Genomic DNA, 57,671 nt, shown 5'->3' with positions numbered 1-57,671 from the left:
TGACAGTATTAGAGATGCTTCCATAAGTAGCTCCTGAGTTTAGCGATGATTGAGTGATATTATCTTACGACATGCGATCGCTCTGACTCAAAGTTTTGTATTTCCAACTGACTTCATCAATAAGTACTATGCCTAAAAGTTCTCCCAATAGTACTTCTCGTGTCTGTAGGCTTCTCGCAGTTGTTCTACGGCTGCGACAGAGAATATCGTCTTAATGACGGCGACTAATTTTCCCCAAGCTAGGAAGTGAGATTCTGTAGCGGCGTGATGGAAGTGATGCTGGTAAAATTGTGTCCAAAATGTCGGTGCCTGTAGGCTTTTCCATTGCTTTCGCCAACGCTTGCGCCAGCGAACGAAGTCTTGATCGGTGGGTGCCTCGACTCCTAAAATTGGGGGAAAGTCGGCATAACTGACAAACTTACTTACACCCTTGCCCAGTACATAGACGACATGCCGCCAGCAGTCGATGCGATAAATCTCGTCTGGTTTTAGATTTAACAGCGTAGAAGCAGTCTCTTCTGTCACGAATCGCGCCAGTGGGTGCAGGATGGGTGACTTATGATTGATTTTTGATTCCCTGAGGACGGGCGTTTTCGCCTTCGGTGTTGATACCATGGAAGATGCTTCCCATTTAATGAAGTGAATGCTTCCCATTGAGTGGGGCTTTGTGGTGATCGCTCTTGAGTTTGCGAGACTGGGAGGGCGATCGCTTTTAAATTCAGACTATCTATTTAATGATATAATCTTATCGTCTGTCAATATATTTATGGGCTTAGTGAGGTTGCGGATTCGAGAGTTTGCAGATGAAAAAGGATGGACTCTCAAAGAAGTATCTGACCGCTCTGGGCTAGTCTACAGTACGGTAAGGCACTATGCCCGATCTCCGGGAATGGCAATGATAGACTATACTGCCATCTACAAGTTGGCACGGACGTTTGATGTGATGATTGAGGACTTGGTTGAGATTTTGCAGGAGTAGACTCAGCAAGGGCGGGCAAGATGTCCACCCCTATTACTTTAGATTGTCATTCTGCTGATATGCTTTTAGCCACTTCTTCAAAGGTGCCTTAGAACTAAGCTTCTTCTGCATATCTTCCAGAGACGTGTAAGGGCGATTATCCGCAATCCGTTTAGCAGAGGTTTTGCCAATTCCAGAAATTAAAGTAAGGTCAGAGTTTTCATCATTAACAAACTCTAAGAAGTCTTTTTTAGGAACTGAAGGCTCATCTGGAGTCTTTCCTACTCTCTGATTGTGCCTTGACTGCAAAATAGCTTGTTCAACAGTTTCCTCTGCCTCTGGTTGCTTTGCTGCAATAAGAAATACCCAAATCTTCGGAACCTCAGCCGCCTCAGCCGCTTTATAGATTGGCAGTCCAGTTAGTAACTGATACTGGTCTTCTTCCTCAGTAAGGCAAACTAAAGGAAGAGCAAAGTTAATTCCCTTCTTTCCCAAACCTTCAGCAATATTATTAATCTCAGCTTCTGGAAGCTCCGAACTTGCTTCAGGGAGATTGATTTGATTCAGATAGAGAAGATAGGGTCTAGTTTCAATCTCATCGTATAATTCAGCCATATTATTTAGTTTTCTTACTTTCAATTACTTGAATTTCTTTCAACAATTCTTCGGTAATTTCTGAGAACATATTCCCGATCTCACTAGGAACTTGGTTATTTTGCTTAGAATACACCGATACGGGTTGGCGAGAGGATAAAGCCATTCCTACATGGGTGAAACGCTTGACATCCGAAAAGACTTTAATATCAGGAAACGTGTTTTCTACGAGTTTTTTGATTCTTTTGTGAAGGACAAGTTTAGCATCTGTCATCATCGGTACGATACCAAGAATATTACCTCCCTTTTGGTTTGTCTGTTCTTGAATTAATTTTGACCTTCTTAGTGGCTCAAATATTCCATAAATGGAAAGGTATTCCATCTGAGATGGAATTAACAAATATTGAGCAGCATACAGTCCGTTATCGCTAATGACATCTTTAGTAGGAGGTGTATCAATGATGACAAAATCGTACTGACCTGTCAGACATTTAAGCCCCCAGTCCAGTCTTTTCCTTGGATGAGTACTAATCAGTAATTCCTGAACTTTAGTTCTATAACTGCTAGGTATTACGTCGAGTGTACCCTGGTTATTCAAATAGTTGTTAAACGAACTGGAGTGTATGTACTTGTTCGCCTTAAAATCTTTTCCAGCCGATTCTATCAAAAAATCTATCAGTTCGGGTCTATTACCAAAAGAATGTAAAACCTGCTCAATTTCTTCTAAATCATTAGCCTGCTCAATTAGATCAGCTTTGTTAACTCCTAACAATAGACTGGTATTGGCTGAATCATCCAGGTCAACAACTAAAACCCGTTTACCCTTTTTTGCGAGTTCATAGGCAAGATTCACGACTAAAGTAGTTTTACCAACGCCTCCCTTGGCTGCATGAATCGCAATTGTACGCATTTGGGAAGGAGGTGGCGGCGGTGGTGGTGGATTTTCAATCCATTTAAGAATTATGTCTGCTTGTTCAGAGGCATCGATTGCGCGGAGAAGTTCCTCCATTCTGTCAAGGGCACGAAAAGTCTCTTTCTCAGAGAATGTATGATTGTGTGCCCAGTTGTTGCGGGTAGTGCGTAGTTGTCTAACCAAGGCACGTTCATCAGGACTGAGAGTTCTTCGGAAGACATCATTCCATTGATCCCACATCACTAACAGCAGAGCAGAAACATCCTGCCGCAAAATTTCTGTAACAGTGCGCTTCAGATTCGGATCTTTCGGTACACTGGGCGTTGCCTCCATAATCAGCGATCGCCATAAACTGAACACATTTCTCGCTCTATGAAGGGATACAAACCCTGATGTAGAAGCCCTAATGCTCTGCCGACTAGTTCGTGGTTACTTGTCATCGTGAGATTGTAGATTAAACAAAAATAGTGCAGCGCCTCATACGACTAACCCGAACGAGGGGAGTCATGAATACTCGTTCACTAGTCTGGCTCAAGATAATCTCAACATCCACCTCGGCAAGCCAGATGAACAGTTGTGTTCGGTACATTTAAAACTCTTGTAGGATGAGCCGGAAAGCCCCTCCGCCCAGTGCAAATTAAAAGCACGACAGCTTCGCCTCAGCAGCGATGAACCTGGGCTGGGCAAAGAAGTGCCGAACACCGGACACTTTGCCAGTGCTAGCAGAGTCTTAATACAAAGACTTTCCCTAGAGGTTTTGCTAATTTAAAGAAGAACTAGAATAATCTTTCAATTTAGCATCTCCCAAATGGAAATACACCATATCTTTACAAAATCATCACAAAATCATCCTGAGTCCCGGCATTACCAAAGGAATATTGGTAAGTAAAGGGCTGAGAAATACGAAATGTACTCAGCTGCGCTGAAAGTTGCAGGAAAAGGATGAACGCCAAATTGTTGAGTCTCAGTATCGTGCCGATGTTGCTAATGGGATCGGGTCAAGTCCTAGCAAGTGTTAGGTCTAATCATCTCGAAAATTGGCACTTATCTAGACTAAGTCAGAAAATTGATCAGGCTAGACTGGGTACTCAACAGCCACCACCATTTTACCTAGCAGGGAAAGACGATAAAAAAAAGGAGTGTCAGTGGCTGGGTTTATGTGATGGTAAAGATAAAAAGAAATAAAGGGGCATCTTTTTTTCTGCATCGAGCTAGCTTGGACTTAACAAGACAGGCACGCTCAAATCTATTGAAGAAGGAAGATGACTACTCATGGGACTCGATCTACCGAGATTTTATAGAGCCTGTAATCCCAGCAAACCCCTCGTCATGGGGAAGAGTGAAGACCGACAGTACTATATTGATTTTTCCTCAGTCCGAGGCAAAAAAATCATTGAGTCACTGAAGCGAACGATTACCCTAATTTCGCCAGATGAGCCAACCTGTCAATTATTTACAGGACATATTGGTTGTGGAAAATCCACAGAATTGCTCAAACTAAAAGCCGAGTTAGAGCAAGAAGGGTTCCTGGTGGTTTATTTTGAGTCGTCTCAAGACTTAGACATGGCTGACGTGGATGTGACAGATATTTTGCTGAGCATCGCCGGTCAGGTGAGTGAAAGTCTGGAGCAAATTAAAATTAAACTCAAACCCGGTTACTTTGCCAATTTGTTTACAGAAATTGCCGATTTCTTGCAAACCCCGATTGACTTTGAAACCGAGGCCGAGTTATCCATTGGAATTGGCAAAATTACAGCCAAAACCAAAGAAAGTCCCAAACTGCGACGGCGCTTGAGGGAATATTTGGAACCTCGCACAGCGGGGATTTTACAATCCATTAACAACGAACTTCTCGATCGCGCCACAACCGAACTGAAGCGACGGGGACAAGCGGGATTAGTCGTGATTGTAGACAACCTCGATCGCCTGGATATTCGCACCCTCCCCTCCGGACGCACACAACCGGAGTATCTTTTTGTGGATCGGGGGGAACAGTTGCGAAAACTCAATTGTCATGTGGTTTATACGATTCCCCTGTCGTTGAACTTCTCCAATGATTGCGAAACCCTGAAAAATCGTTTAGGGGGTGGCATCCCTCCCACAATCTTGCCGATGGTGCCGGTGCAACGGCGGGATGGCACAGAATGTGAAGAGGGTATGGCGCTTTTACGGCAGATGGTGATGGTGAGAGCCTTCCCCAACGAGTCAACGGAAAAACAGCTACAGTTGATCACATCCGTGTTTGATACTCACCATACACTAGACCGCTTGTGCCGTATTAGTGGGGGTCATGTGCGGAACTTAATGGGGTTGCTGTTTGGTTGCCTCAGACATGAAAATCCACCGATCTCGCGTGAGTGTTTGGAGAGCGTGATTCGAGAAAGCCGCGATTACTTAACCTCATCTATTGATGAGAATGAGTGGAAGTTGCTGTTTCAGGTGGTGCAAAATCAAACCGTCCGGGGAGATACAGAATACACAACCCTGTTGCGTAGCATGTTTGTATTTGAATACCGCGACAAGGATGGAACGTGGTTTGGACTCAATCCGGCTTTAGCAGAGACGCAGCAATTTAAATTATGGTTGAAACACAACGACCATCAGAGGTTGCGGTATACAACGAACGCTCCTTAACAGCGCTCGATCGCGCGATCGCATTTTCCGAAGGCGAATTTTCCCTGGTGTTAGTGCGCTGTAACTATAAGCGCCTGCGAGAGCGCATCCTGCGTCAACTGCAAGAACTTTCCGAGAACCGCTACGAGATTCGTCAGTTAGAACTCCCGACATCAGTAACAACGCTTTACACCACAATCCAAGTTTATAGTCACGGCGGACTAGAGACGGGACAAAAAGCAGGGGGACAAGGGAATCCGAAAGACACACAAGCGGAATCACTCCCCCCCTCTCCCACTCCCCCCGCCCTCTTCATCCTGGGACTAGAGTCTGTAGACGCGCTTGAAGACTTACTCACTTCTACCAATCAAGTGCGAGATGAGTTTCGCAAACGACTTCCTTTTCCTTTAATCTTGTGGGTGAATGATGAGGTGCTGCAAAAACTGGTACGGTTTGCCCCGGATTTTGCCAGTTGGGCTGCCACGCCGATTAAGTTTGAAATTGCCACCAGCGAGTTAATTGATTTCCTGCGCCAAAAGGCAAATTCCCTGTTCAAAACCGTGTTACATGGGGGTTCGGGTCGATATGCACCTTGGCGGATTTGTACACATCATTCCTTCCTGAATCTAGCCACCGATTGCCGATCGCGCCTCGAACTCGATTCTGCCCTCAAAGATTTGCAATGTCGCGGACAAGTAATCGAACCCGAATTACAAGCGGGTTTAGAATTCGTCCTGGGACAATATGATTATGCCAGCGACCTGATTGATTCTGCGAGCGCTCGTTACCAAAAAAGCTTGCGGTTTTGGCGTGCCAGCCATCATTTAGAACGGCAGGGAGTCCTGTTGTTTCATCTGGGCTTATGTTATTGCCGCCAGGGTGACTTGCATCGGACGCAACGACACCGCAACTTAGAAGAAGCATGGCCTTATCTTCAGCAATGTGTGGAGGCGTTTGAGCAGGCCAAACGTTCCGATTTAGTGGCTCAGTTTATCACTCAACTGGCGGAGGTGCTTGAACGCCTAGAAGCTTGGGATGTGCTCAAACAGGTGGCGCACAAGTCTCTGAAATTACATCAAACTTATGGTTCCAAGGCACAACTGGCTCAGGATTACGGCTTTCTGGCGCAGGTAGCAATCCGGCAGTCGCAGTGGGCCCAAGCGAACAACTATGCTCAACAAGCCATCTCCATTTTGGCCGAAGTCAGTGCTCCGCCGAGTCAGAATCAGGGCTTACACCGATTCTTACTCGCCCAGTTATATTTATTATTTTTGGTGCAAGCGCTGCGCCAACTGGGTCAACTGGAGGAAGCAGGGCGGCACCTGGAAGTCGCCAGTGTGGGACTGCAACAGGCGATCACAGCCAGTGAGCATCACTACGAACCCCAGCGTTACCTGCACTTACTCGAAGGACTGCGTCACCTTTATTTTGAGCAAGGTCGATACTTAGAAGCCTTTCAGGTTAAGCAAGAACAACGGGCGGTTGAGCAGTTGTATGGCTTTAGAGCCTTTATTGGTGCGGCTCGTCTCCAGCCCCGCAGACCTTTAACAAACCCCACCTTGGCACCTGTCGAGCAACAAGAGATTGTGGCTCAGGAAATTGAAGCATCTGGGCGCAAGCACGATGTGCAACGCTTAATTGAACGGATGACGCGATCAGACCAGAAATTGACCGTGATTCATGGTCAATCTGGGGTGGGGAAGAGTTCAATTGTGATGGCAGGGTTAATCCCAGCGTTGAAACACCGCTCATTGGGCGATCGCATGGCATTGCCGATAGTCCCCCCCTATTACACCGATTGGATCGGGGAACTGAGAAACGCTTTGGCTCAAGCGCTTTATGACTTTGACAACAATGCCGTTGAGCAACCGATTAACTTGCGCTTAAAACCCCGTCAAGATGCTCAACAAACCATCCAAACCATCCTCGAAAAGTTACGACAAAACGCCGAACATAACTTATTAACAATTCTGATCTTCGATCAATTTGAAGAATTTTTCTTTGTTTCTACTATCTTCCAGCGCTTCCTGTTTTATGATTTCTTAAATGCTTGTCTCAATATTCCTTTTGTGAAAGTTATTCTTTCCCTTCGGGAAGATTACCTGCATTATTTATTAGAAATTGAACAAGTCAACGAACTAGAAGTTATTAATAATAACATTCTAGACCGATCCATTCGTTATCCTTTAGGAAACTTTTCTTTAGAAGATGCCCGTGCCGTCATCCAAAGTTTAACAGAGCGGGCTCATTTTTATTTAGAATCCTCGCTCATTGATGAATTAGTGCAGGATTTAGCAGACGGATTGGGTGCCGTTCGTCCCATTGAGTTACAAGTGGTCGGTGCACAACTGCAAGAGGAGAACATTACCACCCTGGAGCGGTATCGACAATCGGGTCCGAAGCAAAGGCTGGTTGAGCGATTTTTAGAAAAAGCGATTCAAGATTGTGGGCCGGAAAATGAATATGCGGCCTGGCTGGTGCTGCACTTACTCACCGATGAAAATGACAATCGTCCGCTGAAAACCCGTGCTGAATTAGCCGCCGAATCAGCTATTGAATCTGAACAACTTGATTTAATTTTAGAAATTTTAGAGAAATCGGGTTTAGTTTTTTTGTTGCCCGAAGTTCCAGCTAACCGCTATCAACTAATACATGATTATTTAGTCGAATTTATCCGCCAAAAGAAGCAATTAAGAATCCAAAATGAATTAGAGGAACTCCGCCAAAAAGACAAACTCAGTCAAAGTGAGATTGAACAACTGCGCGCCGAACTCAGAGAAAAAGAACTGCGAGGCAAACTCGCACAAGCCACAGCCAAACAGCGGAAAACTGAGGAACAACTCAATCAAGTCCTGAAAAAAAGTCTGCGAGAAGCACGTTACGTTGGCCTCGCGCTTTTCACGATTACAATCATTGCCCTAGGATTGGGGTTACGCGCCGTAATTGGCGAAACGAATGCCCAGCTCAATGCGTTGAGTGCTTCCTCAGAAGCACTCGTAGCCACGAACCGACCGTTTGATGCCTTGCTCAAAAGTATCCGCGCCGGTCGAGATTTGAAACGGTCTTTAGGGGCAACGGCGGAAACTCGGACACGAGTGATTACGGCTCTACAGCAGACAGTGTATGGGGTGAGAGAGTACAACCGCTTGGAGGGGCATACCGATTGGGTGAGTAGCGTGAGTTGGAGTCCTGACGGTCAACTCCTGGTTTCAGGCAGTAAGGATACCACGCTCAAACTGTGGCAAGCAGATGGCACCTTCGTGAAAAACTTACCGGGTCATCAGGCTGGGGTGTATAGCGTCAGTTTTAGCCCAAATGGTAAGCTAATCGCCTCTGCCAGTGAAGATACAACCGTCAAGTTGTGGCGGAGTGACGGTGTCCTACTCAACACCTTGAACGGTCATACCGCTCCCGTCTCGATGGTGAGTTTTAGCCCCGACAACACCATCATGGCTTCTGCCAGTTGGGACGGCACGGTGAAACTCTGGAACACGAATGGTGTGTTGCTGAAAACCCTAACCGGACATACGGATCGGGTGATGGGGGTGAGTTTCAGCCCGGATGGTCAGCTAATTGCCTCTGCGAGTAAAGATCAGACTATCACCCTCTGGCGTCGGGATGGCACTTTCCTCAAAAGCTGGAAGGCTCATGATGCCGCCGTGATGAGTGTCAGTTTTAGTCCAGATAGCCAGGTGCTAGCGAGTTCGAGTGCCGACAGAACCGTTAGACTCTGGCGTCGTGACGGTGTTCGGATGCAAACCTTGAGGGGACATAATAATTGGGTGGTCAATGTCACGTTCAGCCGCGATGGTCAGATGTTGGCGAGTGCCAGTGCGGATAACACGGTTAAACTCTGGCGTCGGGACGGCACCTTGATAGAAACCCTGAAAGGGCATGGGAATTTGGTTCAAGGAGTGAGCTTCAGTCCCCAGGGTCAGACTCTGGCGAGTGCCAGTGCCGACAATACTATTAAACTGTGGTACATCAAGAGCCGCTCACTTAAAACCCTCAAGGGTCATAGCGATAGCGTCAATCATGTGAGTTGGACGCCCGACGGCAAGACAATTGCCACAGCCAGTGACGATAAAACGGTAAAACTTTGGCATCAAGATGGTCGATTACTCGTCAGTTTTCAGGCGCATCAGGATACCGTCAATCATGTGAGTTGGACGCCCGACGGCAAGACTCTGGCTACAGCCAGTGACGACAAAACGGTGAAGCTTTGGAAAGCGGATGGCACGTTGCTGAACACCTTAGTCGGGCATGAGGAGGCGGTGACGAGTGTAAGTTTTAGTCCCGACGGTGAGTTCATTGCCTCTAGTAGTGCTGATAATACGGTGAAGCTTTGGAAAGCGGATGGCTCTTTTCAGCAAACGTTAACCGGTCATGATAGTGACGTGAGGGGCGTGAGTTTCAGTCCTGATGGGAAGTTAATCGCTTCTGCTAGCGAAGACAAAACCGTGAAACTATGGCAGCGCAATGACGGTAAGTTGCTGACGACGTTGAAGGGACATAATGATGCTGTCAATTGGGTGAGTTTTAGTCCTGATGGGAAGTTGATGGCTTCGGCGAGTAGTGATGGAACCGTCAACCTCTGGAAGTGGGACAGTTGGAGTCGTAAGGAACAGCCAATCCTGTCCTTGAAGGGACATAATGGTGCCGTTAATGGGGTAAGTTTCAGCCCCGATGGGAAGTTAATTGCTTCCGCCAGTGAAGATAGAAAGGTGAATCTTTGGAGTCGGGACGGCAATTTGATTAAGACGTTGCAGGGTCACAGCGCTGAGGTTTATGGGGTGAGTTTTAGTCCAGATGGCAGGTGGTTAGCTTCGGCTAGTGCAGATACAAGTGTAATTCTGTGGAATTTGGATTTGGAGGATTTGCTCCAGCAGGGTTGTACTTGGCTGCATGATTATCTGAAGAATCCCAACCGTCTCCGTATTAGCGATGCGATTAGCGTAGGAGTGCCGGATAGTGTTGACGCGGCGGGGTTAGGAACTTCAGCAATTTCTGGGGACTCTCGTGGTTTGTGTGAGGGGATTCAAGGGGTTTCTAGTGAATTTCTGCCAAAACCTTGAGGTATAGCAGAAGGCAAAAGGCAGAAGGCAGAAGGCAAAAGGCCAAGTGTTGGAAATGGCGGATGTCGGTGTGACGGATATCATGCTTGCGATCGCACGTTCAGTCAGTGAAAGTCTGGAAGCGATTCAAATTAACCTGAAACCTGGAACTTTGTGAATCTGTTTCGCGAGATTGGCGAGATTTTGCAAACGCCTGTGGAAATCAGCGATGTGGAGTTTTCTGTCTGCATTGCCAAGATTACGTCTAGGACTAAAGATAGCCACATGTTTTTAAAATTTAATCAAGTACCCTCTTTTCTTACCTAAGGTAAGCGTCTATCCTGTGCAACCCACTGCTCAAAGAGCTTTGCGCCCACTGCATACCGCTCATCATCTAACTGCCGAATTACACCAGTGCCTGCAAGCACCTCAAGCGTATCTTCCACTTCTCCAAAACTTAGCTGAACTTGTGATGCTAAAGTTTCACCGCTTCCCTGCCTTTGTTTAACCAGTGCTAGATAAACTGCTTGCTCCTTTTCACTGAAGCCATAACTCTTTGTCTTGCCGTCCCACAAAGCTGAAAAATCTTTATCGTGCTGCTGCCTAATCAGGTGACGGATTAAATCCTTGGGAGAGCGAGATTTGTCCAGACGGCGATTATCAAAGATAGCGTTGAGCATCTGTTGGGTTAAGTAGGGATGACACCCTGCCCACACTATAACTGCATTCACTACCTGTTCAGTAAGCTGAATTTGCTCATTCTCACAACGACGGGCAATCAGTGTCCGTATTTCTGATTCAGTTAATAGGCTTAACCACTCGACTTTAGCAATATTCAACAATGGGGAACCCGTGCGCTGCTGGTAATTTTTTAAGTCACGATAACCAGATAATACCAGCCCCAAAAAGGGGCTGATGGCAGTGTCCATATCCTTTAACCATCGCAGATAACTCCAAGCATGATTCGCCCAATCTTGGCTGATGATAAATTCTGCTCCATCGAACAGGAAGCAAACTCCTTCAAATTCATGCTTCTGTAGTTGCTTGATAATTGCTAGTAAATCTTGGCGAAAGTCTTCTTGAACTAAGCAACGTTCCTGGTTTGGATTTGTGACGTTGAGTTTGATTCCAAAGATTCCAACTTCTGCTCCTGATAATTGCCTCAAGAATCGGCGGTAGGTTTGTCGCCAATTCGATTCTGAGCTGGGTTCTTGTTGAGGGTTAGCAATTGCTTCCCGCAATCGGGCAATTAGAAGATAGAGAAAGTTCTCCAGGCTTTTAGGTTGCTCTCGTTGGAAGTCAAACAAAATGGGAAATGCTCGAAAAGACTTTTGGCTTCCAGTGTCTAGAAAATGTAATCGGACACCATTGAGAGCGCTAGTTTTGCCCATACGACTTCCACCCAAAATAACCCGCACCTCAAAGGGCGATCGCTGAATTTCTGAAAGTAAATCGCAGCGTCCGAAGAAGTAGAGGGGGTCGGTGATTGCTAGTCTAAAGTTATCAAAGGGGCGAGTTCTTATTTGAGCTGCCATTGGTGAATCTCCTCCGGTTTCATTTGCATCCGTAGCCAGCGTGACATCAGCAGTACTTGAATTCGGTAACTATCATCATCCTCTAACTCTTCTCGTGCCACTAATCCCACTGCTTCTAACCACAGAAGGGCGTCTGTACATTCGCTCTCACTGAAATAATCACTAAGTCGCTCTAGTAAGGTTTCCTCTTTTATTCCCTCTCCTGACTCTTCATTGCAGGTAAGAAGCTGTAAGAGCGCCATCGCTGAGGCAAAGTTACGCTTTTGTAGATCAGCCCAAATGTTCTGCTCAAAGTAGTCTTTTAAAATACCAGAATGCTTAAATGGTCTATTGAGATAGCGCTTTGCTGATGATAGGGTAATCAATTCACCTTTGTCGCTCTTCTCTTTATCCACTTTTTTACACAACAAACTTGCCAACTGTCGAGCAATAAAGGGATGTCCGCCACTCTCTCGATGGATCGCTACCAAGGATTCCTCGTCAAATGCCACGCCCATCAGTTTTCCGATTTCAGTGAGCATTTCTGTTGTCTCTTCTTGGGAGAAAGGAGAAACGAAAACTTCTTTAAAAAAGCTAAATACTGGATTAGTTGGTACACCTACTTGAGACCATTGATTAATACGGTTGAAGTCAGGATGTACATCAGCAATTAGAAGAGAGAGCATCTGCTGTATCTGACTCAGTTCCCGCAGCACGCCGAAGAAAGCATTAAATTCCTCTACCCGTTCTCGTGGATCTACCTCAGTAGGAAGAATTCTTTCTATCTCATCTAAAAATAAGAGGATAGGTTGCTGATATCCAGCTTCTATCAGAAGCTTATCAAAGTCACGCACCTTTCTGGCAAAATCAGTAGTTAAATCTGCCGCAGGGCGATCGCGCTCAAAAGATTCAAAACTGATTACTGAGCTAGGAGTACGCTTCTTAAGTAACTTTGAAAGTTCTTCGAGAATTTGATTAAATAGTTCAGCACCATAATGCAGTTTACCACCATAACGTTGCAGGTCAATGTGAACGACTGGGTGCTGCCGCATTGCGAAACCCAACTGGAGTAACAAAGAAGTCTTCCCAGATTTACGCAGTCCAAATAGCCCAATCCCCTGGATGCGACGGAGGTCTTCTTCCAAGCTATGCATTAGGTTTCCTCGTCCAAAGAAGCAAAGGGTATCACCAATTGCATTGCGGTCATCAAACAGATCGGCACCAGGCAGATAACGCTCGCTATACTGGGCAAGCAACCCGATTGAGGTAGCTTCATCCGTCAATGCTTGTTCTACTGCTGCAAAAGGAATCGGGATAAGGACAAAATGATCACGCGCTCGCACTTGAGCCATTTGGAGCCGAGTTGAAGTATCTGGTGGATTACGGTAGAGAAGAATACTAACTTTGTACTGGCTATTTCCAGCCAACTGTGCCGAGTATTGAATCAACTCAGTCACATTTTGATCAACTGGCTGCTCAGCAAACATCACTGGCAATGGCGTGTAGGACTTGAGCCTACCTGAAACTGATGTAACTTGCAGCACATTCTCTTCCTGACTAGTTGTTGCACCTGTCTGTCTGAAGAACTGCTGAACTTTGGCTAGTGCCTTGTCAACTAATTCCTGCGGTTTCGCCTTTGCCTCTATTACTTCTGCCAATACTTCTGCTAGCACCGGATTGATATCAAACCAAGACCCCTGGAGGTCGCGGTATTCAAAGACATACATACTTCGCAGCAGGGTTTGGTATTCCTGCTCTCCTCTGACTCTTTGCGTTTCTGCTACTTGCCGCAGCAACTCCCAGTCATCATCGTCAATTGATGAAGTAAGGTAATTGCGGCTTTCTCGAATCACACCTTCTAAAGTCTCACGAGAAAAGGGGGGATTTTCGTGCCTGAGACAACCAAATAAAAGCCCCAGCAAGTTCCGCACATGACCGCCACTGATACGGCACAACCGCTCTAGGGTTTCAGGACTATCGAAAATCTCTGTAACTAAATCTATCCGTTGCTCTGGAGCTAAATCAGGGAAGGCTCTAATTAACACCATTTGTCGCAATAGATTTATGCCCTCAGCGCACTCACTGCCATCCCGCAATTTCAACGGCACCATAGGCAATACCGATGGAGGTATACCGCCCCCTAAGCGATTCTTCAGCGTTTCCACTTCGTTCGAGAAAATCAACGCTAGGGGTACGGTGCACACTATATGACACTTGAGCCTTTTTAAGTACTCACCTCGGTCGATAAATAAATATTCTGGCTGTGAGCGCCCAGAAGGTAGAGGACGTATATCCACCCGATCCAGGTTATCAATAATCATCACCAATCCTTTTTTTCCACGCAGCCTTAGTTCCTTAATCGCGGCTCCGAATATTTCTTCATTAATGGCTTCCAGAATATTTTCGGTTAGAGGTCTCAAGTATTGCCTTAACTGACAACGTAGCTTAGGACTCTCTTTCGTTTTGGCAGTGATTCTACCCATGTGGAAAGATAATTCTGCCTCAGTACCTAGCTCTATTGGTATTGTCAAAAACTCAATGCTTTCTTGCAACAGCTTGGCAAAATACCCTGGTTTTAGTCGGATTTTGATTGATTCCAGGCTTTCAGTTACATGAGAAGCGATTGATAGTAGAATATCGACAACATCCACATCTGCCATATCGAGATCCTGAGAGGACTCAAAATAAACCGCATGATATCCTTGCTTCTCTAGTTCATGTTTCAGCCGCAACAACTCGGTAGACTTGCCACAGCCAATATGTCCGGTAAACAACTGAAAAGTCGGCTCATCAGGAGAAATATGGGTAATGGTGCGCTCCAGTTTTTGGCGAATTGGCGTACCTGTTACAGAGGAAAAATCTATATAATACTTACGATCTTGAGCTTTCCCTAGGTTAAGGGGTTTGCTTGGATTGGATGCCCTATAAAACTGCGGCAAATTTAGTGTCATGATAGTTTTTATGAATAACTAACCCATCTGAGGGGTGAGCAAGGTAAGGAAACATCTAAAACCGCTGTCTGATCGAGGGTTCTGGCTTTAGTAGTTGCCGCCCTTCCCAAGCTTGCTACTCAAAGATAACCTACTGGTCTGACGATGAGAATGAGGGAGTGATGTTCTAAGGAAGAGGTGATGCGATGCCCCCCTTTCTCTCGCATCTAGTTCGGTAAGCTGTAACCTAGCTTCAACAGGAGCATTGCGGAACTTAGTTTCAGATGCCGTTGGCACAACCAAAGAGCGATCGCACTCCAACCCATATCCTGAATACTAGGATGTGATCAGCGTTAATAGCAGCGATGTTGAATGTCAGGACTTACGCAGTGACACTATATATAGCGGCAATGGCGCGTTATGCCACCGTCACACACTTTACAGATAGAGGCTGTGCGTAAGTTTTAAGGTAACTTTTGGATGAACTCATAGGTTATTTTTATTCGATACATACTGACTCAGCGGAGCGGATAATATCCCCAAAACTTGATCAATTTCTTTAATAAAGTAATCGTCAAGGTCAATAAACGCTGTTTGATTAACCAGCTTGAGAAACTTCCAAATCATTCCTGTGGTTACAGCTCCATAGATAGTATCAATTGCAGTTTCCCTTTGCTGGTTGAAACGTTGGGCAGCCACCATCTCAGCAATGCATTGTCCTAATCCACTTTTAATATTTTCGTTTTTAGCTTCTACAAGAGTGACTACTGGGGCGTAGATTTCATACATTTCTTTAGAAGCAGTGAGAATATAGTCACAGTATCCGCTTAGTCCAACTTTAGGGTCTACGTTAAAATCCGTACCCGAAAAAAAGCCGATTTGAAAGCTAAAGTGTCGCCGTACTTCTAATAAAACAGGGGCAATAATTAACTCAGAGCGAGCTTTTTCGGTATTGATAGCATTAGCAAGAGGTAAAAACTCATTCAGAGTAGTTTTGAGATAGTCGCTAGGTTCAATAGGGGCAACGTCGGGAAAAAGACGGGTTGTTTCGTCAATAGTTAGATTAAATGTTGTTCTGACTTTGCTGAGAGTCGTAAAATCGCTGTATGCCATATTGAATTGCTCCCTACTTTTATCCAAGCAGACTTTTCGACCCACACTCTAAATCCTAGCCTGAATTTCGACAGGCAATGGTCGCGAAGCGTTTGCAAAGCATGGTCGAAGAGCATACTGCCTTCGGCATCGCAAGTCATCACGCCATTCTACTTTGAACTCATTAAGCGATCGCCCAAGAGGCACCGACAAAGCCGATCGCATGAATACCCTCAGCCTTTGTTAACCGCCCGACGCTCCCTTAAAAAGGAAAAAAAGGCAAGAGAATGGCATTTTCCACTTCCTGTTCCCCCCTTAGCAACCGGAGCTTTAGTGAGGAGGGTTAGGGGGGTAAACAAAAGCCGAACGAGCTAACCGTTACTCAGCATCAAAGCGAAACTTCAGATAGCGTCGTTGCAAAGTTAAGGTATCCGACAAATCATTGAGGCTGTAAATCACCTCCGCAATTGACTGCCTGAACCGTTCATCATCCGTGAGTTCAGAAACTTCAGACAGAAACGTTAACTCCGCTTGAATGCACTCTGAGATACAGGTGTAATTCAGTCGAATGACTTGATGAATGGCTTCCATATCTAAATTTAAATAAACAACATAATGATGTTATTAAAGATAAAAATTTTTGTAAATAGATAAATCGAAAAAATGATATAATTGATATCAATCCTCATAAAATTTCTCATCTCTTTTTTGAATGGATGAGACAGCATTTTCTATTAAATTTTCATTATCTAAGAGTGACGCAAAAGCCACAAATAGCTATCCATCAATAATTTCCTAACAATTACCGTTATTGGGGAAACCTTTCCAATCAACCCTCGTCCAACAAACTTATTCAGAGAGAACTGGAGCCATCGACACCGCTTGCCCGATGATACAGGTATCTCCATGCTCGTGAATGCTCAAAGTAGCAGTCACTTCGATGCAAGATTTACGGAATGATTAAAATAGCAACGGTAGACAATAGAAGCAGCGCTGTCAGAACAGGGAACAATGAAACTCGACTTGCAGAAATTTTACAAGGCATGTAATCCCAGCATCACCGTATCGGTGGGGGATGCCGAGGAGCGGAAGTATTATATCGATTTCTCCCCGGTTCGGGGTGGCAAGATTATCCAAGAGTTTGGACGAACGATTACCCGCCTGGCTCCCAATGAGCCAACGTGCCAATTATTTACAGGGCATATTGGCTGTGGGAAATCGACCGAGTTGTTACTCCTCAAAGCCGAGTTAGAAAGGCAAGGCTCTCATGTCGTCTACTTCGACTCCAGCAAAGACTTGGTGATGGCGGACGTTGACGTAACCGATATTTTGCTAGCCATTGCTCGCAAAGTAACGGAAAGTTTGGAGCAAGCTAAAGTCAATCTCAAACCACGAGGCTTCAGGGCGTTACTGCAAGGCGTAACCGAATTAATGCAAACAGAAATTGAACTTTCGGCAGAAGGTTCTGTGCCTGGATTAGGAGAAATTAAGGCGAGTACAGAAGGAGAACTTTCCCTCGGTTTCGGTCTGGGTAAAATCTCAGCAAAAGCTAAAAATAGCCCTAAATTTCGTTCCCAACTCAGGCAATATTTAGAACCGCGCACCGATGGCATTTTAGACGCGATTAACCAAGAGTTATTAGAACCTGCCATCCAAGAACTCAAGAAACAGGGAAAAACCGGTTTAGTCGTGATTGTTGATAGCCTCGACCGGGTTGATAACACGTTAAAACCGACAGGTCGCCTTCAGCCCGAGTATCTGTTTGTAGACCGGGGCGAACAGCTCAAACAGCTGAATTGTCATGTTGTTTATACGATTCCCCTGGTGTTAATTTTTTCCAACGAATGGGGGAGGCTACGCAATCGCTTTGGTGTAGACCCGAAATTGTTGCCGATGGTGCGGGTGCGATCGCGCGATGACAGCGAATGTAAGCATGGGATGGAACTATTGAGGCAAATGGTACTCGCCAGAGCCTTCCCGGATGTTTTACCTGCACAACGCCTACAATTCATAACAGAGGTGTTTGATTCCTCTGAAACCTTAGACCGTCTTTGTCTAGTTAGTGGCGGACATCCCCGGAATTTGTTAGGGCTAATGTATGGCTGTCTTCAGCAGCAAGACCCTCCTTTTTCTCGTGAGTGTTTGGAAGAAATCATTAGAAGACAACGCGATGCTCTCGTTCGTGCCGTTGATGATGATGAATGGGAATTGTTACGGCAAGTCGGACACAACCAAATGGTGAGAGGAGAGGACGAATACCAAACTCTATTACGCAGTTTGTTTGTCTTTGAATATCAGGATGATCAAGGGGGATGGTTTCGTATTAACCCCATCTTAGGAGAAGCCAAACAACTCAAGTCTGAAGTGTGAACAAAGATAGGGTAGCGGTAGCGAATTGGCAAACGTCAAAATAAACCTTAAGGAGGACAAAATTTAGCGACTAGGAAAACGGGGTACATACCAACAATTCATACTTCATACTTTTTGAGTCATGATGGAGAGCCACCTAGACAATGTCAATGCCAAAAATAACGAATCATTAAGGACTCTGGCACGAGCGATCGCGCTATCTCAAGGTTTTTTTTCCCTCGTTTTAGCTCGCTGTAATTATCAGTCATTGCGACAGCCTTTGCTCCAACAGTTGCGAGAACGCTGTGCGGTTGAACTCAAAGAAATTACTCTCAAACCCTCTACCCGAACCCTTTATACAACGATTCGTGCTGCACTAGACGACGAAGAACCCAACGCCGTTATCGTTTCTGGATTGGAATTGGTGAACGATCTAGAGGGGTTATTGATTGCCTCTAATCATGCCAGGGATGAGTTTCGGAAACATTTCTCGTTCCCTTTAGTGTTGTGGGTAACCGATGAGGTGCTGCAAAAATTCATGCGGGTGGCTCCCGATTTTACCAGTTGGGCTGCCACTCCCATTGGATTTAGCATTGCCACTCCTGACTTAATCAAAGCACTAGAGCAAAATGCAGAATCGGTCTTTGAGGCTATCTTAAAAACGGGTTCGGGTAAATTTCTCAACAATACTGACCTGAATTTGGAGATGGGTTCCCGTCGCCGCTTAGAGTTAGAGTCAGCATTGAAAGATTTACAAAATCGAGGTGATGTATTAGAGCCAGCGTTAGAAGCAGATTTGCAATTTCTGATTGGTCTGGATGCTGATACCAACGATCGCATGGAGGAGTCTCGGCAATATTATGAGCGTAGCCTAGCGTTTTGGTTAGAGCAACTCAAAACTCAGGAATCAGAAGCGATTCGATTGAATGCCCCCTCTCAATCGCTCAATCCTAAATTATTTGAACGCGTTGGATGTTTGCTGTACTATCTGGGCTTGTGGTGGCGTAAATATGCAACACTACGCCGCTCTGAATATCGTTTTGCTTGTAGTCAAGCTAAGGATTATTTTCAACAGTGTATTGAGGTTTTTAAACGGGGTAATCGCCCTGACTTGATGGGTCAGTTTATCAACTCTTTGGGTGAAACCCTGCAAAAACTAGAGCAGTGGGATGAACTAGAAGCGATCGCTAAATTAGCGGTTCAATTACACCAAACCTATTGCGATCCCATTCGACTCTCTTATGGCTATGGTCTATTAGCTGAATTAGCGCTCTCCAATCGAGCTTGGAAGGTAGCCAGAGAATTTGCCAAACTAGCCTTACAAACAAATGCTAAATCAACGCGATTATCCTGTGATTTACTCACAAAAAACATCGATAATGTCTGGTCACAACGACACGATCAAAATTTATATCTATTATTGCTAGCCCAAGCCCAAAAGCACCTAGGTCAAGTTCCACAAGCGATTAAACTGTTAGAAATTGCTAAAACGAAAAGCAATCCTCAAATCGATCCATCTCTTTATATTCGGATTTTGGTAGAGTTGCGATCGCTCTATTGGAACCAAGGCCGCTATCTAGACGCCTTTCGGATTAAGCAAAAACAAAGCGAAATTGAGTATCAATATGGGTTCCGAGCCTTTATCGGTGCGAGTCAGTTGCGGCCTCGATGCCAAGTTGCTAACCCAGCCATTGCCCCCGTCGATACACTCAGTACCATTGCCCAAGAAATTGCAGCTTCCGGTCGGCAACAAGATATTAATCGCTTAATTGAACGCATTAGTCGCACAGATTATAAATTAACCGTCATTCACGGCCCTTCAGGAGTCGGCAAAAGTTCTCTGGTAACAGCAGGGTTAGTACCCGCTTTAGAGCAAAAAGCAATCGGCGATCGCGATGCTCTCCCCATTGTTTTGCGCGGTTACACCAATTGGATCAACGATTTGGGTCAATCCTTATTGAGGGATTTAGGCGTATCATTAGTCGATGCTCTCAGTGAAATTAGAGACATCAACTTAGGGATTCCAGATGACATCCCTAAATTTATTATTAACCAGTTGCGGAAAAATGCAGACCGAAATCTGTTAACGATTTTAATCTTCGATCAGATTGAAGAATTTTTCTTTATTTATTCCGAGCCAAGCACCCGGTGTCTGCTTTATAATTTTCTGCGAGACTGCCTGGAAATTCCTTATGTCAAAGTAATTCTCTCTTTACGGGAAGACTATCTCCACTATTTATTAGAATGCGAACGCTGCACTAATTTAGATATCATCAACAACAATATTCTGGATAAAAAAATTCGCTATTACTTAGGAAATTTTTCCCCCAAAGATGCGAAAGCCGTTATCCATAGCTTAAATGAACGTTCTCAGTTTTACTTAGAATCCGCGCTAATTGATGAATTAGTCCGAGATTTAGCGCAAGATACAGGAGATGTTAGCCCAATTGAATTACAGGTTGTAGGAGCGCAACTCCACGCCGAGGCCATTGTCAATTTAGAAGACTATCAGCGTCTGGGTTTCAATCCTAAACAAAAATTAGTCGAGCGATTTTTACAAGAAGCGATTAAAGATTGCGGCCCTCCCAATGCACGGGCGGCTCTCCTGGTTTTATACTTGCTAACCGAAGAAAATGGGACACGTCCTCCTAAAACTCGTGCGGAGTTAGCAGGGGAATTAGAGGATGCCGAATTAGAATCTAAGGACGAACAGCTCGATTTGGTGTTAGAAATCCTGACCAAATCAGGCTTATTAATGTTACTGCCAGATGCCCCCGCCGATCGCTATCAACTCGTTCATGATTATTTAGTCTCTTTCATCCGTCAAAAAAAGGACGCAGAGGTAGGATTAGAAGCTGCACTCCAACGGGAAAGAAATCAACGCAAACTAACCGAACAACAACTAACTCGTGTTTCCCGACAGCGCAGGCAAGTCGGCGTTGCCGTGATTGTGGTAACGGTATTTGCCCTCATGGCGGGGGGATTGGCGCTGCTGGCAGAATCTCAACGAAAACGAGCAGAAATAGCTGAAATTAGAGCGCTCAGTTCCTTATCTTCAGCGCTATTACTCTCCGACAATCAGCTTGGAGCATTAGTTGAAAGTGTCAAAGTCGGTAAACGCCTCAAGGAATTAGAACACGAGTTAAGAACCTCCTTATTTACGTTTAGGAGTCGCAGGATTTCATCCGATATCCGACTTCAAACCTTAGGTAGCCTACAGCAGTCGGTCTACAGAGTTCAAGAACGCAACCGCTTAGAGCAGCACAACGGCATTGTCAATAGTGTCAGTTTCTCACCGGATGGCAAAATGATTGCCTCTGCTAGTGCGGATACTACGATTAAACTCTGGAGGCTCGATAACACCTTACCCAAAACCCTCGAAGGACACAATGGGATCGTCAATAGTGTCAGCTTTAGCCCCAATGGCAAGCTCATCGCCTCGGCGAGTGATGACAATACCATCAAACTCTGGAGCATTGATGGTACCTTGTTAAGGACTTTCACAGGGCATCAGGGGCGGGTTAAAAGTGTGAGTTTCTCGCCCGACAGCCAGAAAATTGTCTCTGGGAGTCATGACAAAACGGTCAAACTCTGGCGTGTTGATGGCACTGAAGTAAAAACCCTGACAGGACACCAAGATTGGGTGAATAGTGTTAGTTTTAGCCTGGATGGCAAGCAGATTGCCTCTGGTAGTAACGACACAACCATCAAACTCTGGAGTGCTGATGGCACTGAAGTAAAAACCCTGACAGGACACCAAGATTGGGTGAATAGTGTTAGTTTTAGCCCGGATGGTAAGCGGATTGCTTCTGGTAGTAATGACAAAACCGTCAAACTCTGGAGTTTTGATGGTACTTTCCTAAGAACTATCGAAGGGCACACAGATTGGGTGAATAGTGTTAGGTTTAGCCCAGATGGCAAGACGATTGCTTCTGCGAGTACTGACAAAACGGTCAAACTTTGGAACAGCAATGGCACCTTACTGGAATCTCTAGAAGGGCACGCCAATTGGGTGCAAGGCGTGAGTTTCTCCTCAGACGGTACAACCATTGCTTCTGGGAGTGCAGACAACACCATTAAACTTTGGAGCGTTAACCGTATCCCACTCCAAACCCTTAAAATGCACGAGCAGAAGGTGACGAGTGCCAGTTTCAGCCCTAATGGTCAAATGATTGCCTCTGCCAGTGCGGACAAAACAATTAAACTTTGGAGCGTTAACGGTCAATTACTCCACACCCTCACGGGTCACAATGGGATAGTTAATAGCGTGACTTTCTCGCCGGATGGCCAGATGATTGCCTCTGCTAGTGCTGATCAAACGGTTAAACTTTGGAGCATTAAGGGTCAGTTACTCCACACCCTAACGGGGCATACTTATTGGGTGAATAGCGTGAGTTTCTCGCCGAATGGCGAGACGATTGCCTCTGCCAGTGCGGACAAAACGATTAGACTCTGGAATCTGGATGGCAAATTACAAAAAACCCTAACAGGGCATAGCGATTGGGTGAATAGCGTGAGTTTCTCGCCGGATGGCAAGACGATTGCCTCTGCGAGTAACGACAGGACAGTTAAACTGTGGAGTCTTGAGGGTACTGAACTCAATACCTTAAAGAAACATACCAGTAGTGTCAATGACGTGAGTTTCAGTCCCGAGGGGGAACTCATTGCCTCTGCCAGTGCTGACAACACCATTAAACTTTGGAACAAAGACGGGACATTACGCACGACCCTCTATGGACATTTAGGTCGAGTTACCAGCGTCAGATTTCACCCGGATGGTTATACCCTGGCTTCAGCGAGTGCGGACAACACGCTTAAATTCTGGAGCTTAGATGGAAATGTCCTGAGAACATTGGAAGGTAACCGCAGTAGTGTCAACAGCGTGAGTTTCTCCTCCGACGGCAAGACGATTGCTTCCGCTAGTGATGAAAAAGTCGTGATTCTGTGGAATTTCGATCTCAATGATCTACTAGTGCGTGGCTGTAGTTTGCTCAATGACTACCTAAAAAATTCTCAGGCGAATATCAAACCAGAAGAGAATCGCTATATCTGTGATTAATTCCGATCCCCATCAGCTCAAGTGGAACATTTAAATTTCAAATTTTGTTGACAGAGCTTTATGCATAAGCCAAGATAGAGTTAATTTAAGTACTAAGAATGAAAAAGAATAACAATTACAGAAGCAATAAACCTTGATGCAGCAAGATTTAGGGCTTTTGCAGCTATCATTGAATCCGATGAATTGAGGCGAACCTAAAATTACTACTGACGCCTAATTGCAGTGAGTAGTTTCTGTCAATCTATTATTCATTCATTCTTAGTTCATGGCAAATCTTAAGGCAGTTTTGCTCCCTTAAGATTGGCTTTGGTGAGATTGGCTCCCGTTAGGTTAGCCCCCCGCAAATCAGCATTGCTCAGATTGGCCTTACTCAAGTTAGCACCTCGCAAATCCGCATAACTCAGGTTAGCTCCCCGCAAATCGGCACTACTCAAGTCACATCCTGGACATTGTTTGGTTTCCAGTAAACGCTTGAGGTGATCGGGTTCATAACTTTTAGCGATAGCAGGAGCTGTTAAGCCAATCGTCGTCAATAGGATGGTAATAGCTAGGAATCTGCGCCTCATGTCTTAATCCTCATGGTGTTTACAATTCATCTATACAACGCGTCTATCGCCGATCCATACCCTTTTAATGGAGGATTTTGGAGGATGAATCCTTGGTTAATCAAGAGTTTCAGGGATTCAAAAGTGGCAAGCTTAAATCTAAAGGGTATCATCACGGTACGGTAGCCAATTAATCTTTTGCTAGAAGATTGAGTTGGATTGATCAGGATTAGTTTAGTGGTTTTAGGTTCATCTCTCCTTCCTCCGACTGGACAAAAAAAGTAAGGAATCTTGGACTTCGTAAAACCACACTTTCTTAGTAGGATTAGTCAACGCATGACTACATAACTAAGGAATAATGATTCTACGAAACAGCTTGACTTCGGTTAGTAATGAAAGGGCGTATCTTTTGGAATAGGGATACACCCAATATCTACTCCTTCAGTCCCAGCTATCCAGGATTCCTGTAGTAGATCTAGAACATTTAAAATCGGCAATGTTCCCACTGGACACTTGGGTTGTAGGTACTTAGCCGCATCTTTGTGTATGGCTCAGAAATGAGGTGTAGCCCAAAAGCGATCGCCTGTTTTTTGGCACTGACATAAGGCACTCTAACCCTTAACGGTAGGGGTTTGTGGGTAGATGCTACATCAGTTTTATTTTTCTTTCGTCTGCACCCGAAGCGATCGCCGTTAGCACCATTCCTTCAGATCATCGCTTAAACTTTAAAAAACCAGTTCTGGCGATACATCGCGTAGCTAACGAGCCACCACAACAAAACGGTTACCAAGGCGAATAATAGGGAACCATTCATCGCACCTACCAAAGGCATAAAGAAATGATTATAAATCCAAATGAAGGTTGTTGGCGCGTTTTCGCCAGTGCCTATTTTAGTTTTAACCAGAATTTTAATCAGCAAAACCGAAGCGACAAAGATGAAGATAGCATTTAACCCCATCATCTCAAACGGCTTTGTCCAGCGTTGTCGTTGACGTACTTCAATGGATTCATAACAAGCCGCCAGTAACAGCAACGCCCAACCTGTCGTGAACATGACGTAAGAACTCGTCCATAATTTTTTATTGATGGGAAACCAGAAGTCCCAAATTTGCCCAATCACCAAGCAACTTAAACCTAGCTGTACCAAATCCATGCTGGTGCTGGACTTGATGGGTTGTTGACGTAGCCAATCTCCGGTAATGTAACCGAATAAAACACTCACTACAGCCGGGAGAGTGCTGAGTAACCCTTCTGGATCACCCATTCCGTTGAAATCATCTCCCTTATACAGATGCGCTGTAGGGATGATTAAGCGATCAAAATAAGCGCCTAAATTCCCTACTCGCGTCAAGTTACCCATGCCATAATCCGGAACTGGGATTAGGGACATGGCGAACCAGTAACCAACGAGTAAAAATGCTGCGATCGCCCATTGCCCTTTTCGCGGTACGTTGAGAACGATGAGGGAGGCGATTAGATAAGTGAGACTGATGCGCTGCAACACACCCATGAGGCGGATGCTACTCCAGTTGTATTCCCAAAAACCATTCAGGAGTATTCCCAGTGCAAACAAAATTAGGCTGCGGCGGATAATGCGCCAATAAACAGTAGGGGCTGGTTTGTATCCCTCTTTATATTTAGAAAAGGAAAATGCCATTGCCGCACCGACAATGAACAGGAAGAAAGGAAACACCAAATCCGTGGGGGTGAAACCGTTCCAGTCGGCATGAAGTAGGGGAGGATATACATTATTTTCGCCTGCTACCCCGATCGTATTGACAAGAATCATGCCAGCAATGGTAATCCCGCGAAATACATCGAGGGATGTGAGACGCTTGGAGGGTTTTAGTTGCGCGTGGGACATGGATGGGAGCTATGAGTTCATGCACAGATTGAATTTCATAATCCTGGATTGCTGAGAGTTAGACAATGGCTTGTGGGAAATCTATAAAATGGCACTATTAGAGTAGTCCTGGAGTAAACGCCAAGATTCCCGACTTCTTGAAGAAGTCGGGGAGCTGAACAGCCAAAGTTTGTAACTCAAATAAGATTGCTATATAGTGCGGAAAGTGGATGGTACATAACTTTGCCAGAGTTGAGGCGATTGGCTAGAGGTATAGAGAAGCGACAAAAGAGTTTATAGCAGAAAATTAGGGATTAACTACTACCTTGAATGAACCCTGCCAAGCTAAATATGTTGAATGTTATATCGCTTGGAAAATGCTTTCAAGGTAATATTTTCCCTATATCCCACCGATTTTAAGTGGGTTTAATGGTAGAGGCTGAGGAATATTGCTTTGTTTCTCGACCTGTTCTTCCTGCCAAATCGTGACATGGTCAGAGTGTTCCACCAATAAACAAAATTTACCTGCATTAAGCTCTGTTTGACACAGATCAATAGCCTTTTGCCGGAAGCGAGGGGAAAACGATAAACCCTCTGCTAGCAGCTTGCCCTGAAAAACAAACTCAGCCGTGATTGGATTAATTAGACCCTGAGCTTTTATTTCTTCTGATTTAAAGATTAACTGTTCAATTTGACGTGGTTCTACAGGCAACGCTGGGGCTTTATCTGGTTGTTGTAGGGTACTATGATCATTCATCGGCACCTCTTTGACGAGGAGGATAAATCCACCAATTCGGATGATATCATTCGGCTTCAGCAGGAAGTTTTCATTGGTCGAAGCCTCTTGTTTGTTCACATGGGAACCCCCTGTACTCCCCAGGTCAGTAAAGTAATAATGTCCTTCTCGGTACAGAATCCTGCCATGGACGCGACTCACTTCACGACTGTTCAGAACGATATCACAACTAGGGTGTCGGCCAATCAAGCCTCCGCCTTGAATTATAGTTTCTGGTGTCAGGTTTTCTTCCAAAGACTCGCCTGTTTGGTCATCGATGATTAGGAATTTGATCATATCTCCTACAATTTCAGTTTTAACCCCAATGATTAGACCGTTAAATTTTAGGTAAACGACTTACTGAGTAAGGTTAACTCTGTTAAATTGGCTTCAAAACACTGTGCGGTCATCTTCTGGCATCACATTTTTATTTCGGTTGCGTCCCATGTACGTTTGTTCGTCTGCTGAATCTCCCTTTTGGGAAGACCCAATGTAAGTTTGTTTGTTTGCGCTCTTTCCCCGACCCGCAGGCTTAATGTGCGTTTGCTCCTTGGCGGCATTTCCCTTCTGAGAAGACCCAAGGTGAGTTGGCTCGTCTCCAGTATTTTCCGTTCGGGGATGTTGAGGTGGGTAACTCCACTCGTCTGCGGTATTTCCTTGATGAGAAGACCCTGTCTGGATTGGATTGTGGGCTGAATAGCCCTGTGGGGAAGCTTTCGACCCCTTCAAGTCGCCGACTGAACTTCCATTCTCCTGTTGGGAACGCGAATACTGCATTCGTTCATCGACTAAGCTTCTCTTTCGGGAACGTCTAGACGATGCTGAAGAGTTGTTTCGCTGCCATACCTGATAACCTAAAATCAGGATAATAATAGCGATAATTCCTACAATTGTCCAAAATATCGTTGGTTCCATAGGGAGCTAAATTTCAGCTCGACAACGATTATCTCTACGACCCATCCAACATTAAATCCGGACTGCGTGGCTATTGAGAATCAGAATCGATGAAGGCAATCACCTAACTCTCCAGCCTTTGAGCCGAGTTACATCCTCAATCAAACTCCGGCGCTACACTCAAATTTCACTCGCTCCCAGGCTTATGGCATCGCTTGCATAAATTCTGAAGAACAGGGTGATAGCTAATACAGGACTTACGCGTAGCCCTCCTTTTTTCAGGGAAGGGCTATTTCTTGTGTCCCTATATATCTCTATTCTTCTGTTTGTATGGGGTGGCAAAAATACCAGGGTTGATGTTTGGTATCAATTGAATGTATTTTTTATCGCTTAGAGTTTAGAGCTGAAATTTTTTAAAATCGCAGAAAAATAGATAGTTATTTTCTAATCTATTTCGTTGCAAAGATAGCAGATCAACGTCCGCCCTCCTACAAGGCTTTTCATCGGTTCGGCTCAGCTGATGTGAATAAAACATTGCACAATCTTCTCTCCCAGCTCCCCCATCCTCCCCAGCGTCTCCAGCTTCTTACCCTGAAAATTGAATGCCGATTAGCTTATAATGGGCAGTCCTGTGAATTCCGTCTAATATAGCGGAGTACAGAGCATCAAAACGCTCAGGTTATCGTTGCTGCATCTCCTATCAATAGCGCTGCAATCTCTATTTAAACTGGAATTCCCCTCCTATTCGCTCAACAGCTCGCTTTTCTCATGCAAACGATTTCTGCCTCATTGCCCTCGGCTTGGCAAAAGCTGAGAAATCACGAAATTAGCTGCGAAGAAGCCCTCTCGCTCTTGGTGGATGACCAAGGGACGGTGAACCGGGAAGGGCTGGATCAGGAAGTGACTCACCGATTCTTTCGGCATTTCCCCGATCGCAAGACCTTACCCCCTGTGATTCCCCTGTTACTTTGGCGAGGCTGCTACTACCTGGGAAGCCCAGTGACGCTATCGACACAGACGATTCAAGACCTGAGCGATCGCGCCCTCACCGAAATTAAAGTCATCCCCATCAGCAATAAAAGCTTTCGCGTCTGGTTTCACACCCAAAACCTCGACCCGAACCGCATTAGTGCTATCCCTTTGGTGAATCCTCTCACGGGGGAACTCGAAAAAGAGGACATCTCAGAAACCACAGAAGCCTACCTGGCAAAAGCCGTTGACCAGATTGGTAAAATTAAAACGCTGATTTCTGGGGCATTACGCAACCGCGCCAGCGATCTTCACCTCGAACCCATGCCCGACGGATTGAGAGTCCGCTATCGCATTGATGGAGTCTTGCGGGATATTACCAAACTCAAACTCGATATCAGCCGTAAGGTGATTGTCGCCCTCAAAGTCATGTCTGGCATGGACATTGCGGAAAGTCGCCGCCCTCAAGATGGCCGGATTGGCGAAAAGTATGCAGGCAATGAAGATGCCGAATTGGGCATGGATATGCGAGTGAGTACTCTCCCCTGTGTGGGTGGCGAAAAAGCGGTGATTCGCTTACTGCCCAGACAAAACCCCTTTTCCAAAATTGAAGACTTGGGCTTCTCGGAGAAAACACTTTCCATCTACGGCAGTTGGTTGCAGCAGCCCCAAGGCATGATTATCCTCACCGGCCCGACGGGTTCCGGGAAAACCAGTACACTTTACACCAGCCTGCAACACGTCGCCACAGAACATGTCAATGTGGTAACCGTAGAAGACCCAGTGGAGTATATCTTACCGGGCATCACCCAAACTCAGGTGCATGAACGTGCCGGAATGACCTTTGCGGCAGGATTAAGGTCAATTTTGCGCCAAGACCCCGACATCATTATGGTAGGGGAAATTCGAGATAGTGAAACGGCTGAAACCGCTGTACGCGCAGCCTTGACGGGTCATTTGGTATTTACCACACTCCATACAAATGATGCGATTGGTGCCATTCCCCGAATTAAAGATATTGGCCCAGACCCCGCTTTAATTAGTGATGCCCTACTCGGAATTGTGGCGCAGCGTTTAGTGCGTCGCGTGTGTCCCCACTGTGCTCAAGCGCACACGCCGACAGAACAAGAGTTGCAAACACTCGGCTTACAAAATCATACCAATTTGGGTTCTTGGAAACGGGGCCAGGGCTGTGATAAATGTTTCAATTCCGGCTACCTGGGGCGGGAAGCGATTGTCGAGTTACTGGATATCGATGACCGGGTACGGGAAATTATCTATGAAGGGACAATGACCCAATTGCATCACTATCTCAAGGAAATCAAGTTTGCTTCCTTTGGCGTAGCGGCAAGACAAAAGGTAACAACGGGTGCAACAACGGTTGAGGAGGTGTTGCGAGTGTTACCCCGAAGTGCTTTTTGTCGGAATCAATTTTTAGGCAAAGATTGACCTTATTGCCTCAATACTTGAAACCCCTCCCTCTCCTCTCCTATCATTTCCATTTGCATCGGAATCATGCAAAAACCTCTGCGTACCTCAGCGTCCCCCTCTGCGATCTCTGCGTTAAAAAAAAATATGATTCCAATGCCAACGGAGTCGGTATCACTCTTACTGTGAGGGGAGTCTTCTCAGCGACTTTGATCAGGGTATAGATTGCCACACGCCGACTTATCCACTCACCGCTTGTTCCTGCGTCAGGATTTAACGCTCAATTCTTCCTGCTGTAACACCTGATTCAACTTGCCACTGCGATATCCTTCTAAATCCAGGGAGACGTAGACAAAGCCAAATTCCTGGAAGGCAGATACCAGAGTCGGTAAATCTGTCGTTAAGACAAACTCCTTAATTTGCTCTGGCGGTAACTCAATTCGGGCGGTATCGCCTTCTGAACGCACTCGCAGATTAGACAAACCTAACCGACGCAGATAAATCTCGGCACGTCCCACCCGTTGCAGCTTGGTGACGGTGATTTCTTCGCCATAAGGAAAGCGCGAACTCAGACAAGGTTGAGCCGGTTTATCCCACCAGGAAAGTCCCAATTGTTTGGAGAGTTGGCGCACTTCAGCTTTGGTGACGTTCACTTCGGCTAAAGGCGATCGCACCCCTCTTTCTTTAGCAGCCTGAATTCCAGGTCGATAGTCTCTCAAATCATCCGCATTGACGCCATCCACCACATAGGGGTAACCTCGCTCCAGTGCCAGGGGTTTGAGGGTATCGTGAAGTTCGCTTTTACAAAAATAACAACGGTTAACGGGGTTTGAGGTGTAATGGGGATTGTTCATCTCATGAGTTTCAATAATCTCATGAGGAATGCCGATCGCCGCCGCTTGAATGCAGGCGTCTTCCAGTTCTTCGGGTAACAGTGAAGGAGACTTCGCCGTAACCGCTAAAGCGCGATCGCCTAAAACATCGTAGGCGATCTTGGCGACTAAAGTGCTATCCACACCCCCGGAATAGGCAATCAATGCCCGCTCCATTTCCGAAAATATTGCTTTTAGTTTCTCTCGTTTTTGCTCTAACATTCTTTCCAACACGCGGCAATTCTCACTTTTTTTAACGGCTTTCAGTCTCAGAGGTTTGTGTCTAGGTACGCCAAGCCTTTGGTGTGAGATTTTGAGCGCTAATACATTCACTCCTCTTCATCCTACCGAGGAAAAACCGAGTCGGGTGTGCAACTCCCTTAAAACTCACGGCGCGAAAAAATGAGGATAGCGATCGCTAAAAGCAATACCGTATAGAACACCCCATACACCCCATTACTCAATAGAGTTTGTGGTGCTGGCAGTATGCCATAAACAGCCTCATTCTTTAAATTGAGGCGAGATAAATCGGGTAAAACGAGGTACAGAGTATGAGTTAAGCTCTCAAGGTTTGAGTTGCGGCTTAAGTTGCCAACGGTTACGATATCACGGGTCAAGTTTCCCAAGAAATAAACGGCTAAGGTGAGCAGGGTGGCTAAAACTGAGCTGGTAAAAACGCCAAACAACAGCGCCACCGCGATCAGCAAAGACAGCTTTAAGAATAGATAAAGGGTTGAAACGAGAATACTGGCTAAAGGGTATTCTATTTGACTGAAACTCAGCAAAATTAGGTAGACGAGTGTCAGTGAAATCATCAAAACGGCCAGAACACCAGACAGCCCCAAGTGTTTGCCAATAATAAATTCGGCGCGTGTTACGGGCTTAGGAATTAAGAGTAAGACCGTGCGTTTGTCGATTTCCTTGTTAATTAAACTGGTACCGACAAACACAGCCACGAAAACACTCAACAGTTCAATTGCGGCTAGACCGACATCTAGAAAAATTTTGTCCTGTGTGGTGGCTGCTATTTCCGGCAAAAGCCGTAGTGCCAGAAGCAACAGCAGAGTAAACAAGCCAATCAGATATAAGATGCGATCGCGAATCACTTCCCGAAATCCATTCGAGGCGATAGCCCAAATCCGCCCAAAGCTCACTTACTACCTCCAACCTGATGTTTTCTGAGCGACTGATTCCTTGTTTGGCCGATTTGCCCTCTAACGCGAGTTGCTCAACCCATAATCTCCTGAATTGTAATCAGGGGAACGTCAAGTACGGATAAAGCTATCCGGTCGGTTTCTGGGTTGATCGACCCCCCAACCTTTAACCTCTTGACACTCAAAACGGCTAACGGGGACAGGCTGAGCATTGATCGGGGTGTTCAGAGCCTTCGTTGCCGCGCTGGCGGCTGGGGAAATCTGAATAATTTGACAATTCTTGGTCACGGTATAGGGTTGAGTGCTAGAGCGAGGCCCTCTCCAAATTGCTTGCAGGGGTAGATTATACCCTCCAGCATCCCTAGCTGTAGCCTTTCCTCCGGCTAAGCTCACCTCCCATAAATCATCTTCCCAAACCGGTGAAAGTCTTTCCTTCACTTGCTTTTGGGTCGTGCCAATCAAATTTTTGAGTTCTTTGGGTAAGAGTAATCGCTCGACATCGGACCAGCGTCTAGCATTCAACGGCTCTCTTAACTGAACTCCCATGGCATCTAAAATTTCGGCACCTCTGGGGGTTTGGGTGGACAGTGGCGCTTCCCATTTCACCACAAAAGCACTCTTGCGAAAGTCATCAGCGACCATTGTCGGATATTGCGCTACGTAGTCCTGAATCAGGAAGTGAAATTGGAACCAACAACTGAGAAGAATTTGGCTAGCAAATAAAAGAAACTGGTTTTTGCGCTTCTCCCGGGGCGGGATTTTGATCTTTAACCCCACTCCCACATATTCAGGGATAGCGGCAATAATCGCTGAGATAATTGGCCAGTAAATCAGCATGTTGCGTGAGATTTCACCGGTCTCATCGTCAGCAACAACACCAAAAATGTAAATACTCACGAGTGCGCCGGTAATCCAGGGACTCAAGGGAAAACCGGGTCTTGATGGGTCTTTGTAACCGATTCTCAGCTGGTTAGAAGCCGTCGTCCCCCAGAAGACGCCCAAAATTAAGAAAATCCAGCCAAAATTAACAATAAAGTCTCTGACCCAATCATTGGCCAGGATTGCCATGTAGTAGGAAAACACGCTCAAAACAATGAGAGTTTCCCAGGAAAAGGCACTGGGAAGACGAACTTCTTTTCGTAGCCAATTGTAAAGAGTGAGGAGATATTTCACGTTAGTTAGAAATTGAGATTGTTGATAGGAGTGTGGATTTGCAGGAATCGCAGAAATAAAAGTAACGAGATGGCACTATAGCTATAAGCGTTAGCCAAGAGGATGGTCGTTGCATGATGAGGCTTAGGAGAGGCAACGGCTTCGTCTAAACGATGGAGCAACGTGGGCCAAGGCCGTTTAGCTGATTCATTTTGTTCTTTCGACCTGTCTTCGAGAAAACCTTCGAGAAGATTAAGGCCGCTGAGTTTAATCAGGAAAGCCGAGAAAAAGATGACAACTCCAGTTGCCGCAATCACGAAGGTTAACTCTTCTGGACGGGGACCGAGAAGGCGATCAAAGAAAATATAACTAATGATCTGGTCTTTTAAATACAGGGGTATCCAATTCTGGATCATAAAAAAAACCAGCCAACCAACACTCGCGGCTAGTAAATTGATGAAGGTCGAATATTCTACGCTGCTTCTGCGGCTGATGTTCATCCTTCTGTACAAGACTCTGGATTCCAGGGCGATCGAAACCAGCAGAAATAGAAACTGAAACAAAAAAGTCTGTAGTGGCAAAACGGCCTCTGTCATAACGGTGTGCTCCTTACGAGTGGCGGTGGACGTTAAGGGCTTGATGATTCATGGTACGCCGTTCAGGCGAGGGCTTAGCTCTAAGCCTGATTGTAGTTATCTTAGTGCCATTCGGCCTGATACTTTATCTTCCTATTATTCTCGATGCTGGGATGACCCCATTTCTAGATTTTTTCACCAACCAAAGGCTGTATCCTCGTTCTTGGTAAACTTGTGGTTTGGGATTAGTTTCAAGGATTCGGAATGTCCAGAACTGGTATTGGTATTCGCACGGCGGTTGAGCGTTCTGAGCGCATCACGGGTCAGATTCATGTCTATGATGGCATGGGAAAAGGCAAGTCTCAGGCGGCTTTGGGAGTGGTTTTGCGCTCCATTGGTCTAGGAATTAATGCCGCTGATGACGAAGCATTCGCTCCTGCCAACTATGCGGATACACAAGCCGGTTCGCGACTCTCATCCAGCCGTGTCTTGTTGCTCAGATTTCTCAAAGGGCCAGGACGTAATTATGATGAGGATGCTGCGATTGAAGCCTTGCAACGAGGTTTTCCTCACTTGATTGACCAAGTCCGCACGGGACGTGCTTCGTTTTTTTCTAGAGAGGATGTGACGCGCTTTGATGCGCTTGAGGCTCAACGCGGTTGGGATGTCGCCAAGGGAGCGATTGCCTCTAACCTTTATTCGGTTGTTGTCTTGGATGAACTCAACCCTGTCCTAGATTTGGGTTTACTGGCTGTAGATGAGGTGATTAAGACCCTGAAAAATAAGCCGGACAACCTAGAAATTATTGTTACAGGTCGGGGCACCCCCCAAGCTCTGTTGGATATTGCCGATTTGCACACGGAGTCTGTGCCTCATGACCATCCAGTCTCTAGGGAACAGGGGATTGAGGGCATCGAAATTTACACCGGTGCAGGGAAGGGAAAATCGACCAATGCTCTGGGTAAGGCCTTACAAGCGATTGGTCGGGGAATTAGTAGTGACAAGTCCCACCGAGTGCTGATTATTCAATGGCTCAAGGGGGGATCGGGCTATACAGAAGATGCCGCGATCGCCGCGCTGAAGCAATGCTATCCGGATTTAGTCGATCATCACCGCTGTGGGCGAGATGCGATCGTTTGGCGGGGACAACAGCAGATTGCCGATTATGTGGAAGCCGAACGAGGTTGGGAAATTGCCAGAGCCGCTTTAGCTTCAGGTATGTATAAAACCATCATTATGGACGAACTCAATCCTACCGTTGACTTAGAACTGTTGCAGATCGAGCCAATTGTGGATGCTCTATTACGCAAACCCCGCGACACAGAAGTGATTATTACAGGTCGCTGTTTGAATCAACCCGCTTATTTTGACCTGGCGAGTGTTCACTCGGAGATGATTTGTCACAAGCATTACTGTGAAAAGGGAGTGGATTTGAAACGAGGGGTAGATTTTTAAGGCGGCTCATTCATTAAATAAGAGCTGTGGACGCAAACAAAGATACAGGAGTGAACCCACTAAAGGCACCAGCGCCACCGCCCAAAATACTGAGGAATTTTTCAGTCCTCGCCGTGCCATATCGTCTCCCAGTAGCGCGGGAAACAATAAGCACAACAGGCAAAAATCCAGACTCATCACATGAATAAAGCGGCTGTTTTGCCACTGTTGGATAAAATCTGCCCAATCGCCCTTGAGTAATCCAAAACTTAACAGAACCAGCGTACCGATTGTGAGGGCAACACCCAGCCAACGGGAATCAAGTATCTTTAAAACAATATCCTTAGAACCCGTAAATTTTGGGTTGGCTTCACGTAGAGCTAAATAAGGCAATAAAGCAAACGCTCCCACTCCAAAAGAGCCGACGGCAAAGGGCCATGCCGGAATTTTTTGCTCCCTGCCATCACTAAATATCAAGCCGCTATAAATCATCGGCCAGATGCCCATAATGTTGAATAAAGCAATCACCAAAGGATTGATTCCATCCCACTTGCCAGTAGAAAGGTTTTTAATCAGTTCAAAGGTATCGGGTTGGTTGGGAGGAGCCAAGAAAAAAGCATAGACCGCAAAGCTGACCCAAAGTAACCCAAATCCAAGTTTTCGATTCATGATTAATTGTTGTGGTAGACCCTTTGAGTCGCTGGATAAAAGCCAAAATAATATAGCTTAAATTTTGGCTTTTAACTGAACTTAGGCCGGTTCGCTCAAAGCACCGGTCAAATAATTAGCAGCCGTTTCGACTAAAGCGATCGCATTTTCGTACAGCATCCGGGTTGGCCCCAAAATTCCCACACTCCCCACGGGGACTTGACCTTGCTGATAAGTTGCACTGACCAAGGTACAGGTACGCATCGGTTCTAAGGGATTTTCTGAGCCAATTCGTACTTTCACTCGACGCTCCAATCCTAGAGTCTCTGGTACCTCAAAAATCACAGGCCAAAGTAAATCCTGCTCTTCTTCCAAGAGATGCACTAAGTTCTTGACTTGCTGCAACTCCGAAAACTCTGGCTGACGCAACACCTCTGAAATACCGCGAATCATGATTTGTGTCGGAACAGGTGCCGTCGTGCGGCGGATCAAATCCGTCAGCAATCGCTTCAAGAAATCAGCATACTGAGCAAATTCTCGGTCTACTTCACTCCAATCTAAGGTTGCCAGCTCACTGAGGGATCGCTCCCGCAGCTTACTATTCAAAAAGTTCGATAAAATCTGTAACTCCCGCTCCATCATCGACTCGTCGTGAGTCATCTCATCCCCTAACTGGGGAAGTTCCATCAACACCGACTGTGTCTCATAGGAATCGGTGACGACAATCAACATGACTCGCCGTGGCTCTATCTGTACCAACTGTAAATGCCGTAAGCGCGTCGTGCGAGTCTGAGGCAACGTAATCAAGGCAATGTATCCACTAACGGTCGCGAGGATTTGTGCCGCCTCTCGCAAAATCGCCTCAAAGCCTGCCTCTTCCAAGTTCAAATGGTCTGCGAGTAAATGCTCAACTCGACGCCCCAAGCTGTCAGAAGGGGTAATCAGTTGGTCAACATAAATCCGATAGCCAGAATCCGAGGGAACTCGTCCCGCTGAGGTATGAGGTTGATACAAGAACCCCGCTTTTTCTAAAACGCCCATACAGGAGCGAATCGTTGCAGGGCTAACACTGAGGTCATACTCCGTCGCCAACGCTTTGGAACCCACGGGTTCTGCGGTCGCAATGTAATGACGGATCGTAGCCCACAGGATTTGTTGTTGTCGGTTAGTCAGACTGGCTTGCTGAAACATTTGAACAAAAGCTGATCTTAATCAGATTTTAAAGAGAGGCAAATGATTCTATTAATTGGATGGGAGGGCTATGGTGAATTACACGCCTTGCCGACTGCTATCCGGACAAAGGCTGATTTAAAGCAAGCTGACTAAGAGTGAAAGCACTGAGAGAAAATCCCTCAATTGGAGAAGTCACCCTCGCAGTTGCTAGCCCTACGGACTATGGAGATGCTACTATTGGCGACTCATTGGCGTTAGTTTTAAGATAGCAGAAGAAACTAGGGTCAGGGGTTTGCCATGAGCGGCAGCTAATAGCGAGGAATGCTGCGATCAACGATCAGCGAGTAGGCATCAATCCCTCCGGCGATGTTTTTCACCTGGGTAAACCCTTGGTGAATCAACCACTGACACATCTGAGCAGAGCGACTGCCATGATGACAGAGGACTAGCGTCTCAGCGTCTAGGTCAAAGCGAGTTTGGATATGGCTTGACCATTCGGCAAATGCACTCAAGGGAAGATTCTCGAACCCTTCTAAATGAGCGATTGCCACCTCCTCTTCCTCTCGGACATCGATCAACTGAAGCTTTTCTGGAGATTCGGATAGCCTCTGACGCAGCTGCTCAACGCTAATTTGGGGAAGGGGTTGACTAAAAGATTGATGTGACATCCGGTTTAATTAGATTTATTGAGCCATCGACCGTCCCCGAACTGCCAGTAAAACTCGGCATTAAGGTCAGGATACGCATATCTTACAAATATTCATAATATTTGATAAAGGCGAACCGATAAAATCCTGACCTCCCCCTCCCTCAGTCAAGCTGAGAGTTGGCGTGCCGCCCAATCTCGCCCAATCTCTAGCCCTCAACAAGAGATTCTAGCCCTCAACAGGGGATTCAAAACCTTTGCTAGAGTGCATTCCTCAACTCGCGAAGCTCCTGAACGTTACAAATATCCAACAACTCGTTGATAATTCTTTGCAATTTCTCATTAATTATTTGGCTTTCTTACCGATTTCTACCCGATTTCCTGCCCAAAAATTTGACATATGAGCAGTAGTCTCATAAGTATTGATTTTAAAAAATCCCATGAATACTTGTCCTTGCTGCTCAGACCGCTTACTCCGTCATATTTGCCACAACCACATCTATTGGTACTGCTCTCGATGTAGACAGGCCATGCCGGTTCTGGAGGGGAAAAGCGTAGCTCTTCATCAAGAGTTTCATCAACTCATAGAAAATCGAAAACCTATCTTTCCTCAAAGAATGTTAACCATCAACAAGTAAAAACTCCTTTTTTCTCTCATCGGTTTAGTGATTAATAATTTCATCTTGAGGCTTTAGCTGATTTGTTTATTTGTCAAAATTTGTAAATCTCTCCATTCAGACTCAGGGATAGCTTCTAGGCCTTCAAAACACTCCACTCTAGAGAACCGGATTGAATTGGACTGGTGGGTAGAAATTGTGACAGCCGTGCCCAACTGTACATATTACTTTGGTCCGTTTAACAGTAGGCAGGAAGCAGACTATGCTCAAGTTGGCTACTGTGAAGATTTAAAACAGGAGGGTGCCCACGGCATTACTATCCAAATTAAGCAGTGTCAACCTAGAGAGTTAACCAGTTACACAGAGGAGAGAGAACGGATAATCTAGAAAACATCTAAAAAGCTTTTTGTTTTCCTAACGTATCTGACTTGAAACCACCAAATTCATAACAAAATTTAATTTCACCGACCTAAAACAGAGCAAGACTAATTAATCGAGGAAATTCCTGGGATTCTTCACATGTCTAAATAGAGGGATAACGAGCCGCGCTAGTACACCCAGGCAGAAATAACCCACCAGTTGGCAGCAGGGCCGGAGAGCATACGAGGACGGGGGATCTCTGGCAGCAACCTTTTACTTTAATCCTATTGAAGTGGTGGAAAACTTCTGCCGGGTTGCACTAAGCAGGCGCGCTGGACTACATCCCACTCCCCAAGGAGCCGCGACAAAACTGCTCGCAAACTACGACAACTTTGTCAGCCATCCCAAAAACCGCTTAGTATTCGGCGTGAGCAACGTGCGGCGATAAGCATCCGCCGCCTTCTTAATTGCTTCCGCCTGAGTGGGATAGGGATGAATCACACCACTTAACTGACTCAAACCCACCTTACCCACAATTGCCGTCGTCACTTCCGAAATCATCTCACCCGCATGACGAGCCACAATCGTCGCCCCCAAAATCTCATCCGAACCCTTCCTATGCAGGATTTTGACAAACCCTTCCTCCTCACCATCTGCGATCGCACGATCCACCTGACTTAAAGGAATTGCGATCGCCTCTACCTCAATCCCCTTTTCCTTCGCTTCCCGTTCATACAGTCCCACATGAGCAATCTCCGGGTCAGTATACGTGACCCAAGGCATCACCAAACTACTCAGTTTAGAACGTCCTAAACCCAACGGTGAAAACAAAGTATTTTTTATCACAATCCGCGCCGCCGCATCCGCCGCATGGGTAAACTTCCAATTCATGCAGATGTCGCCTGCGGCATAAATTCGGGGGTTCGTCGTTTGCAGGTAGTCATTTACCTTCACCCCTTGCTTCTGGTCGTACTCTACCCCAACCGCTTCTAAATTCAGCCCTTCCACATTCGGCGCACGTCCGACACCCACCAAAATTTCATCAACCGTAATCGACTCCTCCTGACCCTGATTGGTAAAGTAAAGTGTCTTGCCTTCACTAGACTTGACCACCCGCGTCACTTCGGAATCCAGTATTAAGCGAATTCCTTCCCGAATAAACACGTTCTGAACAATTTCCGCCGCCTCGGCATCCTCTTTATTCAAGATATGAGAACTCCGATGGAACAGTACCACCTCACTCCCCAAGCGCCGAAACGCCTGAGCTAATTCGCAATCGAGGGGGCCGCCACCAATCAATGCTATACGTCGCGGTCGTTCGGTAAGGGAAAAAACACTCTCATTCGTCAGATACCCCGCCTCTTCCATCCCCTCAATTGATAATCGTACTGCCCTAGCCCCCGTCGCAATTACCGCTTTCTTAAACCGGAGAGTCTCACTCCCCACTTCAATCGTGTTGTCACCCAAAAAACGACCACTACCCAAAAAGACATCAACCCCAAGTTGTTGGAAACGTTCCGCCGAATCATGAGGACTCATCCTTGCCCGAATTCTACGCATTCTTTGCATTACGGCGGGAAAATCCACTTGAATCTCTTCTGGGACATGAACTCCGTAGTTTTTGGCTTCTCGCATGTCGGCAACAACACGAGAAGATCGAATCATGCACTTTGAAGGCACGCACCCCACATTCAAGCAATCCCCACCCATCAGATGCTTTTCAATCAAGGCAACTTTCAAACCCAAATCTAAACCCGCCGCACCTGCCGCCACGACTAATCCAGCCGTACCCGCGCCAATCACCACTAAGTCGTAACAGCTAGCGGGTTTAGGATTAACCCAATCCGGTGGATGAACGTAGGAAACCAACCTCTGGTTATACTCATCCATCGGTGCGACGGTAACATTCTCGAATGCTGAATTTGACATGGGTCTTTAAGAAAAAAAAGAGGCTTCCTCTTCAGAGTTTGATGGGTTGTTTGATTCAGAGCTTCATCCCCAATCCTAGAACAAGGAAATCGTCAGGAACTAAGAAACTTTCTCTTCTAAAGCCTTCCGAGCAATTCGAGTGACAAAAACAGTCACCGCAACAGTGGCAATAAAACCAATAATTCGCATTGTCCACTCTACAGCAAAGTTGGTGGGCTGATCGGTCGTACCAATCTGAGTACAGGCACCCGCCAAGGAACCTAGGTAAACGTACATCACTGTACCAGGAATCATACCCAGGAAGCCAAGGAGGTAGTCTTTGAAGGAAACTCCCGTAATTCCCAAAGCGTAGTTCAATAAGTTAAATGGAAAAACTGGAGAGAGTCGCGTCAAAAAAACAATTTTGAATCCTTCTTTACCAACAGCCTCGTCAATCTTACGAAATTTTTCATTGCCTGCGATTTGCTTGTAAACCCAATCCCGTGCTAAGTAACGTCCGATTAAGAAGGCAGCAGTGGCTCCCAGCGAGGCACCAATAAAAACGTAGAGTGAACCTAACACAACACCAAATATTGCGCCTCCTCCTAAAGTAACGATTGATCCCGGTAAGAAAGCTACCGTAGCGATAATATAGAGTGCAATATAAGCGAGTACTCCCACACTCCCTAGCTGATTAATCCAAGCCAAGGTGTGCCGCAACATGTCTTGGATATTGAATCCCCTGACAGCAGAAGATGTCTCTGCCAATGCTGGATAGCTACCAATTCCGATGGCAATGCCGACTGCCAGTAGCGTTAATCCAACCAGTTTGAGAAACATTATCACTCTTCTGGTCAAGGATTGACGTTTGATCAGTTTGTGCGTCATAGCTTGATTTTATTTCGTTCAGGTTGCTCGATTTCAATACTAATATCCTGAAATCAAGGATTACATTAGTTGCTCAATGAGCCTAATTCCTTTTTACTAGCACACTGGCCTGAATCCGAATGCAAGACTTATTTCTATAGCATTTTTTGTAAGGTTATTTATTTTTTGCTCAGAGATTTTAACGGCTTTAATTTTAGGCTTCTCTTGAAATGTATTAAACTTCAATCAGAGAAAATAATACTATCAATTTTATGAAGTAACCTCATCTTTCAAAAGCCTACCATTCTCTATAATTGACTAAATTAGGCTTAAGTTTTTGTCCGTTTAATTTGGCTGTTGAAATTTAGCTTTTTTTGAATAAACTCTTGTTGAATTTAGCTCATTGTTCAAAAAAAAGTATCAACCCCATCACTCCACCTTGAACTAACTAGAGAACTACAAATCCTATCCGCTTGTAGTTAGTTTTGGTATCTGGTAGATTCAAAACCATAGGTTCTAGAAAGAACTTGCGGTACATAGAACATTGAAAAGCGTTAGCTCCAGAGAGACTGAAGGTAGATCGTTTCCTAGGAAACTCAGGAGATACAATGAGCAGTCTTATCCTGATTAGGGCTAACTCAAGCGCTTTTTTGGCAACCACTAGATACAGAGTTTAAGAATACGATGCAAAGTGCTGACACTTTCACACAGGTTACCTTTCACTATCAGAGTGGTGAAACAGAATCCTTTGATATTCCCGGAACTCCAGAAGCCTTCCAGATACAACTGCAAGGCTTACTCAACCAAGATTGGTTGACCCTGCACTTATTTGATAGCACGGTTGTCATTCATACTGCCCAAGTTGTGAAGATAGAAGTGAAACCGCCCTTGCTCGAAATCCAAGGGAATGGTGTTCTCACGGATGTCCAGCGAGTGACACCACTGACGCATGGAGCCAAGCTCTAAAAATGGGGACTGGAAAGATGATTCACTCGAACTTCACGATCTAAATAAAATCATGTCTACGGTTAGTTTAATTCGTGCTGATTCCTATGATCGGCAGCGACTGCGTGCCTCCTTAGAAACCTTGCTGGAGCCGTTGGGAGGAATGGGGGCTTTTGTGAAGCGGGGTAATTGCGTCCTGCTCAAACCCAATCTTCTCACGGGTGGGCGTCTTGGCAAAGAATGCATCACTCGTCCGGAGCTGGTTTACACTGTCGCTCAATTGGTACAAGAAGCAGGAGGCAAACCCTTTCTCGGAGATAGCCCTGCTTTTGGGAGTGCTTGGGGAGTTGCCAAGGCAAACGGCTATCTGCCGCTGATGGAAGAACTCAACTTACCCATCGTAGAATTTCACGGTCAGCGTTACGAAACAACGAGTACAACGTTCAACCATCTGCGACTGTGCAAAGAAGCCATGGACGCCGATGTCGTGATTAACCTACCAAAGGTGAAGTCTCACGCGCAGTTAACCATCACCTTGGGCGTCAAGAACTTATTCGGCTGTGTCCCCGGCAAAATGAAAGCTTGGTGGCACATGGAAGCGGGGAAGGATGAACAACGCTTTGGGGAAATGTTGGTGGAAACGGCACGGGCGATTAATCCAGACTTGACGATTGTCGATGGTATCATCGGTCATGAAGGAAATGGCCCTAGTGGCGGCGAACCGCGATCGCTAAATGTCTTGGGAGCGTCCGCCGATGTCTTTGCCCTAGATCGCGCAATGCTAGACATCCTCAATGTTGAGCCATCCGTTGTTCCCACAGTAGCCGCCAGTCAACGATTAGGGCTGTGTCCAGAACTGAGGGAGATGCATTTTCCCCACCTGCAACCAATGGAACTGCAAGTGATGGATTGGAGACTTCCTGATGCTTTAGTCCCGCTTGATTTTGGGATGCCTCGTGTAATTAAGTCTACTTTTAGACATCTGTACATCCGCTTTATCAAAGAACCCATCAAAGCTTATGCCGAAAGATAGTTGACAGGTAGTTAGTTTTTGTAAGCCTCGTTACAACGAAAACCCAAACTTGCACCGTAAGCTTGTACTACCCTCCGATTGCTTAATCACGCCGCCCTATTTCTAGAGGCGGTTTTTTATGAAGTGTGAGGGGAATCCCCAGTTAACCTTGCCGTCTAAAACCAAAAGATTCTAGGTTCAGTCCGAAATTTCCACCTCTTTCACAAGTATGAAGTTAAAAGATCAGTAGCTCTCTCTAGCAATACTTCTTTGAGATTGTTTTCTAGAAGACAATCAAAAACAGATAAATCGCTAAAATGAAGTACATGGGTTAGAAATTAAACTCTTTCCTTTGTTTTTCATTACCATTTGACCGAGTTTCAGTCAAAAATTTTTTATGGAATCCAGTAGTCCGTCTGCCAACGCTTCTGATACCCATCCCTATAGGTGGGCAGAGTTTATGGGAGCGGTAATTGCTTTATTAACCTTGACATTACCTCTGTTCGTCATCGCTCATTACTCTTCAAGCGGAGTTGATGTTCTGCAACAGACGACTTACTCGCTACCCAGACCCGAAAAGTGATTGCAGAGATAGCTTAGATCACATCATAGCGATGCAGGACTCAAAACACCCCCCCTAGTTCAAGATCCAACTAGGGGGAGTTACAGAAACAACAGATCGGTGCTAGGGGTTAGCCCTAAACTAGCTTGGTTTTTAATGGCAACGGCTGTTTGAGATTTGCCGATGCCAAGCCCAACTTATGAAGATTTGACAAAGATTCGCTCCCTAGGGAGTCGGAATCTGATCAATCACAAGCCGGTCGCACCTGTCTTCGCTTAGAATGCTACACGGGGGTTGGTCAAAGCCTACTCCTGGGGCTACCTGTGGCAAAAAGTATTTGATTGCAAGGCTCCCCCAATCTGCTGTGTCGCTTAAAAATTCTGTAATGGATTTATCACGCATTCCGGCTCAACCCAAACCAGGTCTGATCAACGTTCTGATTGAAATTCCAGCGGGTAGTAAGAACAAGTACGAATTTGACAAAGACTTAGAAGCCTTTGCACTCGATCGCGTACTTTATGCTTCTGTGCAATATCCGTATGACTACGGTTTCGTGCCTAACACATTAGCGGATGATGGCGATCCGCTCGATGGTATGGTATTGATGGATCAACCTACGTTTCCAGGGTGTGTGATTGCCGCACGACCGATTGGGATGCTAGAGATGATTGATGGAGGCGATCGCGACGAAAAAATTCTTTGTGTTCCCGACAAAGACCCGCGTTACACCCATGTCAAATCTCTTCAAGACATCGCGCCGCATCGATTGGATGAAATTGCTGAATTTTTCAGGACTTACAAAAACCTAGAAAAAAAAGTCACGGAAATCCTGGGCTGGCAAGATGTCGGGCACGTCATGCCACTGGTGGAGAAGTGCATCAAAGCTGGTGAAAAATGAAGAGATTCTCTAGGCCGAATCCTAAATAGGTAAGCGGTAAGCCTTCTTGAGAGGGCGTGGTAGCAAGTGCAATCATCTCTAGCCCTGTACTACGCGCCATCGCTCTCTATCTTTATCGCCCCCCGCTCCGATTTGTGACGGAACTCACAGGTTATGTTCCTTCAAGAACGCTAAAATTAACTGACCTAACAAAAACTTCCTGACCAAGACCAAGGGTGCTAGAAAATTCAACGTAGGGGAAGTGCGGAATCTTACAGGTTTTTTTAGGAAATCACCCTACGTGATTTCTTATATTAGTAAATATGTGACCTCTGCCCCTTTGACCCCAAAGCCCTAGTTACCCACACAGCGATGCCCGTTCTATCTGACTATCATTTAGTGGAAATCTGCTGCTGTGAAGCGTTGCTAATCCAGGCTAACTAAATTGTAACAATGCCAGATTTTCAGCCAGCGGCACCAACCCCACGTATATCGAATGTTAGAGCCGATATGGTAACTGGCTCTATAGATGATTTTGTCGTTCAATTTTGGGGCGTTCGAGATAAAATTTCCACTCCAGGAAAAGAGACAATCCGCTACGGGGGCAATACATCCTGTGTCGAAATGCGGGTGGGCAACAAACGTCTGATTTTTGACGGCGGTACCGGGTTAAGGTTGTTGGGCAATAATTTGCTCAAATCAATGCCCGTGGAAGCCTACATCTTCTTTACCAATTGCCATTGGGACAGCATCCAAGGATTTCCCTTTTTCATCCCCGCCCTTCTTCCGGGCAACTGCTTTCATATTTACGGGGCAGAGGCATCTGATGGGACCTCGATGGAACAGCGCCTGAGTCGCCAGATGCTCGGCCCCAATTTTCCCGTTCCCCTTCAAGTAATGCGCTCAGAGCTCAAGTTCTACGAGCTGACGTCTGGATTGACTATCTTATTGGACGATGTGACCGTTGAGACCGTCTTTCTCAACTACTCACACAGGGCAATGGGTTATCGAGTCACCTGGCAAGGACATTCTGTTGTCTACGCCATGGATCGCCTCTGTTATGAGGATCACATCGATAAAGCGCTGCTTCATCTAGCACGGCAAGCTGATTTGCTGATTTTGAAGGCTCCTAATTCCTTCTGTGAGGGTGGCATCCCATCTTCGCCACGCCTCTGGAAAGACAATCTCTGGCAGACGGGAATCGAAACCGCAAAAGCAGCCGGCGTTAAGCGAATCGTCATGTCTCGCTACAACCCTGACTCCGATGACGACTTTCTCGATCAGGTAGAAGATCAAGTTAAGTCCGTTTTCCCCAATGACTTCCTAGCCCGCGAAGGAATGATTGTGCCAATAGCTTAGTCGAGCTAAAAAAACACACTGGTAGACCTCTTAATTTAAGCGTCTAAACAATTTCTCCCATTCACCTCACTCCCCCATTGTCAGGAGTAAGACTTGTCTATAGGTTTTGTTAACGGCTGAGAATAGGGCAAGATCTCTTATAAGTTTTCCAATTGGTGATCTTGCATAATGGATTCTTCTTTTGTCGTTTCTGCCCAGTACCTTAAGGAACATTTAGATGACCCGCAAGTGGTGATTGTGGATTGTCGCTTCGTACTCACTGAGCCAGAAGTGGGTCATCAACAGTATTTAGAGAGTCACATCCCCATGGCTCACTATCTCGATTTAAATAAAGACCTATCGGCACCTGTAGGGCCTCATGGTGGGCGTCACCCGTTGCCGGATATCGATGAGCTAGCGCAGAAATTAGCTGCCATAGGCGTGAATTTTCAACAGACTCTAGTCGTCGCTTACGATCATTCTCGCTTGGGTTTTGCGGCGCGTCTGTGGTGGCTACTCCGTTACATGGGACATGACCAAGTTGCCTTGCTCAATGGGGGCTGGACGGCATGGCAAGCAGCGGGATACCCCGCTACAGATGTTTTACCTCCGACGCCAGTGCCAGGGATGTTTGTTCCCCAAATACGCTCGGATTGGTGGCTGGATATTGACACCTTCAAAGTGCGTAAGGATTTGCCGGGTGTAGTGGTGGTCGATGCGCGGGAGCGCGATCGCTATTTAGGGAAACGAGAGCCGATTGACCCCATCGCGGGTCATATACCTGGTGCCGTTAATTACCCTTGGCAAGACGTTACCGATGCTCAAGGTTATGTGTACCCCATCGCTCAGCAACAACAGCGATGGCTTGATATCACACCACAAACAGAAGTTATTGTTTATTGTGGTTCTGGAGTCACCGCCTGTGTCAATCTCCTCTCTCTAGAATTGGCTGGGATTCACACAAGCAAGCTCTATGCAGGGGGTTGGAGTGACTGGTGTTCTTATCTAACTCCCCCACAAGCCTCCCAATCAACTGATTGAGTGTCTCCCTACATTTCGCTCCTCCTCGATCGCTTCTATGAGTTCAAGCGGAATATCAACGCGGAAATTTTTTGGATCAATCCCATATCGTGATGGGTTGCTGAGGAGAGTCCACTCAGAACTACAATTTAAATGTAAATTTGATAAAGTACTTCCGCAGCAGACTTCACTGTGTGCTGACCAAATATACTTAAGTTGAAGTTATCCTGTTAGCAAACCATGCCTTTAGGTTTATCGCCTGAGGGTGATTTAAAGGGAGGAGTTAAAAAAATGAAGTAAAAAGAAGGAGAACCCTTGAGGGTTATCGCTTTAACGTAACTATTAGCAAATGATTAAATAAAAATTGCTAAAATAAGAAGTTCAATTAAATTCACTAGAACTATTAGGTCTTAGTTTATATGCCATGCCCCATGAACCGTCTGTCTATTTTTGTAGACGGGAACAATATGTTCTACGCTCAACAAAAAAACGGCTGGTTTTTCGATCCAAGAAGGGTATTAGACTACTTCAAAGGTGAGCCAAACATAACATTAGTCAATGCCTTTTGGTACACCGGATTAAAAGACCCTCAAGATCAGCGCGGATTTCGAGATGCCCTAATCAGCCTCGGTTACACCGTCCGGACAAAAATTCTCAAAGAATATTACGATGATAATTCGGGTCGTTATTCTCAAAAAGCTAATTTAGATATAGAAATTGTTGTCGATATGTTTAATACAGTAGATCAGTACGATAAAGTGATTCTTTTTAGTGGAGATGGTGATTTTGAACGAGCTATTGAATTACTACGTTCAAAGAATACACATATTACAGTAGTCTCAACAGAGGGAATGATTGCCAGGGAATTAAGGAATGCAACCGACCGTTACATAGATTTAAACGAAATCCGCGATCGGATAGAGAAAATTGACTATTAAATATAATTGAGTAAAAAATAACTCGTATCTTATATAGATTGAGGACAATCAATTCTTCATTTCTTCATTTGTCGCCAAACTGAGCTATGAACAAGCAACCGCAAACAGACCGCATTATTATCTTTGACACCACTCTCCGGGATGGGGAACAGTGCCCCGGAGCGACCCTGAATGTAGACGAAAAGCTGGTGATTGCGCGGCAACTAGCGCGTCTAGGAGTTGATGTGATTGAGGCGGGTTTCGCTTTTGCTAGCCCCGGAGATTTTGAGGCGGTGGAAAAAATTGCCAAAGCCGTGGGGACAGAGGATGGCCCGGTCATCTGTAGTTTGGCAAGAGCGATTAAAGGCGATATCCAAGCCGCTGCGGAAGCGATTAAGCCAGCCGCCAAGGGTCGAATTCATACCTTTATCTCGACTTCAGACATTCACCTGGAATACCAACTCAAGAAATCCAAAGCCGAGGTACTGGCGATCGCCGAGGAAATGGTCGCGTATGCCAAAAGCTTCACCGACGACGTGGAATTTTCAACCATGGATGCCACCCGTACCGATCCAGAGTACCTCTACCAAGTGCTAGAACGGGCGATCGCAGCCGGTGCCACCACCATCAATATTCCCGATACCGTGGGTTACACCACCCCTAGCGAATTTGGGGCGCTGATTAAGGGCATCAAAGACAACGTCCCCAATATTGACCAAGCGATTATTTCCGTCCATGGTCACAATGATATCGGCTTGGCGGTGGCGAACTTCCTGGAAGCCGTCAAGAATGGGGCGAGGCAGTTGGAATGTGCGATCAACGGCATCGGTGAACGGGCGGGAAATACGGCTCTAGAAGAGGTGGTGATGGCGCTGCATGTGCGGCGGCAGTATTACAATCCCTTCTTAGGACGTCCTGTGGAGTCAGAAGCCCCCCTGACGAACATTGACACGCGGCAGATTTATAAAACCTCTCGCTTGGTGTCCAACCTCACCGGCATGTTGGTACAGCCGAACAAAGCGATTGTGGGAGCAAATGCCTTTGCTCACGAGTCAGGGATTCATCAGGATGGGGTACTCAAGAACAGGCTGACTTACGAAATCATGGATGCCCAGTCCATTGGTTTGACAGAAAATCAGATTGTGTTGGGCAAACACTCCGGGCGCAACGCCTTCCGCACTCGCTTGCGGGAACTGGGGTTTGAGCTTTCGGAAACCGAGTTGAATAAGGCATTTATCCGCTTCAAAGAACTGGCTGATAAGAAAAAAGAAATCTCGGACTGGGATTTGGAAGCGATCGCCAATGATGAAACCCAACAAACTCCAGAACTGTTCCACCTAGAATTGGTACAGGTTTCTTGTGGCAATCAGGCACGTCCGACTGCCACCGTATGCCTGAGAAACCCAGGGGGTGAAGAATTGATGGATGCGGCGATCGGCACGGGGCCTGTAGATGCGGTGTACAAAGCCATCAACCGGGTGGTGAACGTCCCCAACGAACTGATCGAGTTTTCCGTGCAGTCCGTGACTAAGGGCATTGATGCCATGGGAGAAGTGACCATTCGCCTACGGCACAATCATCGGGTATTCTCCGGTCATGCTGCCAACACCGACATCATTGTGGCCTCTGCTCAAGCCTATGTGAACGCCCTCAATCGCCTGTATGGCTCATTGCAAGGCGACCAAACACGACGGATTGGTCGCGGGGAAACCAGCGCGAATGAATCGGGCATAACAGCAGAATCGGTTGTTGTTCAGGGAGCGAGGGTTAATCAACAGTGATTGATTTCCTAACAATTGCTAACAAATGCTCATCTTTGAGCATTTTGGTATCGGAACAAGCCTGAGACTATGCCAAATCGCCAATTTCGCCTAGAAGTTCGCCAACAACTTCTAGTGGATGCGGGCCTGCTAGCGTTGCTAGCGCTAATGATCACAATTATCACCACTGCCTACATTTCCAGTGAACATAACTTTCACTGGTGGATTGACTGGTATGTGCGAACCCTGGATATCGTCACAACTTGGTGCGAATCCCCTGCTGAAGCCATACAACGGGTTCAGCGGTCTTTGATTGCAGAACGCAATCGACTCTACACGCTGCCGCTCATTCCATTCATTTTAGTCTTCGGTCGTTCCCGCCTTGTCTACGAACTAGCTCTGGCACTGGTCTATCTATTACCATTTGCCTTGGTGATGGGAGCGATCGCCACACAGCTCATCCGGGCGCATTCACGCCCGGTTTTTTGGGCAACCGCGTTTTTAACCTTACTCATCCCCGTAAGCTGGATACCCACATTTATGGGCATTCCAGACACAGGGGGAGCGGTATTTTTGGGTCTGGCGACGTTCTTTTACTTGCAGGATGTCAGACTCAGGACGTGGTGGCGAATTCCTCTGATCGGATTCTTGATTGGATCGGCGATTTTGTTGCGCCGTCCATTCGTCTACGCAGGCGTAACGTTCCTCGGTGCCATCAGCTTACAAGCTTTGATCTTCTTTATCGCTGAGCTGGGAAAACCGCCACTTCAGCAGGTGAATGAGAAACGGGCGCTATCAGTAAGGGAAAGCCTCAACCCCATCGTCCAACCCTGGAGATGGTTGCGATCGCGGCTGGGGAGGAGAGAGTCTTTGAACTATCGCTTTGCCTCTGTTTCAACCTACTTAGCTGCCTTCGTGCCTTGGGTGTGGTGGAGAGAACCGACGACAACGGGTGACAAACATCCCCATGCTAGGGCGTGGGGGAATTTGCTATTGGCTGGTGTGCGGATTGCTCTGATTGCAGCTAGCGCGTTGGCTACCTTATGGATTGTGGCACCCCACTTTACCTATGCCGCCTTAACGACGAATTACAAAAACCTCTACACCTCTTGGAGCTTACCCTTCAGCGACATTGTCAACTTATACGCCTCGTTCTATGGCTGGGGAACGTGGCTGTTGGTGCTACTGGGGTTTTCGGCAAGTCTTGTGACTCGGAGCTTACCATTACCCGTGGTTAGCTTTATGGGGTTGTCCGGTGTCTTGTCCCTGAGCATCTGGCTGGTTGTCCTACGGTACGGCAATGTCTTTTATTCCTTACAAGTCACACCATTTATCGTCATCGGGTTGGTTGCCTTGATCTGGACAACTTGGAGCAGGCTGAGGGGGAAAAGGCAATGGCTCATCTTAGGGGTGATGGGTGGCTATTTAGTGGTTAACTTCATGGTTGGGCTGGCTCCAATTGGGACAATGAGCCGTGTTTTTCATCCCCTGTTTGCCCTCAACATGCCTCCCCTTGTGCGTACAGACTACGATGAAGTCGTTCGATTGGTGAACTCCCTGCGTCAACTGACTCCTGCGGGAGAGCCGATTTTAGTGGTGGGTTTTCAACGCCTTCAGTTGACAGGAAATATGCTGCGATCGGCGGAGTACCTCCTCTACCCAGAAGACGATAGGCTGTTAAACACCTTGCCCGTGCCCGAAGTGGACTCTCGCGATTCTTATCCCTTGGAGGAAATGGTGGAGGCGCAGTACGTGGTGGTTCCCAGTCAGTTGCCAGCTTATTCAAGTAACCCCACTCAAAATCCTGCGGTTGGGGAATGGCTACCCAATCAAGAAAATGATGTTGTCAACGTGGTGTTTGATGCCTTTACTCAAAATTGGGAGTTTGCCCAAGATTTCCAACGCCTTCCGACAGAGTTTCAGTTTGAGAACGGGGTTGTTGTGAGTATTTACCAGCGACTTCGTCCTACCTCTCTGGCGACAGCCGTGCGAACCCTCCACGCCATGCAGCAGAAAATTGGTGAACGACCCGGTTCCCAGGGAAATTGGATTATTCTGAGTCAGTGGTTACACAACACAACCGTCAGGCAAAACTCCAGCCAGAATTATCAGGTTGTTGCTTTCCGTCGCGATCACCCTTGGGGTGAGGAGGAGAGAGCCTACCGCCTGTTTGAATCCACGCCGTTAGTGAAAGAACTGGGTTTGCAATCCTCCTCTGGGCAGAGATATAAGAGCCTATCCCCTTCGGCACTGTCTGTAGAACAATTGCCAAACGGACGTGATTTTACTGTTCGGGGAACCTTGGCTTCCAACGTAGCAACTTCTCAGGAACTAGGGGGAGCGAGGTTAGAAGCGCCCGATTCATCATCCTTCACCTTGCCCAAGCTGCGCCTCGTTAAAGCGCTGAGGAACCAAGGATTAGAACAGGCGAATACGGATGTACCCGATCAAGAAGCTAGTGAAGACCGTACTCAGCAGCTAGGCACATCCCTACTCTATCTCGGCCCAGTGACAGACCAGGCCAAAGTTTCCGGTGTAATCAATTACCTGGATCAAGCCTGTGTTGGATCATCTCTACGAGTGGCAATGTTAGATACAGAAGGCCACATCGTGAGCTCAACAGAAAGTGCCTATAGTCATACTCCCCAAAAAATCACCAAATTTGACCTATCCGTTCGGGGTCAACATTCAGCCTATCTGTTATTGAATATCCTGAACTACGATCAAAATGATTTAGTGAACTCCTGTACGCTCCAAATCAATCCCTTGAACGTATTAAACCCCAAATCGTGAATAAGGATGCATTTTTGACCTGAAATTTCTAATTGATCCATGTAAAATCATTTAGCAAAAGTGTGCTGAAAACAAAATGTTAGACGAAACCTTGGAAAAAGAGCGACGCTTCCATGATAATTGGGCTGCCGCTATTGATGTAGATGGAATTCGGGTAGCCGACTATTTTGAAGCTTGTACAGCTCCCGAAAATCGCTTTATTCTACGCCAGATGGGAGACATCCGAGGTAAGCGGCTATTAGACTTGGGATGTGGTGCGGGTGAAAATAGCGTCTATTTTGCCAAACAAGGAGCGCATTGTGTAGCTACAGATTATTCACCAGGAATGGTAGAAGTGGCGCTCAAATTAGCGGCATCGAATGGAGTCAAGATTGAAGGACGCACCGCCAATGCAATGGCGCTGGATTTTCCAGATAACACCTTTGATTTAGTCTATGCTTCTAATTTATTGCATCATATCCCAGATCCAAAAATCGCTTTAAAAGAAATGCACCGAGTCCTCAAACCCGGAGGAAAAGCCTGTTTTTGGGACCCCTTAAAGCATAACCCGGTGATTAATGTCTATCGCCGCATGGCAACTGAAGTGCGTACTGAAGATGAAATGCCGCTGGATATTAATATTGTTAATTACATACAATCTCTATTTTCGGAAACCGCTTACGATACCTTTTGGATCGCCACGCTTTGGATTTTCTTGCGCTTCTATTTGATCGAAAAAGTTAATCCTAATCAGGAGCGTTATTGGAAGAAAATTATTCTGGAACAAGAACGATTAGCCCCGACTTATCTACGCTTGGAAAAATTAGATAAATTCTTGAAGAAATTACCACTGATGAAGCGCTTAGCGTGGAATATTGCGGTGGTAGCTACTAAATAACTCAAGATATTTCTACAAGGGATTTAAGCGATCGCGGACTTAATCAGGCTAGAAATCACTTGAATCAATGTCTCTGGTTCTAGGGGTTTTGAGACATGCTGTTGAAATCCAGCTCGTAGTGCTTGTTGCTGGTTGAAGTCCCCTGCGTAGGCAGTGAGAGCGATCGCTAAAACTTGTCCGCCTTGGTCTGGCGGCAACGCTCTCACCTGTTGCATCAGCATATAGCCATCCATATCTGGCATCCCAATGTCACTCAGCAGCACATTTGGCTCCGATCGAATGAGCATGGTTAATGCTTCATCGGCAGTCGTTGCTGTGAGTACGTTTGCGCCCGCTTGCTCTAACACAAAAGCCACAAACTCCCGTGAATCCGGTTCATCATCCACGACTAACACTTGAATACCGTTCAAATCAGAAGATGGCTTTGATGATTGACCGTTCTGATTGGCGGACGACTGGATGGGCATGACTGGAAGTCTGACGGTAAAGGTTGCACCTTTCCCTACCCCAAGGCTTTCGACTCCGGCTGTGCCCCCATGCAGTTCGACTAAGTTTCGCACGATCGCCAGCCCTAATCCCAGGCCACCAAACTTTCGGGTCGTTGTCGCGTTGGCTTGACGGAAGTAGTCAAACACATAGGGCAGAAAGTCAGGCTCAATTCCCTGTCCGGTATCGCTGACTATAATGTGGGCGTATGAGTCTAAGCGCTCTAACCGAATGTTGACATGTCCCCCTGCTGGCGTAAACTTTACCGCATTGGAGAGCAGATTCCAAATTACTTGCTGCAACCGGGTGGAATCTCCCCAAACCAAACCCACATCTGGTTCAAGGCTTGCTTCTAATTTGATTGATTTGGCTTCTGCCGCCAGCCGTACCGTTTCCATCGCGGCTCGAATGATGGAGACTAGATTGATCGAACTGACGTTAAGGTTGAGCTTGCCCTGTAAAATCCGGGAAACATCCAGCAGATCTTCAATCAATTCCGATTGCAGTTGGGCATTGCGTTCGATCGTCTTCAATGCCTGCTGGGTTTTTGCTGCGTCTAGCTTGCCATTCTGCAAGAGTTTTGCCCAGCCCAAAATCGGATTGAGGGGCGATCGTAATTCATGGGAGAGCACCGCCAAAAACTCATCTTTGATGCGATTGGCGCGATCAGCTTCGGCGCGTGCAGCTTCGGCGCGTGCAAGAAGTTGTTCCCGTTCGGCTGCTGTCTGCCGCTGCTCAATTAGGTCAGCCGCTTGGCGAGCGAGTAAATCAAGAAACCGCAACTCGCGAGCGCTGGGTCGGTGGTGGTCATGCCAATGAGTGGAAACCATGCCGATCAGTCTGCCTGCACGGGTGGTCAACGGGGTGGACTGCGCGGAGAGATACCCAGCCTCCACATGCAGTCGCATTGAACCGCTGGGGTCTTCACTCTCTGGCACATCGAAATCAACGAAGCTACGAATCCCCTTCTTAAGGGCAATACCGCAGGAGGTATTAAAACTTGCATTCACCCGGTAGAAATGCTCGGTCATGTTTTGCTCAAAGCCTTGCGTGGCGAGCAGTACCAGATCTTGCGTCGCTACGTCAAAAAGTTGCACCGTTCCGGCATCCGCCTTTGTGAGCGCGATTGCAGCAGACATAATCTCTTGGTACAGCGTTTGAATGTCGCCTTCGGTCACGAGCCGCGCACCCAGTTCGCGGAGTAGCTGCGTATCTTCTAGGTCTGCTGCGACAAACGCTTCGGCGCGGGCGCGATCGACTGCCGCCCAAGTCCGCTCGGCGACTTCTTCCGCTAGAGCCACTTCATCCGGCGTCCAAACTCGCGGTTCGGACGTGTGGATTGCCAGTCCTGCGACGAACTCGCCACCCTTGACTAGTGGTATGCCGATGTAGGCACCAATCTGGATGGCGGCATAGGCTGAGCGCTCTTGCGGGGACAGGTTGGCATCGGTTGACACATCCGACACGCACACGGTACGACCAGCGCGGTATGCTGCGAGCAGCTTGGGTCCGAACGAATCAATGGAGTAGCCACCGGCGAGTAGTGCGGCACCGTTGACGTAATCGCGCTCAACAACGTAATTAGCGCCACGAACTTCAAAGTATGCTACGCGGTTCGCATTGAGATATTCGCCCAGCACACGGGCGGCAGTTGCTTGAACCTCTACCGGCTCAGCAAGGGGGCGGAGCGCGTCGGCGAGAGAGACGCGAAAAGCATCTAATTTGGCGGCACGGTGCAACCTCTCTTCTGCTTGTTTGCGTTCACTAATGTCGTTGAAGAGAGTTGCCACCTTGTGCTCGTGCGGCTCGCCGATGCGGAAGGCGTAAACATCGTAAAAACGCTTAAGCTCCTCGGCTCGGTTTTCAAACCGCGCGGCTTCGCCCGTTAGCGCAATTTTGCCGTAAATCTCAAACCAATGTGCGTCGTGCTGCGGCACCAATTCGCAGATTGTTTTGCCAATCGCGTTCACCAGCCCCGTGTGTTTCTCAAACGCTGGATTGACTTCAAGAAAGCGGTAATCGTCTGCTTTTCCGGTTTGATCAAACAAAACTTCGATTATACAAAAGCCCTCGTCCATCGAATTGAACAGCGTGCGGTACTTCGCCTCACTCGCCCTCAGAGCCGCCTCAGCCAGCCTGCGCTCCGTAACGATCTGCGTTCGACCGCCCACTGCCTCAACCGAGCCGTCAGCAGCAAGTAGGGGAACGAAGATGTATTCGTATTGTCCTATTACGCCTGCTGGGTTAGTGTAGGTGGCTTCGCCTTCTAAGGACTGCGCCGTCTCGATCACTTGGCGGATCTGCGCCTCGTGCAACCGAACAAGCTCGTCGGGGTAGCCCAGGTCGAAGAAGTTCTTGCCAACCGCCTGATCCAGGGTCAGCCCCCACAGATCCAGGAGAGGTTTGTTCACATATCGGAAGCGCCCTTCCAGGTCGAAGAGGTACACAAATTCCTGAAGACGTGCGAGTACTGTGTCGAAGATCTCAAGCTGCTTGTTACGCTCCGCTTCCAGCCGTTGGCTCTCTCGCTCAGATTCGCGCAGGACTGCCTCAGCCTGCTTGCGCTCGGTAATGTCCCGCGAAATGCACAGCAACCGTTCAATTTGCCCCTCTGCCCCTCGAATGGAACTTACTTTGCTATCCCACCACTTCGGTTCGCCGCTCAGGGTCGGACGATATCCTTGAAAGGTGGCAACTTTGCCCACTCTTGCCTGGGCGATCGCCTCAATTGCCGCTTGCTGATCTGCGCCTTGCCAAAATTCTGCCCAGGACGTGTTGAGGAAGGGCGTGATATCTTGGATGCCCAGCAACGCTTGACCTGCCGGACTCATGAGCACAATTCGCCCCTCTAAGTCCAACACTTTTATACAGTCATCGCTGCTCTCAAGAATCTGCTGATTAAACTGCTCACTTTGACGCAATGCCGTGGCTGCTGTCTGTTGCAATTTCTGCATACTGTAAAGGGCAGCAGCGGTAAAGCCTCCCAGGCTCATCATCAGCCGCTGATCCTCCGTATCAAAGTGACGCGCATCTGTGTGGGATATAATCCACAGCGTCCCTAAGGGGCGATCATTGACATGGAGTGGAATCAGCAATCCTTCCACAACGGGAAACTGCGGGTGATATAAATAGGTGAAAAACCGCTCAGGATAGCTGTATAGCTGGGGCTGATTACAAGCAAGGGTCGTGCCACACGGGCTAAAGCTCCCTGGGGTCGTGCCTTGCTCAAACGGTTCTAGCGCACCTGCGATCGCTACCCAGCGGAAAACTGATTCCCCATTGGATGTAGTTTCGAGTAAGCTAACTCCAACCGTATCGGCTCGACAGAGATCGAGCGCAAGGCGAACGAGCGTTTTCAGCATGGACTGTGGCTCGTCCATCAGGTGTTGGGCAAGGGTACGGAGTGCTTGGCTTTCAGCTGCAAAATCGGGCTGTCGTGCGGGGCGGCTCGCCAGCACTCCTGTCATGAGAACATCAGCTTCAGTGATTGGGTGCGAACTTTGGGGTGAATCTTTGCCTACAAGATCAGAGCGGTGGAGGCTATCAATCATCGGGTGTCCGTCCTCACTCTGAGAAGTATTTGACGAGCAAATCTTTGCCAGTATCGCCCATCTGATGCAGCAAGTGTTCAATCTGCTTCAATGCGACAGGTAAGGGCTTCGTTCGCCCATTCTCCCAACGATTGACGCTCTGAAAAGAAACCCCTAATTTCGCGGCAAACTTAGCTTGTGAGAGTTCCAGGCGTTGTCGCGTTTCACGCACCAGATCTGCTAGCTCTGATTGGTCGATCGCAGGCATAAATTTCAAATCACTGCATTCCCCTTAGGTATACCATCTGGTATAGTGAGCATCCTCTCTCGTAGGACACAGAATACAAGAGAGTTAGCGTAGTGCTTTTTAATAGACCTCTGGCAAAAGTCAAAATAAGACCCCCGTCAGTCCCCCTTACCAAGGGGGAAGCAAGAAAAATCCGACTCCCTCCCCTTACTAAGGGGAGGGTTGCCGGAGCCGAAGGTGAGGATGGGGTTTCAACATTTTTGCAAGAGACATCCATGAGCGTAGCGCTCACACTCCAGAATGAAAATATAATTATCTCTAGAGACTGGCGTAGAGGTCGGCTTAGACAATAGTGCATTGAGCCTGAGCAA

At 46.7% G+C, this 57,671-nt stretch carries 39 protein-coding genes and 4 pseudogenes (1 of these 43 running past the window's edge); 19 read left to right on the top strand and 24 right to left on the bottom strand.

Annotation, left to right across the window (positions count from 1 at the left end; genetic code table 11):
* Both NDI48_22250 and NDI48_22245 read right to left on the bottom strand, forming a co-directional pair.
* Positions 1–24 carry the start of a HEAT repeat domain-containing protein gene (locus NDI48_22250; GenBank protein MEP0833890.1) on the bottom strand. 1,590 nt of this gene lie to the left of the window's left edge, so the window shows 24 of its 1,614 coding nt (coding positions 1–24); it begins with the start codon at positions 22–24; its stop codon lies off the left edge, out of view.
* 108 nt (positions 25–132) lie between these two features.
* Entirely contained in the window at positions 133–615 is a 483-nt protein-coding gene (locus NDI48_22245; GenBank protein ID MEP0833889.1) for a hypothetical protein, read from the bottom strand.
* 151 nt (positions 616–766) lie between these two features.
* Between NDI48_22245 and NDI48_22240 the strand changes: the two genes are divergently transcribed.
* Complete coding sequence (locus NDI48_22240) at positions 767–979, top strand: helix-turn-helix domain-containing protein (protein ID MEP0833888.1); 213 nt, start codon at positions 767–769, stop codon at positions 977–979.
* A gap of 33 nt (positions 980–1,012) precedes the next feature.
* Here NDI48_22240 and NDI48_22235 read toward each other — a convergent pair whose 3' ends face one another.
* Positions 1,013–1,597, bottom strand: coding sequence for a hypothetical protein (locus tag NDI48_22235; protein MEP0833887.1), 585 nt, complete (start codon positions 1,595–1,597; stop codon positions 1,013–1,015).
* Complete coding sequence (locus tag NDI48_22230) at positions 1,575–2,825, bottom strand: AAA family ATPase (GenBank protein ID MEP0833886.1); 1,251 nt, start codon at positions 2,823–2,825, stop codon at positions 1,575–1,577. Before NDI48_22230 ends, NDI48_22235 begins: the two co-directional genes overlap by 23 nt.
* A gap of 912 nt (positions 2,826–3,737) precedes the next feature.
* On the opposite strand from NDI48_22230, the gene NDI48_22225 reads away from it, so the two are divergent.
* The 3 genes and pseudogenes from NDI48_22225 to NDI48_22215 all read left to right on the top strand — a co-directional run bounded on the left by NDI48_22225 (position 3,738) and on the right by NDI48_22215 (position 10,414).
* Positions 3,738–5,099 carry a KAP family NTPase gene (locus tag NDI48_22225; protein MEP0833885.1) on the top strand — a complete coding sequence of 454 codons (1,362 nt, stop codon included), beginning with the start codon at positions 3,738–3,740 and terminating at the stop codon, positions 5,097–5,099.
* Entirely contained in the window at positions 5,045–10,153 is a 5,109-nt protein-coding gene (locus NDI48_22220) for a hypothetical protein (protein ID MEP0833884.1), read from the top strand. The genes NDI48_22225 and NDI48_22220 overlap by 55 nt, the downstream gene beginning before the upstream one ends.
* A gap of 55 nt (positions 10,154–10,208) precedes the next feature.
* Positions 10,209–10,414 (top strand): annotated as a pseudogene (locus NDI48_22215) (hypothetical protein).
* Between the two features lie 41 nt (positions 10,415–10,455).
* Here the strand turns inward: NDI48_22215 and NDI48_22210 are convergent.
* The 4 genes and pseudogenes from NDI48_22210 to NDI48_22195 all read right to left on the bottom strand — a co-directional run bounded on the left by NDI48_22210 (position 10,456) and on the right by NDI48_22195 (position 16,259).
* Positions 10,456–11,667: a helix-turn-helix domain-containing protein gene (locus tag NDI48_22210; GenBank protein ID MEP0833883.1), complete on the bottom strand. Its 1,212-nt coding sequence runs from the start codon at positions 11,665–11,667 to the stop codon at positions 10,456–10,458.
* A 1,640-nt stretch (positions 11,668–13,307) separates the two neighbouring features.
* Positions 13,308–14,597, bottom strand: a pseudogene (locus NDI48_22205) (ATP-binding protein).
* Between the two features lie 465 nt (positions 14,598–15,062).
* A complete protein-coding gene (locus tag NDI48_22200; GenBank protein ID MEP0833882.1) occupies positions 15,063–15,689 on the bottom strand; it encodes a hypothetical protein in 627 nt (208 codons plus the stop codon).
* A 357-nt stretch (positions 15,690–16,046) separates the two neighbouring features.
* Positions 16,047–16,259, bottom strand: coding sequence for a hypothetical protein (locus tag NDI48_22195; protein ID MEP0833881.1), 213 nt, complete (start codon positions 16,257–16,259; stop codon positions 16,047–16,049).
* Positions 16,260–16,679: 420 nt separating this feature from the next.
* On the opposite strand from NDI48_22195, the gene NDI48_22190 reads away from it, so the two are divergent.
* On the top strand, positions 16,680–18,038 hold the full coding sequence (locus NDI48_22190; protein MEP0833880.1) for an AAA family ATPase: 1,359 nt from the start codon (positions 16,680–16,682) through the stop codon (positions 18,036–18,038).
* A gap of 121 nt (positions 18,039–18,159) precedes the next feature.
* Positions 18,160–23,076, top strand: coding sequence for a WD40 repeat domain-containing protein (locus tag NDI48_22185; protein ID MEP0833879.1), 4,917 nt, complete (start codon positions 18,160–18,162; stop codon positions 23,074–23,076).
* A 281-nt stretch (positions 23,077–23,357) separates the two neighbouring features.
* Here the strand turns inward: NDI48_22185 and NDI48_22180 are convergent.
* From NDI48_22180 to NDI48_22165, 4 genes and pseudogenes are all read right to left on the bottom strand, one after another.
* Positions 23,358–23,642 (bottom strand): annotated as a pseudogene (locus NDI48_22180) (pentapeptide repeat-containing protein).
* Positions 23,643–24,339: 697 nt separating this feature from the next.
* Positions 24,340–25,485 (bottom strand): DUF5009 domain-containing protein, encoded by a 1,146-nt coding sequence (locus NDI48_22175; GenBank protein MEP0833878.1) that lies wholly within the window; start codon positions 25,483–25,485, stop codon positions 24,340–24,342.
* A gap of 379 nt (positions 25,486–25,864) precedes the next feature.
* Positions 25,865–26,536, bottom strand: a complete 672-nt coding sequence (locus NDI48_22170) for an FHA domain-containing protein (GenBank protein ID MEP0833877.1) — start codon at positions 26,534–26,536, stop codon at positions 25,865–25,867.
* A 93-nt stretch (positions 26,537–26,629) separates the two neighbouring features.
* Positions 26,630–27,154, bottom strand: coding sequence for a hypothetical protein (locus NDI48_22165; protein ID MEP0833876.1), 525 nt, complete (start codon positions 27,152–27,154; stop codon positions 26,630–26,632).
* A 747-nt stretch (positions 27,155–27,901) separates the two neighbouring features.
* On the opposite strand from NDI48_22165, the gene NDI48_22160 reads away from it, so the two are divergent.
* On the top strand, positions 27,902–29,551 hold the full coding sequence (locus NDI48_22160) for a GspE/PulE family protein (GenBank protein ID MEP0833875.1): 1,650 nt from the start codon (positions 27,902–27,904) through the stop codon (positions 29,549–29,551).
* Between the two features lie 245 nt (positions 29,552–29,796).
* Here the strand turns inward: NDI48_22160 and larE are convergent, their stop codons facing one another.
* From larE to NDI48_22140, 4 genes are all read right to left on the bottom strand, one after another.
* On the bottom strand, positions 29,797–30,624 hold the full coding sequence (gene larE, locus NDI48_22155) for an ATP-dependent sacrificial sulfur transferase LarE (GenBank protein ID MEP0833874.1): 828 nt from the start codon (positions 30,622–30,624) through the stop codon (positions 29,797–29,799).
* A gap of 158 nt (positions 30,625–30,782) precedes the next feature.
* Positions 30,783–31,556, bottom strand: a complete 774-nt coding sequence (locus tag NDI48_22150; GenBank protein ID MEP0833873.1) for an ABC transporter permease — start codon at positions 31,554–31,556, stop codon at positions 30,783–30,785.
* Positions 31,557–31,667: 111 nt separating this feature from the next.
* Positions 31,668–32,729 carry a DUF5357 domain-containing protein gene (locus NDI48_22145; GenBank protein ID MEP0833872.1) on the bottom strand — a complete coding sequence of 354 codons (1,062 nt, stop codon included), beginning with the start codon at positions 32,727–32,729 and terminating at the stop codon, positions 31,668–31,670.
* 5 nt (positions 32,730–32,734) lie between these two features.
* Entirely contained in the window at positions 32,735–33,304 is a 570-nt protein-coding gene (locus tag NDI48_22140) for a hypothetical protein (GenBank protein ID MEP0833871.1), read from the bottom strand.
* A 243-nt stretch (positions 33,305–33,547) separates the two neighbouring features.
* On the opposite strand from NDI48_22140, the gene NDI48_22135 reads away from it, so the two are divergent.
* Complete coding sequence (locus tag NDI48_22135; protein ID MEP0833870.1) at positions 33,548–34,738, top strand: cob(I)yrinic acid a,c-diamide adenosyltransferase; 1,191 nt, start codon at positions 33,548–33,550, stop codon at positions 34,736–34,738.
* A 6-nt stretch (positions 34,739–34,744) separates the two neighbouring features.
* On the opposite strand, the gene NDI48_22130 is transcribed toward NDI48_22135, so the two are convergent.
* The 3 genes from NDI48_22130 to NDI48_22120 form a co-directional block, all read right to left on the bottom strand.
* A complete protein-coding gene (locus NDI48_22130; GenBank protein MEP0833869.1) occupies positions 34,745–35,386 on the bottom strand; it encodes a DUF2834 domain-containing protein in 642 nt (213 codons plus the stop codon).
* An 81-nt stretch (positions 35,387–35,467) separates the two neighbouring features.
* Positions 35,468–36,556 (bottom strand): heat-inducible transcriptional repressor HrcA, encoded by a 1,089-nt coding sequence (hrcA, locus tag NDI48_22125; GenBank protein MEP0833868.1) that lies wholly within the window; start codon positions 36,554–36,556, stop codon positions 35,468–35,470.
* Positions 36,557–36,846: 290 nt separating this feature from the next.
* Entirely contained in the window at positions 36,847–37,206 is a 360-nt protein-coding gene (locus NDI48_22120; protein MEP0833867.1) for a rhodanese-like domain-containing protein, read from the bottom strand.
* A 724-nt stretch (positions 37,207–37,930) separates the two neighbouring features.
* Here NDI48_22120 and NDI48_22115 point away from each other — a divergent pair.
* A complete protein-coding gene (locus NDI48_22115) occupies positions 37,931–38,188 on the top strand; it encodes a DUF1816 domain-containing protein (GenBank protein ID MEP0833866.1) in 258 nt (85 codons plus the stop codon).
* Positions 38,189–38,542: 354 nt separating this feature from the next.
* Here the strand turns inward: NDI48_22115 and NDI48_22110 are convergent, their stop codons facing one another.
* Both NDI48_22110 and NDI48_22105 read right to left on the bottom strand, forming a co-directional pair.
* Entirely contained in the window at positions 38,543–40,090 is a 1,548-nt protein-coding gene (locus NDI48_22110; protein ID MEP0833865.1) for a mercuric reductase, read from the bottom strand.
* Positions 40,091–40,189: 99 nt separating this feature from the next.
* Positions 40,190–40,909 (bottom strand): TVP38/TMEM64 family protein, encoded by a 720-nt coding sequence (locus tag NDI48_22105; protein MEP0833864.1) that lies wholly within the window; start codon positions 40,907–40,909, stop codon positions 40,190–40,192.
* A gap of 711 nt (positions 40,910–41,620) precedes the next feature.
* On the opposite strand from NDI48_22105, the gene NDI48_22100 reads away from it, so the two are divergent.
* The 10 genes from NDI48_22100 (at position 41,621) to NDI48_22055 (ending at position 53,037) form a co-directional block, all read left to right on the top strand.
* A complete protein-coding gene (locus NDI48_22100) occupies positions 41,621–41,902 on the top strand; it encodes a hypothetical protein (protein ID MEP0833863.1) in 282 nt (93 codons plus the stop codon).
* Between the two features lie 52 nt (positions 41,903–41,954).
* Positions 41,955–42,914, top strand: coding sequence for a DUF362 domain-containing protein (locus NDI48_22095; protein MEP0833862.1), 960 nt, complete (start codon positions 41,955–41,957; stop codon positions 42,912–42,914).
* A gap of 376 nt (positions 42,915–43,290) precedes the next feature.
* Positions 43,291–43,476: a hypothetical protein gene (locus tag NDI48_22090; GenBank protein ID MEP0833861.1), complete on the top strand. Its 186-nt coding sequence runs from the start codon at positions 43,291–43,293 to the stop codon at positions 43,474–43,476.
* Positions 43,477–43,840: 364 nt separating this feature from the next.
* Complete coding sequence (locus NDI48_22085; GenBank protein ID MEP0833860.1) at positions 43,841–44,353, top strand: inorganic diphosphatase; 513 nt, start codon at positions 43,841–43,843, stop codon at positions 44,351–44,353.
* Positions 44,354–44,785: 432 nt separating this feature from the next.
* The gene (locus NDI48_22080) at positions 44,786–45,691 is read left to right on the top strand and encodes an MBL fold metallo-hydrolase (protein MEP0833859.1); all 906 of its coding nucleotides are present in this window, start codon (positions 44,786–44,788) and stop codon (positions 45,689–45,691) included.
* Positions 45,692–45,856: 165 nt separating this feature from the next.
* Complete coding sequence (locus NDI48_22075; GenBank protein ID MEP0833858.1) at positions 45,857–46,711, top strand: sulfurtransferase; 855 nt, start codon at positions 45,857–45,859, stop codon at positions 46,709–46,711.
* Between the two features lie 398 nt (positions 46,712–47,109).
* Entirely contained in the window at positions 47,110–47,628 is a 519-nt protein-coding gene (locus tag NDI48_22070) for an NYN domain-containing protein (protein MEP0833857.1), read from the top strand.
* Positions 47,629–47,714: 86 nt separating this feature from the next.
* Positions 47,715–49,388, top strand: a complete 1,674-nt coding sequence (locus tag NDI48_22065; protein MEP0833856.1) for a 2-isopropylmalate synthase — start codon at positions 47,715–47,717, stop codon at positions 49,386–49,388.
* Positions 49,389–49,457: 69 nt separating this feature from the next.
* Entirely contained in the window at positions 49,458–52,160 is a 2,703-nt protein-coding gene (locus NDI48_22060; protein MEP0833855.1) for a hypothetical protein, read from the top strand.
* A 76-nt stretch (positions 52,161–52,236) separates the two neighbouring features.
* On the top strand, positions 52,237–53,037 hold the full coding sequence (locus NDI48_22055) for a class I SAM-dependent methyltransferase (GenBank protein ID MEP0833854.1): 801 nt from the start codon (positions 52,237–52,239) through the stop codon (positions 53,035–53,037).
* A 23-nt stretch (positions 53,038–53,060) separates the two neighbouring features.
* On the opposite strand, the gene NDI48_22050 is transcribed toward NDI48_22055, so the two are convergent.
* From NDI48_22050 to NDI48_22040, 3 genes and pseudogenes are all read right to left on the bottom strand, one after another.
* On the bottom strand, positions 53,061–54,662 hold the full coding sequence (locus tag NDI48_22050; GenBank protein ID MEP0833853.1) for an ATP-binding protein: 1,602 nt from the start codon (positions 54,660–54,662) through the stop codon (positions 53,061–53,063).
* Between the two features lie 174 nt (positions 54,663–54,836).
* A pseudogene (locus tag NDI48_22045) lies at positions 54,837–56,885 on the bottom strand (PAS domain-containing protein).
* Between the two features lie 202 nt (positions 56,886–57,087).
* Positions 57,088–57,321 carry a helix-turn-helix transcriptional regulator gene (locus tag NDI48_22040; protein ID MEP0833852.1) on the bottom strand — a complete coding sequence of 78 codons (234 nt, stop codon included), beginning with the start codon at positions 57,319–57,321 and terminating at the stop codon, positions 57,088–57,090.
* Positions 57,322–57,671 lie beyond the last annotated feature (350 nt).

Origin of the sequence: Microcoleus sp. AS-A8 (assembly GCA_039962225.1) — a bacterium.
GTDB lineage: Bacteria > Cyanobacteriota > Cyanobacteriia > Cyanobacteriales > Coleofasciculaceae > Allocoleopsis.
This window is presented reverse-complemented; position numbering and strand designations above follow the sequence as displayed.

What these genes read in the sequence shown, in the direction of transcription:
- NDI48_22245 (MEP0833889.1), bottom strand. Translation starts at nt 615, where the DNA reads ATGGTATCAACACCGAAGGCGAAAACGCCCGTCCTCAGGGAATCAAAA.
- NDI48_22240 (MEP0833888.1), top strand. Translation starts at nt 767, where the DNA reads ATGGGCTTAGTGAGGTTGCGGATTCGAGAGTTTGCAGATGAAAAAGGA.
- NDI48_22225 (MEP0833885.1), top strand. Translation starts at nt 3,738, where the DNA reads ATGGGACTCGATCTACCGAGATTTTATAGAGCCTGTAATCCCAGCAAA.
- NDI48_22220 (MEP0833884.1), top strand. Translation starts at nt 5,045, where the DNA reads ATGGTTGAAACACAACGACCATCAGAGGTTGCGGTATACAACGAACGC.
- NDI48_22210 (MEP0833883.1), bottom strand. Translation starts at nt 11,667, where the DNA reads ATGGCAGCTCAAATAAGAACTCGCCCCTTTGATAACTTTAGACTAGCA.
- NDI48_22200 (MEP0833882.1), bottom strand. Translation starts at nt 15,689, where the DNA reads ATGGCATACAGCGATTTTACGACTCTCAGCAAAGTCAGAACAACATTT.
- NDI48_22195 (MEP0833881.1), bottom strand. Translation starts at nt 16,259, where the DNA reads ATGGAAGCCATTCATCAAGTCATTCGACTGAATTACACCTGTATCTCA.
- NDI48_22190 (MEP0833880.1), top strand. Translation starts at nt 16,680, where the DNA reads ATGAAACTCGACTTGCAGAAATTTTACAAGGCATGTAATCCCAGCATC.
- NDI48_22185 (MEP0833879.1), top strand. Translation starts at nt 18,160, where the DNA reads ATGATGGAGAGCCACCTAGACAATGTCAATGCCAAAAATAACGAATCA.
- NDI48_22175 (MEP0833878.1), bottom strand. Translation starts at nt 25,485, where the DNA reads ATGTCCCACGCGCAACTAAAACCCTCCAAGCGTCTCACATCCCTCGAT.
- NDI48_22170 (MEP0833877.1), bottom strand. Translation starts at nt 26,536, where the DNA reads ATGATCAAATTCCTAATCATCGATGACCAAACAGGCGAGTCTTTGGAA.
- NDI48_22165 (MEP0833876.1), bottom strand. Translation starts at nt 27,154, where the DNA reads ATGGAACCAACGATATTTTGGACAATTGTAGGAATTATCGCTATTATT.
- NDI48_22160 (MEP0833875.1), top strand. Translation starts at nt 27,902, where the DNA reads ATGCAAACGATTTCTGCCTCATTGCCCTCGGCTTGGCAAAAGCTGAGA.
- larE (MEP0833874.1), bottom strand. Translation starts at nt 30,624, where the DNA reads ATGTTAGAGCAAAAACGAGAGAAACTAAAAGCAATATTTTCGGAAATG.
- NDI48_22140 (MEP0833871.1), bottom strand. Translation starts at nt 33,304, where the DNA reads ATGACAGAGGCCGTTTTGCCACTACAGACTTTTTTGTTTCAGTTTCTA.
- NDI48_22135 (MEP0833870.1), top strand. Translation starts at nt 33,548, where the DNA reads ATGTCCAGAACTGGTATTGGTATTCGCACGGCGGTTGAGCGTTCTGAG.
- NDI48_22130 (MEP0833869.1), bottom strand. Translation starts at nt 35,386, where the DNA reads ATGAATCGAAAACTTGGATTTGGGTTACTTTGGGTCAGCTTTGCGGTC.
- hrcA (MEP0833868.1), bottom strand. Translation starts at nt 36,556, where the DNA reads ATGTTTCAGCAAGCCAGTCTGACTAACCGACAACAACAAATCCTGTGG.
- NDI48_22120 (MEP0833867.1), bottom strand. Translation starts at nt 37,206, where the DNA reads ATGTCACATCAATCTTTTAGTCAACCCCTTCCCCAAATTAGCGTTGAG.
- NDI48_22110 (MEP0833865.1), bottom strand. Translation starts at nt 40,090, where the DNA reads ATGTCAAATTCAGCATTCGAGAATGTTACCGTCGCACCGATGGATGAG.
- NDI48_22105 (MEP0833864.1), bottom strand. Translation starts at nt 40,909, where the DNA reads ATGTTTCTCAAACTGGTTGGATTAACGCTACTGGCAGTCGGCATTGCC.
- NDI48_22100 (MEP0833863.1), top strand. Translation starts at nt 41,621, where the DNA reads ATGCAAAGTGCTGACACTTTCACACAGGTTACCTTTCACTATCAGAGT.
- NDI48_22095 (MEP0833862.1), top strand. Translation starts at nt 41,955, where the DNA reads ATGTCTACGGTTAGTTTAATTCGTGCTGATTCCTATGATCGGCAGCGA.
- NDI48_22090 (MEP0833861.1), top strand. Translation starts at nt 43,291, where the DNA reads ATGGAATCCAGTAGTCCGTCTGCCAACGCTTCTGATACCCATCCCTAT.
- NDI48_22085 (MEP0833860.1), top strand. Translation starts at nt 43,841, where the DNA reads ATGGATTTATCACGCATTCCGGCTCAACCCAAACCAGGTCTGATCAAC.
- NDI48_22080 (MEP0833859.1), top strand. Translation starts at nt 44,786, where the DNA reads ATGCCAGATTTTCAGCCAGCGGCACCAACCCCACGTATATCGAATGTT.
- NDI48_22070 (MEP0833857.1), top strand. Translation starts at nt 47,110, where the DNA reads ATGCCATGCCCCATGAACCGTCTGTCTATTTTTGTAGACGGGAACAAT.
- NDI48_22065 (MEP0833856.1), top strand. Translation starts at nt 47,715, where the DNA reads ATGAACAAGCAACCGCAAACAGACCGCATTATTATCTTTGACACCACT.
- NDI48_22060 (MEP0833855.1), top strand. Translation starts at nt 49,458, where the DNA reads ATGCCAAATCGCCAATTTCGCCTAGAAGTTCGCCAACAACTTCTAGTG.
- NDI48_22055 (MEP0833854.1), top strand. Translation starts at nt 52,237, where the DNA reads ATGTTAGACGAAACCTTGGAAAAAGAGCGACGCTTCCATGATAATTGG.
- NDI48_22050 (MEP0833853.1), bottom strand. Translation starts at nt 54,662, where the DNA reads ATGTCTGCTGCAATCGCGCTCACAAAGGCGGATGCCGGAACGGTGCAA.
- NDI48_22040 (MEP0833852.1), bottom strand. Translation starts at nt 57,321, where the DNA reads ATGCCTGCGATCGACCAATCAGAGCTAGCAGATCTGGTGCGTGAAACG.